General features: G+C 43.9%; 61 protein-coding genes (1 of these 61 only partly in view). 26 read left to right on the forward strand and 35 right to left on the reverse strand.

Going from position 1 to position 57246, the window contains the following annotated elements; genetic code table 11:
* The 10 genes from A3729_RS26770 to glmS form a co-directional block, all read left to right on the forward strand.
* The coding region (locus A3729_RS26770; protein ID WP_197476143.1) for a F0F1 ATP synthase subunit A at positions 1–374 on the forward strand (374 nt) is incomplete at its 5' end.
* A gap of 62 nt (positions 375–436) precedes the next feature.
* On the forward strand, positions 437–676 hold the full coding sequence (gene atpE / locus A3729_RS26775; protein ID WP_068507301.1) for a F0F1 ATP synthase subunit C: 240 nt from the start codon (positions 437–439) through the stop codon (positions 674–676).
* A 58-nt stretch (positions 677–734) separates the two neighbouring features.
* The gene (locus A3729_RS26780; protein ID WP_068507299.1) at positions 735–1205 is read left to right on the forward strand and encodes a F0F1 ATP synthase subunit B; all 471 of its coding nucleotides are present in this window, start codon (positions 735–737) and stop codon (positions 1203–1205) included.
* Positions 1206–1221: 16 nt separating this feature from the next.
* Positions 1222–1758 carry a F0F1 ATP synthase subunit delta gene (locus A3729_RS26785; protein WP_068507297.1) on the forward strand — a complete coding sequence of 179 codons (537 nt, stop codon included), beginning with the start codon at positions 1222–1224 and terminating at the stop codon, positions 1756–1758.
* Between the two features lie 30 nt (positions 1759–1788).
* On the forward strand, positions 1789–3333 hold the full coding sequence (gene atpA, locus A3729_RS26790) for a F0F1 ATP synthase subunit alpha (protein ID WP_068507291.1): 1545 nt from the start codon (positions 1789–1791) through the stop codon (positions 3331–3333).
* Positions 3334–3425: 92 nt separating this feature from the next.
* Complete coding sequence (gene atpG / locus A3729_RS26795) at positions 3426–4286, forward strand: F0F1 ATP synthase subunit gamma (protein ID WP_068507290.1); 861 nt, start codon at positions 3426–3428, stop codon at positions 4284–4286.
* A gap of 56 nt (positions 4287–4342) precedes the next feature.
* Entirely contained in the window at positions 4343–5740 is a 1398-nt protein-coding gene (gene atpD, locus A3729_RS26800; protein WP_068507288.1) for a F0F1 ATP synthase subunit beta, read from the forward strand.
* A 61-nt stretch (positions 5741–5801) separates the two neighbouring features.
* Positions 5802–6221: a F0F1 ATP synthase subunit epsilon gene (locus A3729_RS26805; protein WP_068507286.1), complete on the forward strand. Its 420-nt coding sequence runs from the start codon at positions 5802–5804 to the stop codon at positions 6219–6221.
* A gap of 120 nt (positions 6222–6341) precedes the next feature.
* The gene (gene glmU, locus A3729_RS26810) at positions 6342–7700 is read left to right on the forward strand and encodes a bifunctional UDP-N-acetylglucosamine diphosphorylase/glucosamine-1-phosphate N-acetyltransferase GlmU (RefSeq protein WP_068634468.1); all 1359 of its coding nucleotides are present in this window, start codon (positions 6342–6344) and stop codon (positions 7698–7700) included.
* A 59-nt stretch (positions 7701–7759) separates the two neighbouring features.
* On the forward strand, positions 7760–9592 hold the full coding sequence (gene glmS, locus A3729_RS26815) for a glutamine--fructose-6-phosphate transaminase (isomerizing) (protein WP_068506558.1): 1833 nt from the start codon (positions 7760–7762) through the stop codon (positions 9590–9592).
* A 146-nt stretch (positions 9593–9738) separates the two neighbouring features.
* Here the strand turns inward: glmS and A3729_RS26820 are convergent, their stop codons facing one another.
* Together A3729_RS26820 and greB are read right to left on the reverse strand one after the other, a co-directional pair.
* The gene (locus tag A3729_RS26820; protein WP_068506560.1) at positions 9739–10179 is read right to left on the reverse strand and encodes a hypothetical protein; all 441 of its coding nucleotides are present in this window, start codon (positions 10177–10179) and stop codon (positions 9739–9741) included.
* A gap of 57 nt (positions 10180–10236) precedes the next feature.
* Complete coding sequence (gene greB, locus A3729_RS26825; RefSeq protein ID WP_068506562.1) at positions 10237–10746, reverse strand: transcription elongation factor GreB; 510 nt, start codon at positions 10744–10746, stop codon at positions 10237–10239.
* A 146-nt stretch (positions 10747–10892) separates the two neighbouring features.
* On the opposite strand from greB, the gene A3729_RS26830 reads away from it, so the two are divergent.
* Positions 10893–11198 carry a hypothetical protein gene (locus A3729_RS26830; RefSeq protein ID WP_068506565.1) on the forward strand — a complete coding sequence of 102 codons (306 nt, stop codon included), beginning with the start codon at positions 10893–10895 and terminating at the stop codon, positions 11196–11198.
* Here the strand turns inward: A3729_RS26830 and A3729_RS26835 are convergent.
* The 9 genes from A3729_RS26835 to ftsY form a co-directional block, all read right to left on the reverse strand.
* Positions 11195–12607, reverse strand: a complete 1413-nt coding sequence (locus A3729_RS26835) for a HAMP domain-containing sensor histidine kinase (RefSeq protein WP_068506566.1) — start codon at positions 12605–12607, stop codon at positions 11195–11197. The two genes, A3729_RS26830 and A3729_RS26835, sit on opposite strands and share 4 nt — an antisense overlap.
* Positions 12594–13322, reverse strand: coding sequence for a response regulator transcription factor (locus tag A3729_RS26840; protein WP_304438941.1), 729 nt, complete (start codon positions 13320–13322; stop codon positions 12594–12596). The genes A3729_RS26835 and A3729_RS26840 overlap by 14 nt, the downstream gene beginning before the upstream one ends.
* Positions 13279–14091: a co-chaperone DjlA gene (gene djlA / locus A3729_RS26845; RefSeq protein WP_068554994.1), complete on the reverse strand. Its 813-nt coding sequence runs from the start codon at positions 14089–14091 to the stop codon at positions 13279–13281. The genes A3729_RS26840 and djlA overlap by 44 nt, the downstream gene beginning before the upstream one ends.
* Positions 14092–14196: 105 nt before the next feature.
* Positions 14197–14979, reverse strand: coding sequence for a hydroxypyruvate isomerase (gene hyi, locus A3729_RS26850; RefSeq protein ID WP_068506576.1), 783 nt, complete (start codon positions 14977–14979; stop codon positions 14197–14199).
* A 33-nt stretch (positions 14980–15012) separates the two neighbouring features.
* On the reverse strand, positions 15013–15894 hold the full coding sequence (locus A3729_RS26855) for an NAD(P)-dependent oxidoreductase (protein ID WP_068506579.1): 882 nt from the start codon (positions 15892–15894) through the stop codon (positions 15013–15015).
* A 58-nt stretch (positions 15895–15952) separates the two neighbouring features.
* Positions 15953–16807: an RNA polymerase sigma factor RpoH gene (rpoH, locus tag A3729_RS26860; RefSeq protein ID WP_068506581.1), complete on the reverse strand. Its 855-nt coding sequence runs from the start codon at positions 16805–16807 to the stop codon at positions 15953–15955.
* Positions 16808–17035: 228 nt separating this feature from the next.
* Complete coding sequence (ftsX, locus tag A3729_RS26865; RefSeq protein WP_068506583.1) at positions 17036–18004, reverse strand: permease-like cell division protein FtsX; 969 nt, start codon at positions 18002–18004, stop codon at positions 17036–17038.
* Positions 18004–18687: a cell division ATP-binding protein FtsE gene (gene ftsE / locus A3729_RS26870; protein ID WP_068506585.1), complete on the reverse strand. Its 684-nt coding sequence runs from the start codon at positions 18685–18687 to the stop codon at positions 18004–18006. Before ftsE ends, ftsX begins: the two co-directional genes overlap by 1 nt.
* Before the next feature lie 47 nt (positions 18688–18734).
* Positions 18735–20012 carry a signal recognition particle-docking protein FtsY gene (ftsY, locus tag A3729_RS26875; protein WP_082882187.1) on the reverse strand — a complete coding sequence of 426 codons (1278 nt, stop codon included), beginning with the start codon at positions 20010–20012 and terminating at the stop codon, positions 18735–18737.
* Between the two features lie 162 nt (positions 20013–20174).
* Between ftsY and rsmD the strand changes: the two genes are divergently transcribed.
* Positions 20175–20834 (forward strand): 16S rRNA (guanine(966)-N(2))-methyltransferase RsmD, encoded by a 660-nt coding sequence (gene rsmD / locus A3729_RS26880; protein WP_082865499.1) that lies wholly within the window; start codon positions 20175–20177, stop codon positions 20832–20834.
* Position 20835: 1 nt separating this feature from the next.
* On the opposite strand, the gene A3729_RS26885 is transcribed toward rsmD, so the two are convergent.
* Both A3729_RS26885 and A3729_RS26890 read right to left on the reverse strand, forming a co-directional pair.
* Positions 20836–22032: a fatty acid desaturase gene (locus A3729_RS26885; protein WP_068508775.1), complete on the reverse strand. Its 1197-nt coding sequence runs from the start codon at positions 22030–22032 to the stop codon at positions 20836–20838.
* Between the two features lie 91 nt (positions 22033–22123).
* Positions 22124–24175 (reverse strand): hydantoinase/oxoprolinase family protein, encoded by a 2052-nt coding sequence (locus A3729_RS26890; RefSeq protein WP_231872335.1) that lies wholly within the window; start codon positions 24173–24175, stop codon positions 22124–22126.
* A 55-nt stretch (positions 24176–24230) separates the two neighbouring features.
* Between A3729_RS26890 and mutM the strand changes: the two genes are divergently transcribed.
* A complete protein-coding gene (gene mutM / locus A3729_RS26895) occupies positions 24231–25040 on the forward strand; it encodes a bifunctional DNA-formamidopyrimidine glycosylase/DNA-(apurinic or apyrimidinic site) lyase (protein WP_068508774.1) in 810 nt (269 codons plus the stop codon).
* Between the two features lie 31 nt (positions 25041–25071).
* Positions 25072–25521 carry a hypothetical protein gene (locus tag A3729_RS26900; protein ID WP_231875638.1) on the forward strand — a complete coding sequence of 150 codons (450 nt, stop codon included), beginning with the start codon at positions 25072–25074 and terminating at the stop codon, positions 25519–25521.
* A 70-nt stretch (positions 25522–25591) separates the two neighbouring features.
* Here A3729_RS26900 and cysQ read toward each other — a convergent pair whose 3' ends face one another.
* Positions 25592–26419, reverse strand: coding sequence for a 3'(2'),5'-bisphosphate nucleotidase CysQ (cysQ, locus tag A3729_RS26905; protein ID WP_068554990.1), 828 nt, complete (start codon positions 26417–26419; stop codon positions 25592–25594).
* A 129-nt stretch (positions 26420–26548) separates the two neighbouring features.
* Between cysQ and yrfG the strand changes: the two genes are divergently transcribed.
* From yrfG to A3729_RS26925, 4 genes are all read left to right on the forward strand, one after another.
* Positions 26549–27196, forward strand: a complete 648-nt coding sequence (yrfG, locus tag A3729_RS26910) for a GMP/IMP nucleotidase (protein ID WP_068508769.1) — start codon at positions 26549–26551, stop codon at positions 27194–27196.
* On the forward strand, positions 27197–27598 hold the full coding sequence (hslR, locus tag A3729_RS26915; RefSeq protein ID WP_068508767.1) for a ribosome-associated heat shock protein Hsp15: 402 nt from the start codon (positions 27197–27199) through the stop codon (positions 27596–27598).
* Positions 27599–27643: 45 nt separating this feature from the next.
* Positions 27644–28501, forward strand: a complete 858-nt coding sequence (gene hslO / locus A3729_RS26920; protein WP_068554988.1) for an Hsp33 family molecular chaperone HslO — start codon at positions 27644–27646, stop codon at positions 28499–28501.
* A 223-nt stretch (positions 28502–28724) separates the two neighbouring features.
* On the forward strand, positions 28725–30260 hold the full coding sequence (locus A3729_RS26925; RefSeq protein ID WP_068508763.1) for a phosphoenolpyruvate carboxykinase: 1536 nt from the start codon (positions 28725–28727) through the stop codon (positions 30258–30260).
* Positions 30261–30410: 150 nt separating this feature from the next.
* On the opposite strand, the gene A3729_RS26930 is transcribed toward A3729_RS26925, so the two are convergent.
* Positions 30411–32159, reverse strand: coding sequence for an acyl-CoA dehydrogenase C-terminal domain-containing protein (locus A3729_RS26930; protein WP_068634469.1), 1749 nt, complete (start codon positions 32157–32159; stop codon positions 30411–30413).
* Between the two features lie 278 nt (positions 32160–32437).
* Here A3729_RS26930 and A3729_RS26935 point away from each other — a divergent pair, with 278 nt between their 5' ends.
* The gene (locus tag A3729_RS26935) at positions 32438–34462 is read left to right on the forward strand and encodes an NADPH-dependent 2,4-dienoyl-CoA reductase (protein ID WP_068508760.1); all 2025 of its coding nucleotides are present in this window, start codon (positions 32438–32440) and stop codon (positions 34460–34462) included.
* Positions 34463–34557: 95 nt separating this feature from the next.
* On the opposite strand, the gene A3729_RS26940 is transcribed toward A3729_RS26935, so the two are convergent.
* The 11 genes from A3729_RS26940 to A3729_RS26990 form a co-directional block, all read right to left on the reverse strand.
* The gene (locus A3729_RS26940; RefSeq protein WP_068553373.1) at positions 34558–35133 is read right to left on the reverse strand and encodes a DUF5610 domain-containing protein; all 576 of its coding nucleotides are present in this window, start codon (positions 35131–35133) and stop codon (positions 34558–34560) included.
* A gap of 108 nt (positions 35134–35241) precedes the next feature.
* Positions 35242–35826: a Crp/Fnr family transcriptional regulator gene (locus A3729_RS26945; RefSeq protein ID WP_068508752.1), complete on the reverse strand. Its 585-nt coding sequence runs from the start codon at positions 35824–35826 to the stop codon at positions 35242–35244.
* Between the two features lie 172 nt (positions 35827–35998).
* The gene (locus A3729_RS26950; RefSeq protein WP_068553374.1) at positions 35999–36328 is read right to left on the reverse strand and encodes a phasin family protein; all 330 of its coding nucleotides are present in this window, start codon (positions 36326–36328) and stop codon (positions 35999–36001) included.
* A gap of 20 nt (positions 36329–36348) precedes the next feature.
* Entirely contained in the window at positions 36349–37092 is a 744-nt protein-coding gene (gene phbB, locus A3729_RS26955; protein ID WP_068508748.1) for an acetoacetyl-CoA reductase, read from the reverse strand.
* A gap of 256 nt (positions 37093–37348) precedes the next feature.
* On the reverse strand, positions 37349–37699 hold the full coding sequence (locus A3729_RS26960) for a hypothetical protein (RefSeq protein ID WP_068508746.1): 351 nt from the start codon (positions 37697–37699) through the stop codon (positions 37349–37351).
* A 19-nt stretch (positions 37700–37718) separates the two neighbouring features.
* Positions 37719–38660 carry an alpha/beta fold hydrolase gene (locus A3729_RS26965; RefSeq protein ID WP_068553375.1) on the reverse strand — a complete coding sequence of 314 codons (942 nt, stop codon included), beginning with the start codon at positions 38658–38660 and terminating at the stop codon, positions 37719–37721.
* A gap of 13 nt (positions 38661–38673) precedes the next feature.
* On the reverse strand, positions 38674–39327 hold the full coding sequence (locus tag A3729_RS26970; RefSeq protein WP_197469823.1) for a helix-turn-helix domain-containing protein: 654 nt from the start codon (positions 39325–39327) through the stop codon (positions 38674–38676).
* 96 nt (positions 39328–39423) lie between these two features.
* Entirely contained in the window at positions 39424–40833 is a 1410-nt protein-coding gene (gene hemN, locus A3729_RS26975; protein WP_068553376.1) for an oxygen-independent coproporphyrinogen III oxidase, read from the reverse strand.
* A 143-nt stretch (positions 40834–40976) separates the two neighbouring features.
* Positions 40977–41591, reverse strand: coding sequence for a histidine phosphatase family protein (locus A3729_RS26980; protein ID WP_068508738.1), 615 nt, complete (start codon positions 41589–41591; stop codon positions 40977–40979).
* A gap of 2 nt (positions 41592–41593) precedes the next feature.
* On the reverse strand, positions 41594–43024 hold the full coding sequence (locus tag A3729_RS26985) for a rhomboid family intramembrane serine protease (protein WP_068553377.1): 1431 nt from the start codon (positions 43022–43024) through the stop codon (positions 41594–41596).
* A gap of 136 nt (positions 43025–43160) precedes the next feature.
* Positions 43161–43394 (reverse strand): DUF1127 domain-containing protein, encoded by a 234-nt coding sequence (locus tag A3729_RS26990; protein WP_068508732.1) that lies wholly within the window; start codon positions 43392–43394, stop codon positions 43161–43163.
* Between the two features lie 173 nt (positions 43395–43567).
* Here A3729_RS26990 and A3729_RS26995 point away from each other — a divergent pair, with 173 nt between their 5' ends.
* On the forward strand, positions 43568–45019 hold the full coding sequence (locus A3729_RS26995; protein WP_068634046.1) for a PLP-dependent aminotransferase family protein: 1452 nt from the start codon (positions 43568–43570) through the stop codon (positions 45017–45019).
* A 27-nt stretch (positions 45020–45046) separates the two neighbouring features.
* Here A3729_RS26995 and A3729_RS27000 read toward each other — a convergent pair whose 3' ends face one another.
* Positions 45047–45538 (reverse strand): DUF4442 domain-containing protein, encoded by a 492-nt coding sequence (locus tag A3729_RS27000; protein ID WP_068508730.1) that lies wholly within the window; start codon positions 45536–45538, stop codon positions 45047–45049.
* 170 nt (positions 45539–45708) lie between these two features.
* On the opposite strand from A3729_RS27000, the gene A3729_RS27005 reads away from it, so the two are divergent.
* The 3 genes from A3729_RS27005 (at position 45709) to A3729_RS27015 (ending at position 47270) form a co-directional block, all read left to right on the forward strand.
* Positions 45709–45972 (forward strand): acyl-CoA-binding protein, encoded by a 264-nt coding sequence (locus tag A3729_RS27005; RefSeq protein WP_068508728.1) that lies wholly within the window; start codon positions 45709–45711, stop codon positions 45970–45972.
* Positions 45973–46111: 139 nt separating this feature from the next.
* Positions 46112–46432 (forward strand): site-specific integrase, encoded by a 321-nt coding sequence (locus A3729_RS27010; protein WP_068508725.1) that lies wholly within the window; start codon positions 46112–46114, stop codon positions 46430–46432.
* Between the two features lie 148 nt (positions 46433–46580).
* The gene (locus tag A3729_RS27015) at positions 46581–47270 is read left to right on the forward strand and encodes an ABC transporter substrate-binding protein (RefSeq protein ID WP_068760715.1); all 690 of its coding nucleotides are present in this window, start codon (positions 46581–46583) and stop codon (positions 47268–47270) included.
* A gap of 30 nt (positions 47271–47300) precedes the next feature.
* Here the strand turns inward: A3729_RS27015 and hisI are convergent, their stop codons facing one another.
* The 3 genes from hisI to aztA are packed head-to-tail and all read right to left on the reverse strand — an operon-like array spanning position 47301 to position 49328.
* On the reverse strand, positions 47301–47702 hold the full coding sequence (gene hisI, locus A3729_RS27020; RefSeq protein WP_068508721.1) for a phosphoribosyl-AMP cyclohydrolase: 402 nt from the start codon (positions 47700–47702) through the stop codon (positions 47301–47303).
* Between the two features lie 24 nt (positions 47703–47726).
* A complete protein-coding gene (locus A3729_RS27025) occupies positions 47727–48593 on the reverse strand; it encodes a metal ABC transporter permease (protein WP_068508719.1) in 867 nt (288 codons plus the stop codon).
* A 3-nt stretch (positions 48594–48596) separates the two neighbouring features.
* On the reverse strand, positions 48597–49328 hold the full coding sequence (aztA, locus tag A3729_RS27030) for a zinc ABC transporter ATP-binding protein AztA (RefSeq protein WP_068552545.1): 732 nt from the start codon (positions 49326–49328) through the stop codon (positions 48597–48599).
* A 257-nt stretch (positions 49329–49585) separates the two neighbouring features.
* Between aztA and A3729_RS27035 the strand changes: the two genes are divergently transcribed.
* The 3 genes from A3729_RS27035 to A3729_RS27045 all read left to right on the forward strand — a co-directional run bounded on the left by A3729_RS27035 (position 49586) and on the right by A3729_RS27045 (position 52425).
* On the forward strand, positions 49586–50809 hold the full coding sequence (locus tag A3729_RS27035; protein WP_156490115.1) for a DUF445 domain-containing protein: 1224 nt from the start codon (positions 49586–49588) through the stop codon (positions 50807–50809).
* Positions 50810–50885: 76 nt separating this feature from the next.
* Positions 50886–51686: an ion transporter gene (locus A3729_RS27040; RefSeq protein ID WP_068508713.1), complete on the forward strand. Its 801-nt coding sequence runs from the start codon at positions 50886–50888 to the stop codon at positions 51684–51686.
* 91 nt (positions 51687–51777) lie between these two features.
* The gene (locus A3729_RS27045; RefSeq protein WP_068508712.1) at positions 51778–52425 is read left to right on the forward strand and encodes a TetR/AcrR family transcriptional regulator; all 648 of its coding nucleotides are present in this window, start codon (positions 51778–51780) and stop codon (positions 52423–52425) included.
* Positions 52426–52826: 401 nt separating this feature from the next.
* Here the strand turns inward: A3729_RS27045 and A3729_RS27050 are convergent, their stop codons facing one another.
* The 5 genes from A3729_RS27050 to A3729_RS27065 all read right to left on the reverse strand — a co-directional run.
* The gene (locus A3729_RS27050; protein WP_068508711.1) at positions 52827–54755 is read right to left on the reverse strand and encodes a ribonuclease R family protein; all 1929 of its coding nucleotides are present in this window, start codon (positions 54753–54755) and stop codon (positions 52827–52829) included.
* Between the two features lie 62 nt (positions 54756–54817).
* The gene (gene folE, locus A3729_RS27055; RefSeq protein ID WP_068508709.1) at positions 54818–55375 is read right to left on the reverse strand and encodes a GTP cyclohydrolase I FolE; all 558 of its coding nucleotides are present in this window, start codon (positions 55373–55375) and stop codon (positions 54818–54820) included.
* Between the two features lie 119 nt (positions 55376–55494).
* Complete coding sequence (locus A3729_RS31915) at positions 55495–55665, reverse strand: hypothetical protein (RefSeq protein WP_156490561.1); 171 nt, start codon at positions 55663–55665, stop codon at positions 55495–55497.
* Positions 55666–55906: 241 nt separating this feature from the next.
* Complete coding sequence (locus A3729_RS27060) at positions 55907–56806, reverse strand: methyl-accepting chemotaxis protein (protein ID WP_082870379.1); 900 nt, start codon at positions 56804–56806, stop codon at positions 55907–55909.
* Between the two features lie 371 nt (positions 56807–57177).
* On the reverse strand, positions 57178–57246 hold the final stretch of the coding sequence (locus tag A3729_RS27065) for a diguanylate cyclase domain-containing protein (RefSeq protein ID WP_068508707.1). Its footprint extends 849 nt past the window's final position; the window shows 69 of its 918 coding nt (coding positions 850–918); its start codon lies off the right edge, out of view; its stop codon occupies positions 57178–57180.

Raw genomic sequence — 57246 nt, forward strand, 5'->3', positions numbered from 1 at the left:
TGGCTTTAGGTGTATTCATCCTAATGCTTTACTACTCTATCAAGATTAAAGGTATTGGTGGCTTTACTAAAGAGCTTACCATGCACCCTTTCAATCACTGGGCGTTTATCCCTGTGAACCTATTTATGGAATTAGTCGGTCTATTAGCTAAGCCGTTTTCATTGGGCTTGCGACTATTCGGGAACATGTACGCCGGTGAAATGATCTTCATTTTGATTGCCGTCATGTACAGCGCTGGTTTGCTGTTTGGTCTGTTCGGTGGTTTCTTGCAGATCGGTTGGGCGATATTCCATATCTTGGTTATTACGCTACAAGCATTTATTTTTATGGTTTTGACCGTCGTGTACCTGAGTATGGCTCACGAAGATCATTAATCTAAATTTTTAAACTTTTCTTTTAACTAACTTAACTTTTTAACTTAAAGCAGGAGAAAAAAATGGAACTAGTAATTATTGCAGCTGCAATTATGCTTGGTCTTGGTGCACTTGGTGCGGCAGTTGGTATGGGTCTACTTGGTGGACGTCTATTGGAAGGTACTGCGCGTCAGCCAGAACTTGGTCCAATGCTACAAGGTAAGATGTTCTTACTAGCTGGTTTGATCGATGCTGTGCCAATTATCGGTGTTGGTATCGCTATGTACTTGATTTTCGTTGTTGCTCCAGGCGTTGGTGCTTAATAGACACGTCTTTAGTTAGCTAAAAACGTAAACTAACAACGAAAGTGAGGTAATTAGTGTGAATATCAATTACACACTTATTGGACAAATGATTTTCTTCGCAGGCTTTGTGCTATTTTGCATGAAGTATGTTTGGCCACCAATCATTGGTGCAATGACAGAACGCGAAAAGAAAATATCCGACGGTTTAGCAGCGGCTGACAGAGCGTCTAAAGATCTTGAACTTGCACAGAAAAAAGCAGTTGAAGAGCTAAAAGAAGCGAAAGCACAAGCAGCTGAACTAATCGAGCAAGCGAACAAACGATCAAATCAAATTGTTGACGAAGCGAAAGAAACTGCTCGTCAAGAAGGTGACAGATTAATCACTGCTGCTAAAGCTGAAATTGAGCAAGAAAAGAATCGCGTGAAAGAAGAGCTTCGCGCTGAAGTATCTGCAATCGCAATTGCGGGCGCAGAAAAGATTCTTGGATCTTCAATCGATGCAAGCAAACATGGTGAGTTACTCGATCAGCTTGCCTCAGAAATTTAAGTTTTGAGAGTGGATGATGGCAGAATCAATTACGATTGCCCGACCCTACGCTAAAGCCGCTTTTCAGGCCGCGAAGGATAAGGAAGCTTTGACAGTTTGGTCAGACATGCTTGCTTATTCTTCTGCAGTAGCTATGGACGAGAACATGAGTGTTGTTCTAGACCACCCAGCATTGACAAGTGAGCAAAAAGCACAGCTTTTCATCGAATCATGTGGTGATAAGTTAAATGATGAAGGTAAAAACTTTATCGTTGTGTTGGCTGAAAATGACCGATTAGAGTTACTTTCAGAGATTGCTCAATTGTTTGAAGGTTTCAAAGCACAGCTAGAGATGTCAGTAGACGTCGATGTGGAGAGTGCTTTTGAACTGGGCGGTGAACAACAAGATAAGCTTGCACAAGTACTAAGTAAGAAACTAGATCGTAAAGTCGTTGTTACATCGACTGTAAATGAGTCGTTGATTGGTGGCGTAATTATCCGCACCAACGATCTAGTCATCGATGCTTCTGTCCGTGGCAAAATTGCAAAATTGGCCGAAGCGGTTAGTGCTTAGGTAGCAGATTCAGATTTGAGGATTTAACGCATGCAACAGCTAAACCCAGCTGAGATCAGCGAAATTATTAAGAAGCGCATCGAAACTCTCGATGTTTCTTCTGAAGCCCAAAATGAGGGCACTATCGTCAGTGTATCTGACGGTATCGTTCTAATTCACGGTCTTGCCGACGTAATGTATGGTGAGATGGTAGAGTTTGAAACCGGCGTATACGGTATGGCGCTTAACCTAGAGCGTGATTCTGTAGGTGTCGTTGTCCTAGGTGACCCTAAAGGTCTTGCCGAAGGTCAGAAAGCAAAATGTACGGGTCGTATCCTAGAAGTACCAATCGGTGAAGCAATGCTTGGCCGTGTTGTTGATGCACTAGGTAACCCAATTGATGGTAAAGGTCCTATCGAGACTACGCTAACTGCACCTTTAGAAAAAGTTGCACCAGGTGTAATCGCACGTCAATCAGTTGATGAGCCAGTACAAACTGGTTTGAAAGCGATTGACTCAATGGTACCTATCGGCCGTGGCCAGCGTGAGTTGATCATCGGTGACCGTCAGACTGGTAAGACTGCAATCGCTATCGATGCAATCATTAACCAGAAGAACACAGGTGTTAAGTGTATCTATGTAGCAGTTGGTCAGAAGCAATCTTCTATCGCTGCGGTTGTACGTAAACTTGAAGAGCATGACGCAATGGATCACACGATCATTGTTGCGGCAGGTGCAGCTGATCCAGCAGCAATGTTGTTCTTAGCGCCATACGGCGGTACAACAATGGGTGAATACTTCCGTGACCGCGGTGAAGACGCATTGATCGTATTTGATGATTTGACCAAGCAAGCTTGGGCATACCGTCAGATTTCATTGCTACTACGTCGTCCACCAGGTCGTGAAGCATATCCAGGTGACGTATTCTACTTGCACTCACGTCTACTAGAGCGTGCATCACGTGTAAACGCTGATTACGTTGAGCAGTTCACCAATGGTGAAGTTAAGGGCCAAACTGGTTCATTGACAGCTCTACCGATCATCGAAACACAAGGTGGTGACGTATCTGCATTCGTACCAACTAACGTAATTTCGATTACAGATGGTCAGATCTTCCTTGAGACCAACCTATTTAACTCTGGTATTCGTCCTGCAATGAACGCAGGTATTTCGGTATCACGAGTTGGTGGTGCAGCTCAGACTAAGATCATCAAGAAGTTAGGTGGTAGCGTACGTTTGGCTTTGGCTCAGTATCGTGAATTGGCAGCATTTGCTCAGTTCGCATCAGACCTTGATGATGCAACACGTAAGCAGCTAGAGCACGGTCAGCGTGTGACAGAGCTTATGAAGCAAAAGCAGTACAGCCCACAAAGCGTTGCTGAAATGGGTATCGTTCTTTATGCCGCTAATGAAGGCTTCTTGGATGATGTGCCAGTAAACAAAGTTGTTGATTTTGAAGATGCAATGTTGTCTTACATGAGTGCTGAACATTCAGCATTACTCGATAAGATTAACGAAAAAGGCGATTACAACAATGATATCGCTGACGGCATTAAATCAGCTCTTGAGCAATTTAAGTCGACGCAAACTTGGTAAGCCGATTGTTGAGTACTGGAGATCTATGAATACTGCAGTACTCGACTGTCATTTATACCTCAAAGTGAACAAGACTTTAAAGGCGATATAAAATGGCCGTTGGTAAAGAGATACGAAATCAGATTTCGAGCGTAAAAAGCACGCAGAAAATTACAAGCGCAATGGAAATGGTTGCCGCGAGTAAGATGCGTAAAGCTCAAGATCGTATGAGTTTGGGTAAGCCCTACTCAGAAAAAATTCGTTCGATTGTCAGTCACTTGGCAAATGCGAACACAGAATATAAGCACTTATATTTGCAAGAGCGCGAAGTTAAGCGTGTTGGCTATATCATCGTTTCTACAGACCGAGGTTTGTGTGGCGGTTTGAACGTCAACTTGTTCAAGAAAGTTGCTAAAGATATGAAAAACTACGCGGATAACGCAGTAGAAGTCGATCTTTGCGCGGTTGGACAAAAAGCAATTAGCTTCTTTAAAAGCTACGGCGGTAATGTCGTTGCTGCATTAAGTCACCTTGGTGACGCACCTGCAGCACATGAGCTGATCGGTTCTGTAAAGGTGATGTTGGATGCTTACGAAGAAGGCAAGATCGACCGCCTTTACGTGGTATACAACGAGTTTGTAAACACCATGACGCAGAGCCCTGAAGTAGTACAATTGTTACCGTTAGAAGCTGCTGAAGAAAGTGAAATGCAGCATCATTGGGATTATATTTACGAGCCTGAAGCGAAAGACTTACTAGATGGCTTGTTAACGCGTTACGTTGAATCGCAAGTTTATCAAGCGGTTGTTGAAAATGTAGCATGTGAGCAGGCAGCTCGAATGATCGCAATGAAATCTGCAACAGACAACGCGGGCGACATTATCAAGGAATTGCAGTTGGTTTATAACAAAGCGCGTCAAGCAGCGATTACTCAGGAAATTTCTGAGATCGTTAGTGGTGCAGCTGCGGTATAAGTAGTTCCTGGCAAATTTTGTGTATTTAAAGATTAAAAGTTAACGAGGATCCGGACATGAGTAGCGGAAATATCGTACAAATTATTGGAGCTGTAATCGACGTTGAATTCGCGCGCGAATCAGTTCCAAATGTATATGATGCGTTGCAGGTTGATGGTGTTGATACAACACTTGAAGTACAGCAGCAACTAGGTGATGGTATCGTACGTACTATCGCAATGGGTAGTACTGAAGGTCTAAAGCGTGGGCTGAATGTAGATAACACTGGCGCACCAATTTCTGTACCTGTTGGTCCAGAAACTTTGGGTCGTATCATGGACGTTCTAGGACGCCCAATCGACGAGCGTGGTGACATCGGTGAGCAAGAGCGTATGCCTATTCACCGTAAAGCACCTACTTACGCAGAGCAAGCAGCATCGGCTGAATTGCTAGAAACCGGTATCAAAGTAATCGACTTGGTTTGTCCATTCGCTAAGGGTGGTAAAGTTGGTCTATTCGGTGGTGCGGGCGTTGGTAAAACTGTAAACATGATGGAATTGATCAACAACATCGCACTGAAGCACTCTGGTCTTTCAGTATTCGCAGGTGTTGGTGAGCGTACTCGTGAGGGTAACGATTTCTATCACGAAATGCAGGAAGCTGGCGTTGTAAACCTAGAGACTCCAACAGACTCTAAGGTAGCGATGGTATACGGTCAGATGAACGAGCCACCAGGAAACAGGCTACGTGTTGCCTTGACTGGTTTGACAATGGCTGAGAAGTTCCGTGACGAGGGTAAAGACGTACTATTGTTCGTTGATAATATCTACCGTTACACACTGGCAGGTACTGAAGTATCAGCACTGCTAGGTCGTATGCCTTCAGCGGTAGGTTATCAGCCTACACTAGCTGAGGAAATGGGTGTTCTTCAGGAGCGTATTACATCTACTAAGACTGGTTCGATCACATCGATCCAGGCAGTATATGTACCTGCGGATGACTTGACTGACCCATCTCCAGCAACAACCTTCTCTCACTTGGATGCAACAGTTGTATTGAGTCGTGACATCGCTTCTAAGGGTATTTACCCAGCGATCGATCCACTAGACTCTACTTCTCGTCAGCTAGATCCTTTGGTGATTGGTGCTGAGCACTATGAAATTGCACGTGGTGTACAGACAGTACTTCAGCGTTATGCTGAATTGAAAGACATCATTGCGATTCTTGGTATGGACGAATTGTCTGAAGAAGATAAGCAGACAGTTGCACGTGCTCGTAAGATCGAACGTTTCTTGTCACAGCCTTTCCACGTTGCCGAAGTATTTACGGGTGCACCGGGTAAGTATGTATCTTTGAAAGACACTATCCGTGGCTTCCAAGGTATCTTGGGCGGTGAGTACGATGATCTTCCTGAGCAGGCGTTTTACATGGTTGGCTCTATCGACGAAGCAGTCGAAAAAGCGAAAAACATGTAATCATCCTTTAGTAGAAGCACTTTAAGATATTTAAAGTGCTTCCCTGATGAAGGTAGAAATTATGGGTATTAGCGTGCATTGCGATATCGTAAGTGCTGAAGAGCAAATTTATTCGGGTCTTGTTGAGCTAGTTGTTGCAGCTGGCGAAATGGGTGACTTGGGTATTGCTCCAGGCCATGCTCCACTAATGACGAAGTTGAATCCTGGTCCTGTTCGCGTTATCAAACAAGGCGGCGAAGAGGAAGTTTTCTACGTATCCGGCGGATACATGGAAGTTCAACCAAGCTTAGTAACTGTGCTAGCAGATAGTGCAGAGCGAGCTCACGACGTTGATGAAGCAGCAGCTCTGGAAGCTAAGAAAGAAGCAGAAAGAGAGCTGGCGAATCAGAGCGGCGATTTTGATTACTCTCGAGCAGCATCTCAACTAGCTGAAGCATCAGCGCGACTACGCGTGATTCAGCGAATGAGAAATAAGCATTAATGAGCAGTAATTCGTAAAATAAAGAAAAAAGGCAGCTATTTAGCTGCCTTTTTTCTTTTATGTCATATGGAGTGTCTATAATCAAACGATTGTAGTAGAAAAAGTTTAGGAAAAACGATTATGAGTTTACATGTGGTTATCCTTGCAGCTGGGCAAGGTTCTCGAATGAAGTCTAAATTACCAAAAGTTTTGCACCCTGTAGCGGGAAAGCCAATGCTACAGCATGTGTTGGATACAGCGAATAAGTTAGATGCTGAAGGTATACATATTGTTATCGGTCACGGTGCTGATCAGGTAAAAGACACAATTAAAGAAGATGTAAACTGGTGCTTACAAGCTGAGCAGCTAGGTACGGGCCATGCGGTAGCACAAGCAATCGACCACATTCCAGAAGACGCGCAAGTACTAATACTATACGGAGACGTGCCCTTAACCAGTCAGGCAACATTGTCTCAATTAACGGCTTTAGTTAATGAGAAGCAGCTTGGCTTATTGACAGTCGACCTTGAAAACCCAACGGGCTATGGTCGAATCGTTCGGAACGCAGATGGCGATATTGAAGCCATCGTAGAACAAAAAGATGCTTCAGAAGAAGAATTAATGATTCCGGAAGTTAATACCGGAATACTTGCTCTACAGGCTTCAGTGTTGCATAAGTTTATTCCGACACTTGGTAACAGCAATGCACAAGGCGAGTACTACTTAACTGATATTATCGAGATCGCCGTAGCAAATGGCTTGCGAGTTGAAAGCCATCAGCCAAGTTTTGAGCAGGAAGTTCAAGGCGTGAATAATCGCCTGCAACTATGTGAATTAGAGTGCTGGCACCAAAGCATGATATCGGAACAGCTAATGCTTCAAGGTGTCACCATCTATGATCCAAATCGTTTAGACGTGCGCGGTGAATTAGAATGCGGCCAAGATGTCACTATCGATCTTAATTGTATTTTCGAAGGGCATGTCGTACTTGGTGAGGATGTCAGCATTGCACCAAACTGCATTATCAAAAATTCAACAATCGGTGCTGGTACCACGATACATGCTAATTCAATTATCGAAGATAGCTTTGTGGCAAGCGCCTGTAATGTGGGCCCGTTTGCAAGACTGAGACCCGGAACGAGTTTAAATACTAAAGCGAAAGTCGGTAACTTTGTTGAGACCAAGAAGACGACCGTTGGTGAAGGTAGTAAGATTAACCATCTTAGCTATGTTGGTGACGCAACCTTAGGCAAAAATGTTAACGTGGGTGCAGGTACAATTACCTGTAACTATGATGGCGTTAACAAGTTTCAAACAGAAATTGCAGATGATGTGTTTGTTGGCTCCAATACATCATTAGTTGCGCCGGTGAAAGTTGGTAAGCGTGCAACTATTGGCGCGGGGTCTACTGTCAATAAAGATATAGAAGAAGAACAACTAGCTGTAGCCAGGTCAAAGCAAAGAAATATCGATGGTTGGGACAGACCCAGCAAAAAGTAAGTTAAAGATTTCGACTAGTAAAGTAATCGAATAAGATTTGGAAAACAGGAACAAAAGGTATGTGCGGAATAGTTGGAGCTGTGGCTCAAAGGGATGTAGCTGAAATTCTTCTCGAAGGTTTGAAGCGTTTAGAATATAGAGGATATGATTCAGCAGGGTTGGCTTTATTGTCTGAAGCAGGCGAATTTAATCGCTTGAGACGTATAGGCAAAGTTCAAGAATTGGCAGACGCACTAAAGGCAAACCCTTGCAAAGGTGGAACCGGTATTGCACACACACGTTGGGCAACTCATGGTGAACCTAGCGAACGTAATGCCCACCCTCATGTATCAGGTTCCGAAATTGTAGTTGTTCACAACGGGATCATTGAAAACCATCATACTCTGCGTGAGAAGCTAAGTGCCGTGGGTTATGAATTTGCTTCGGATACAGATACCGAGGTGATTGCTCATCTAGTTCATCATGAACTAAAAACACATGACTCACTATTATCAGCATTCAGATCAACTGTGAAGCAATTAGAAGGTGCTTACGGAACGGTTGTTATGGATACCAGTGATCCAGACCAGCTAATTGCAGCGCGTTCTGGTAGCCCATTAGTGATAGGATATGGCATAGGAGAAAACTTCCTGGCATCAGATCAATTAGCATTATTACCAGTAACGAACCGTTTCTCCTTCCTAGAAGAAGGCGATATCGCCGTACTGACACGCCAAGACGTGACCATCTATGATGCTGTAGGTAGTGAAGTATCAAGAGATATCAATGAGTCTGATGTCTCGCATGATGCTGGCGACAAAGGGCCATATAAGCACTACATGCTAAAAGAAATCTATGAACAGCCGATTGCTATTAAGAACACCTTAGAGGGTAGAATTGCAAACGGCCAGGTTCTTGACACGGCCTTTGGTGAAAATACAGCAGAGATTCTAAAAGGCATTGATCACGTTCAAATTATTGCCTGTGGTACGAGCTACCACGCCGGCATGGTCGCACGTTATTGGTTTGAAGAAATTGCTGGTGTGTCGTGTAATATCGAAATTGCATCTGAATTTAGATATAGAAAGTCGGTTGTTCCGGCTAATGCACTATTGGTTACAATCTCGCAGTCAGGTGAAACAGCCGATACCCTGGCAGCACTAAGACTGGCCAAAGAAATCGGATATAAAGCTAGTTTGACCATTTGTAACGTGCCTGGTTCTTCACTAGTTCGTGAGTCAGACTTAAACTATATGATGAATGCGGGCGCTGAGATCGGCGTAGCATCCACCAAGGCATTTACCGTTCAATTAGTTGGCTTACTGCAGCTTGTCGTCGCTATTGGAAAGAACAAAAATATGCCAGCCGAAACGGAAGCTTCGATCGTTGAGGCCTTACAGGCACTTCCTTCAATCATCGAACAAAGCTTGGATATGGATAAGCAAATAGCCGAATTGGCGGAAGACTTTGCTGACAAGCACCACAGTTTATTCCTGGGTCGTGGTGATCAATACCCGGTTGCGATGGAAGGTGCACTGAAGCTTAAAGAGATTTCGTATATTCACGCTGAAGCTTATGCCGCAGGCGAATTAAAGCATGGCCCATTGGCTCTTATCGATGCAGACATGCCAGTCATTGTTGTTGCACCGAACAATGAGCTTCTAGAAAAACTGCATTCTAACGTTGAAGAAGTACGTGCAAGAGGTGGTTTGATGTATGTTTTTGCTGATCGAAACGCACACTTCAAAAGTGATGACACCATGAAAGTACTAGACGTACCACATTGTGAAAAGATCGTCGCGCCGATTTTATATACTGTGCCTTTGCAGTTGCTTAGTTATCATGTTGCGTTGATTAAAGGTACCGATGTGGATCAGCCACGTAATTTAGCAAAATCAGTAACAGTTGAGTGATGAGCTAGCCGTATTTACAGCCGCTATTCATAGGGAAAAGTAGTTAACGATGGAATAAAGTTGTTAACAACTTTCCTTTTGAATGAAATAAACGCGCGATCTTTCCATATTTCTAATTCTCATTAGAAATTTAATCTTCGATTAGCCTAAGGACGGGAAATCGTGTTTGTACTATGCGCGGAATAGGTACGCCCAGTAGGCTGGGAATAAATAGGCTGCTGAAATTCAGCTGTGGGTATTTGAAACTGATTTAGTTGCAAGTCTTCACCTGCTTTAAGCAATTCATCTTCCTTAAGTGCATCACCAGCCTTCTGTTTATCACTGTCTTCTTTTTCTTGAAGGTAAATAGGTTTAGCATTTTGACCGCTTGAGGTATCGGCTTTTAGTGCGCCGGCAATCGCAGCATTAGAGAGCTCTTCACCACCAATTTCTTGAAGTGGAAAATCCTCAAGCGTTGATTTTTGCCTGGTTGAGAAAAAGTATTCAAGATCCTCGTCTTCATCCCAATCCTCATCTGGTGATTCAGAGAGGCTGATTGAAGGTATAAGGAAACATAAAAGCATAAAATGAAAATATTTTTTAGGCATGGCTCTCTCCTTGATCTAAGCAGATATATTATCGTTTTTACAAAAGCTGTCTAGGTACTAGTGATCATTATCAAGGTAATCGATATTGACGACTACATAGCTGACCACGCCATCAGGTGTATTGAGTTCAACTTCGTCATCTATTTGCTTTTTAAGTAACAAGCGCCCCAGTGGTGAGTCGATGCTCAAATAACCAATTGAAAGGTCAAATTCATCTGGGCCGACTAAGCGAAAACGAGACTCTTCTCCTTCGTCATTTTCGAGGGTGACCCAGGCACCGAAAAATACCCTTGTTAAATCGTCAGGCTTACGGTCAACCACTACCATGTCATCAAGGCGCTTTCTAAGGAAGCGAACACGACTATCTATTTCCCTAAGCTGCTTTTTTCCATAAATATACTCGGCATTTTCAGAACGGTCACCTTGTGCAGCAGCTTCAGAAACTGCTTGGGTGACTTGAGGACGCTTTGTTTTCCATAAATAATTTAGCTCATCCTTTAGCTTCTTTTCGCCTTCAGGTGTAATGTATTTTGATCCAGGCTTTTGCGGTGGTCTGTAACGTCCCATTTAGTATTCACATCTTTTGTCGTATAAAACTAGGTTGAAGTACCTAAACTATCTAAGTACCCTTAGCGCCAAGAACTAGAAGAGTAGGTGTAGTAAGGTCCTGCTTTTCAGAAGGTATATTTAATAAAAGCATATTGGAGAAGACAATGAAAGCACAGAAAAAATTGAATGAACTTGCTGAAAGTGCTTTATCACAAATTGATGCATTAGGTTATAACCTAGATGCTATGGGTGTTGAAAACCAGATTAACCGTCATAATTTGATTGCTTTTTTGATGTTTGGACAAAAGCGTTTGGAAGGTGAAATGGATAGCCTTAACGCAAAAGTAGATGTTAGCAAAGCAAAAGTTGAAAGCATTGTAGATAACACTGAGAAGCTTTTTATTAGTGCTAAGAACCTGGCTGTATTTCCGGCTAAATATACGATTGATCGTGTTAGAGCGCAGTTCTAATTAAGTTCTTTATCTTTACTGCCTGATAGAAGCTTAGTACTTCGTGGGAAAACCAGCTCCACTTTTAGGCCTGGGTCATTATCATTTAAGATAACTTTACTGTGGTGGATATCCATCACAGCGAGTACCAGGCTTAAACCTAAACCATTACCTGGCAAAGACCTGCTCTTGGCAACGCGATAAAAGCGTTGGAATACTTTCTCCCTTTCCTCTTCTGGAATTCCAATTCCTGAGTCAGCAACTGATAGATATATATCTTTCTGAGTGCTGTGGAGTGATACATCTATACAGCCACTCTCCGGCGTGTATTTTATTGCGTTATCGATCAGGTTACACAAGGTCTGAAACAGAAGGTCTCGATCACCGTTCAGGTTAACGTTTTCTTCTATCGAAATCGCAAGTTTCTGGTTCTTATCTTCGGCAAGTGCTTCATATAGCTCGGCAGCATCTTGTACCAGTTCACTTAGATTGAAAGGTTGGAAATTTGAAGACTTACTACCCACCTCAAGGCGAGCAATACGTAATAGGGCATTGAAGGTAGCGAGTAGTTGGTCAGCTTCCGCGACTGCATTGGCGACCTGTTGTCTGTCTTGGTCGCGCTCTACACTGATCAGTGTATTTTCTAACTGGTTTCTTAGACGAGTCAGAGGGGTTCGCAGGTCGTGAGCAATATTGTCTGAAATATGACGAATGCCTTCCATTAATTGAACGATTCGGTCGAGCATTTCATTTAGATTACGTGCGAGTTGGTCAAAATCGTCATTGGTGCCACGGTCCGGGATACGAATAGAAAGATTCCCTTGCATAATCCGCTGGCTGGTTTGGTTAATTAGCTCAACCCTTTTTGCTGTACTACGGCTCATCATAATGCCGCCAAGCATCGCCAGAGCGAAGGTAATTCCCATGCCAAAGTTTATCGCACGTTCGACGAGTTGCTTAACGGCCATAAATTCATTTACATCGCGGCCAACAAGCAGCCTTAGTCCACCAGGCACGATGAATACACGGGCACGAGCAGGCCGGGATTCTTCACCTGGCCACCCTAGATTCTCGCCAAGGGTGAAGTTTAGCCAGCCCTCCTGTACTTCTCCATCTTCAGGCCACTTACTTATATTACCGGCGAGCTTAATAAAGTCTCTGGCGGTAAATAAGTAAATAGCCTTGCCATTTGGGTCTCGCGCGACACGCTCCCGGATAACGCTGATTAAACCGTTGAGCCCTTGCCTTTGGTATTGCTCAGCAAGGCCTATAATTTCAGCCTCAATAGTTTCGTCGGTTTGGCTCGACATGTAGCCGGCAGTAGCCCAATAGATAAAACCCATCAGGATAAAGACAGATGTGGCGAACAGTACCATGTACATGATCGCCAATTGAAAGGTAGAGGTCCGAAGAAGACTAAGAATCTTCACTAAGAATGTATCCCGCGCCTCGAACTGTTTGTAGTAGTTGTTTCGGGAAGTCCTTATCGATCTTTGATCGTAAGCGGCTGATATGGACGTCGATCACATTGGTTTGTGGATCAAAATGATAATCCCAAACCTGCTCCAATAGCATAGTACGAGTCACCACTTGGCCTGCATGTTTCATCAGGTACTCTAGCAAGCGAAATTCGCGAGGTTGTAGGTCGATCTTTTCGCTACCGCGTTTGACAGAGCGGGCTAGCAAATCCATTTCAAGGTCGGCAACTTGCAGGTGAGTCACTTTCTCGGAGCCACTGGTTGCCCCGCGTCTGACTAATACTTCCAGGCGAGCAAGTAACTCAGTGTAGGAGAAAGGCTTGGTCAGATAATCGTCACCACCACCGCGTAAACCTTCAACACGATCATCTACGTCGCCTAGTGCACTAAGGATCAGTACAGGTGTTTGGTTACCGGTTGCGCGGATCGTTTTAATAATGGATAGACCATCCATTCCAGGCAACATGCGGTCGATAATCATAACATCATAGCTTTCACTGGCTGCCATTAATAAACCTTCTTTACCGTCGGCAGAATGATCTACAACGTTATCGTTTTCCTTGAGGCCATTGACTAAATAAGCCGCTACATCTTTATCATCTTCAATTACGAGTACGCGCATCTTAACCTCTGCTTGCTTGGGCTCTGAATTTCTTAATTCGCTCATAAGCGTCTTTTATTTCCCGAGTTTTTTCGGTGGCTATTTTCATCATTTCTTCTGGCAAGCCTTTCGAAACAAGTTTATCCGGGTGATGTTGACTAATCAGTCTACGATAGGCTTTCTTTAGTTCAGCATCACTGCAATTGCTCTGTACGCCTAGAGTTTCATAGGCAGCACTGATCATTTGTTCTTCGCTAACATGGCCTGACGTATCGTGCTCAAAGCCGGTAAACCGGTGCTGAGCTGTCATCATTGCCAGTAGTTGTTCAAAATTTCGTTTCTGGAAACCAAGGTGTTCGGCTACTTCAAGAAGCAGCTGGTGTTCATTTGGGTGTAATTCTCCGTCGGCAAGCGCGGTGGTTAGCTGTATCTCCATAAACATTCTAAGGAGATTGGTACGACGGCCGCAGACTCGCTTTAAGTCATCCATGGCAGCGATATAATCAAAATCTTCTTGCTTGCCTTGATTGAATAAATTGATTGCTGCTTTACGTTGCTCGTCCGTCAACTGCATCTTGCTCATGGTGTCTTGAGCAACTTGAATTTCGACTTGAGATACATGGCCGTCTGATTTTGCCAAACGCCCCATTATCGAAAATGTGGCAGCAAAAAAAGCCGCTTGTATTTCTTCCTGATTGCCACCAGAAAAGTTTTCGATATTGGCCATACCTTTATCGAAGCTATGACCAATAGCCGCGCCTAACAAAGCGCCTAAGGGGCCACCGCCAAATGCGAAGCCCAAGGCTCCACCGATTAATTTTCCCCACCAGTTCATTGTCTAAATCTATACCTTGCGTTAAAGCGCTATCTGCCTTTTGCAGTGAATATAAATATATAAACTTAGTGGATTTATATAACCAGTTAAATGTTCGTAACCCGCTTACTTATTGCTTTGGGAAAGCCATGAGAGTGAGGCGTCAGTGGTAGATGATGGTATATATTCGGCGCTGATATAGCCTGAGTAATTAAGCCTATCAAGTGCTTTGAAGATCTGCGAGAAGTTAAGCTCGCCGGTACCTGGCTCGTGTCGGCCGGGGTTATCGGCAAACTGGATATGGCCGATCTGGGCTTGGGCAGATCCTATCTTACGGATAATATCGCCATGCATGATTTGCATATGATAGATATCAAACTGGATCTTTACATTTTCTTCATTGACGTCCTCGAGTAGCTGCAGAGCTTTGTCTAATGTATCAATTATGAACCCAGGCATATCAACTTTACTGTTAATTGCTTCAACCATCAGTGTTATATTTTTTCTGGCAAGCGCTTGGGCAGCATATTTGACGTTAGCAACAAGTTTTTGCCAGTGTTGCTCGTCACTACAGTCAGGCTGTTTTAAACCTGATAAGCAATTAATCTGCTTAACCCCAAGTGTTTGCGCATATTCCAGCGCTGTTTCGAGCCCTTGTTTGAATTCATCCTCACGTCCGGGTAAGCCGGCGATACCTCTCTCTCCTGCATCCCAATTACCAGGCGGGAGATTGAATAGCACTTGTTCTAGCCCGTTAGCATCGAGTGCCTCGGCAAGTTCTTTAGCGGGCCATTGATAGGGAAATAAGTACTCAACGTACTTAAAACCGGCTTTTGAGGCAGCCTCAAAGCGACTCATAAAAGGAAGTTCGGTAAATAGCATAGTGAGATTGGCGGCGAACTTGGGCATGCTTATATCCTTGCGATGAGTTTGCTAAAACACTTAACTAGTAGATTTCAGTTGAGTCTGGTTCATATGTTCTAGCTCAAGCAGTAGGCCGCTATGGTCGACATTTTCATTGCCATTAGCAACCAGAGATAGATAAGACTCATAAGTACGCTGAGATAGGGGCAGTGTCAGACCTTCGTTTCGCGCTTCATCAAGTATAGTTTTCAGGTCTTTAAGCTGGACACGAGAGGTCGCGCCTGGCTCAAAGTTTCGCTCTAGCATTCTTTGTCCATGTAATTCGAGAATACGGCTGGCAGCAAAGCCTCCACTTAGGGCTTCTCGTACGGCTTCAGGGTCCGCACCACCTTCGGAGGCTAATAACAGTGCTTCTGATACGGCGCCAATTGTGATGCCGACAATCGCTTGATTGGCCAGTTTGCATAGCTGGCCACTTCCGGTATCACCAATGTAAGTAGACTTCCCAAATGCCTGGAAGAGCTCTTGTGCTCGTTCGAATTGCTGCTTATCACCACCCGCCATAACAGATAAGGTGGCCGCCTGAGCACCTGCTGTACCGCCGGAAACTGGCGCATCCAGATAGTGACACTGATGCTGCTTTGCTAACTGGGCGTGCTTGCGAGCGGTAGAAGGCGGAATTGAGCTCATGTCGATAAATAAGCTATTCGGCTTCGCGCTTTGATAAGCTTGTGACTGATAGATAACCTGATCGACAATATCGCCATTTTCCAACATGCTGATAATAATTTCTGCTTGGCTAATCGCCTCGGCGGCGCTTGCACAAAGTTCGGCTTTATCGGCGAAATCTGCCATCTTCTCGGCAGTTCTATTCCATAGCAATAATTCGAAACCGGCATCCAGTAACTTTTGTGTCATTGGGTAGCCCATCAGGCCGATCCCAAGAAATGCGATCTTCATCTTTTCTCCTAAAACGAAAAAACCGCCCAAGTAGGCGGTTTATATATCGAGCCAAACCTTAATCTTCGATTAGGGCTTTAACCTTCTTCATTGCATTTTTTTCTAGTTGTCGAATACGTTCTGCAGAAACGCCGTACTCATCAGCGAGTTCATGCAAAGTCTTTTTATCTTCGGTCAACCAGCGCTTGGATAGAATATCGAAACTGCGTTCATCCAGAGTTTTTAAGGCTTCGTGTAAACGGGAATTTGCGTATTCAGTGCTGTCCAGCTTTTCCAGTCGACGAGCCGGGTTATGGCTATGATCTTCAATGAAATTAGCGGGAGCCTGATATGCGCTATCTTCGTCATCATCGGCGCCCATGTCGAAAGATGCATCGTGAGCACTTAAGCGACCTTCCATTTCTCGTACGACTTTTGGTTCTACACCGAGGTTCTCAGCTACGTCCTGAACTTCTTTATGAGTGAACCAAGCTAAACGTTTTTTGTTGCTGCGCAAATTGAAGAACATTTTACGCTGAGCTTTAGTCGTCGCAATTTTAACGATGCGCCAGTTTCGTAGAATGAACTCGTGAATTTCTGCCTTGATCCAATGTACAGCAAAAGAAACCAGGCGAACGCCATACTCAGGGTTAAAACGCTTAACAGCTTTCATCAAGCCTACGTTACCTTCCTGAATAAGGTCTGCCTGAGCCAAACCGTAGCCGGCATAGCTTTTAGCAATATGAATAACAAAGCGAAGATGAGACATAACCATATGGCGTGCAGCTTCAAGATCGTGTTCATCATGTAAACGATCAGCAAGCTTGCGTTCTTCTTCAACGCTCAGAATAGGGATACCATTCACGGCCTGAATGTATGACTCCAGGTTTGCGCCCGGGGTAAGCATATCTACGGGCTGTAAGCTTGTACCCATAATAAAACCTCCAACATTTATTCCGTAAGAATTTTAGTGTTCAATATTTTGCTCTGCTCAAATTTAGACAGCAGAACAAAGAAAAAGTTCCATACAGAAAAATTGTACATATATTAAGCAATCATAAAGTATTCTAAAGGGAGAAAAAAGAGTACTACTTTGAAAATTACTGTTGCAGAGACAAGATTAATAAAACTTAAGACTCAGCAATATAGGATTTCTACTTGATTAACTTGGTTCAATATCATCCAAATGTTTGCGTACTGCAAGCCAAGAGCTAAACCAGCCCAGCCCTGTCCCTATTAAGAATAACAATAGTGTAGATTCAAAACTCAGTGATGACAAACTAAAAGTGCTTTGATATGAGCTGGCCAATGCCTCAACCGGGCCATTAAGAATAGCGGTAATGATAATAAGCAGTATCCAGGCAACTAGACTGGCGCCAAAACCAAATAATACACCCATATATAGAAAGGGCCTACGAACGAAACCATCTGTTCCGCCAACGAGTTTAATTACAATAATTTCTTCTTTTTTGTTCTCGATTGCTAGGCGAATGGTATTCCCTAGCACCAGAATAACAACCAGTGCGAGCATTATTCCGATAACGCTTACTGCTTGCTGAAGCATATTAATGATCGACTGAAGCCGCTTTACCCAAACCACATCGAGTATCGCACTTTCGATTTCAGGAAGAGTAATTAGAGCATCTTTGAGCTGCTCAATATGCTCAATCGTATTTAGAGCATCTGATGGGCGAACAATAATGACATGCGGCAAGGGGTTGCTGTCTAAGTAGTCGATTGCATCGGCAAACTCGAAGCGTTCTTTAAAATTGCTCAGCGCGCTATCGTTATCGATAAACTGGCTGCTGGTGATACTCTTTCTTTTTGCAATATCGTCAGCAAGCCTTTGTCCATCAATAAGCGGCACGCCCTTTTTAAGTAGGAGCGTTATTTGTGCGCTGCCATCCCAATCTTCACCTAGTGATTCAATATTGCTTAAAAGGCTAGTCAACAAAGCTGGCAGAACCAGAGCTATGCCGAGCACTGCACAGGTAAAGAGACTGGCAATGGGTGTTTTTAGCAATGACAGCAGAGTCGCCTTAGCCACCTTTTTATGGTGTTCTATATAGTGGTTTGCAGCACTTGGCGGAGGAGCAGGTCGAGCGCCTGAAGATTTGGGTAGCTCAGCCATTAGTCATCTGCTCCGGCAAATTGAGAACGTGAGTCGATCAGACTTCCTTGCTGAAGCGAGATTACGCGATAGTGCATATGATGAATCAATGCCAAGTCGTGGCTCGCTATCAGTACCGTGACGCCGACTTGATTGAACTCGCTAAACAAGTTCATGATTTCGGCTGAAAGCTCGGGGTCGAGGTTTCCGGTTGGTTCATCGGCTAACAAAACGGGAGGTTTATTGACAACGGCTCTGGCAATACCGATACGCTGTTGTTCACCGCCTGAGAGCTGAATGGGTGTCATTTTCTCTTTTGAAAGCAAACCGACTTTATCTAATGCGGCACGTACGCGACGCCCGATATCGCGCGGGTTCATTCCCGAAATTTCTAGGGGAAGCGCAACGTTGTCGTAAACACTGCGATCAAATAACAAGCGATGATTTTGAAAAACAACGCCGACATGACGCCGGTAATAAGGAATTTGCCGCTTTGGGATGCGCATAAGGTCTTGCTCACCCACAGTGACCTTTCCTTCACTGGCTCTTTCCATCAACATAATCAGCTTAAGCAGTGTACTTTTACCTGCGCCGGAATGGCCTGTTAAAAATGCCATTTCACCACGCGCCATTGAAAAGCTTACGTCATTAAGTGCTTCATGGCCGTCGCTATAACGCTTGGTGACATTCTCAAAATGTATCATTATTTAGTAGGCCTATTGATTTAAGCTGAGATCTTATCGACAGAGATTTATGCTTGTTCGTCGAATAAAGCAGCAACAAACTCATCCGCCTCAAAGGGGCGTAAATCATCTATTTGCTCACCAACACCAATAAAGCGAATCGGTAGGCCTAACTGTTTAGCGATAGCGAAAATGATCCCGCCTTTTGCCGTACCGTCCAGCTTGGTTAAGCTGATACCACTTACACCAACTGCTTGTTGGAATACTTGGGCTTGGCTTAGTGCGTTTTGGCCTGTACCGGCATCGAGAACCAACATCACTTCGTGGGGGGCGGTATCGTCAACTTTCTGCATAACTCGGACAACTTTTTCAAGCTCGCTCATTAGGTTGTCTTTGTTTTGAAGGCGGCCAGCGGTATCGGCGATTAGAATATCAACCCCTTTAGACTTAGCCGATTCAACTGCATCGAATATGACTGATGCACTGTCGGCGCCGGTGTGTTGGGCAACAACAGGCACATTGTTGCGCTCACCCCAAACCTGTAGCTGTTCAACTGCTGCAGCTCTGAAGGTATCGCCTGCTGCTAACATGACAGAATGTCCCTGGCTCTGGAAACGCTTGGCCATTTTGCCAATAGTGGTTGTTTTACCCACGCCGTTGACACCCACAACAAGAATGACAAAAGGAGAGTCACCAGTCTTTATTTCTAAAGGTGAATGGCTAGCTTTAAGCAGCCCGCTTAGTTCGTCCTTGAGTACAGCGTGCAGGCTATCGGCGTCCTTCAGTTCTTTTCGGTCGGCACTTTCGGTAATTTTATTGATAATTTCAGAAGTCGCTTCAATACCAACGTCAGCAGTTAGAAGTAGTGTTTCTATATCTTCAAGCAGCTCGTCGTCGATCTGCTTTTTGCCCATGATGAGTTCGCTTAAACCACCCGATAGGCGGCCTCGTGTGCGGCTCAAGCCAGACTTAATTCTGCCAAAAAAGCTTTTTGGCTCTGGCTCTGGCTCTGGCTCTGGCTCTGGCTCTGGCTCTGGCTCTGGCTCAGGTGCTGGTTCCGGTTCTGGCTCTGGCTCTGGCTCTGGCTCTGGCTCTGGCTCTGGCTCAGGTGCTGGTTCCGGTTCTGGTTTTGGCGCTGGTGTTGGTTCAGGCTCAGGTGCTGCTTCCGGTTCGGCTGAAGTCAGCGCAGACTCATTCAGCGGGCGAACCGTTTTAGTTTCGGGGTGTGCTTGGCGCTCAACCTTCTTTGGTTTGGTTTGGTTATGTCTGGCGCGAATCAGATCGATTGCTATTAGGAGTGCAATGACGCCAAGGGTGACCAAAGAGTATAAAATTTCTGTTTGCATAATATGAACAACTTAAGGTATTTGATTCATGCCGTTATAATTTCTCTTTGAAAAAGATCGCAACGGCGAGGCTAAAATTCACTTACAATGCACGGATCCGTCTAAACAAGCGAGCTTTTTCGAGTGCTTTGGATAATATGCATGACATAACAGGAAATTCTAATGCCAGCCAGGATTAAAAAAAACCATCGAGGACAAAAATCTCGGCCATATGGTAAAAATAATCGTATAGATAGCTCGCAAACGGGCTCTTTTCGCATTATTGGCGGTGAATGGCGTAGTCGTCGATTAAACTTTCCGGCGCTTGAAGGTCTTCGCCCAACGACAGACCGAGTGAAAGAGACGGTGTTTAATTGGTTAATGCCTTATCTACCCGGCGCCCGAGTATTGGATTTATTTGCTGGCAGTGGTTCTTTAGGCCTCGAGGCGCTTTCACGCGGCGCTGGTGAGCTATGCTCTATTGAGAAAAGTAGTCAGGCAGCCTCGAGCCTTAAGGAAAACTACGCGCTATTAGGGGGGGCTGCTGAGCGAGCTGTGGTGGAGTGCCTCGACGCATTGACTTGGCTTCAAGCGAGTCCAAAACAACAGGGTGCCTTTGATATACTCTTTCTCGATCCACCCTTTCGCAAAGGCTTACTTACAGAGACTTTAGCACTTATCGAGGAGTCAGAGATACTCGCTAAAGGGGCGGTGATTTATCTGGAGCAGGAAAAAGAAGGCGTTTTACCTGCAATTCCGAAAGATTGGCAACTGATGAAAGAAAAGGTCGCCGGGCAAGTCAGTTATCAATTGTATCAACGACAAGCTAGCGACCAGATCTGATCTAGGCTTTTGCAGCACTTAGAGAGTAATGTCTTAAACTTTTGGCAAATTCTTCGAGGCTTTCGATGCCGCTTTTTTCAGCTTGTTTACACCATTCAGAAAGCTCGTTTAACTTTTCTTGAAAGCGGCTACCGGGGTGTTTTTTCCAAATATCTTGAAGAGCCTGGCTCATCTCATAAATGGTCTTGATCATCACGTCGTGGTCAAGCATTTCATTGATTCGGCTTTTCTCAGTACTTTTAACCAAATTTTCTTCTCTAACGAGAAGCTTCTTGGCCTTTTTAAACATAATTTTTTCTTGTTCCTGCATCTTGGCTTTTTGTGCTTGGATAACCGGAATCATGACATTCTTATGGTATTGGGATAAAACATAAAAGCGATTGTGGATAATTGCCATCACCGTATCCTTATCAAGCTCCAGCTTGTGACTGTCTTTTATTGGCTTAGGTGGGATATTGCGTGCTTTTGCTAAACCAAGGGCGCTTAATATTCTGATATAAAACCAGCCGATGTCGAATTCCCAGGGTTTAACAGATAGCTTGGCGGAGTTGGGATAAGTGTGGTGATTATTGTGAAGTTCTTCGCCACCAATAAAAAAGCCCCAGGGGCTGATGTTACGGGAGGCATCTTTACACTCAAAGTTCCGGTAGCCGATTGCATGGCCGACACCATTGATAACACCCGCAGCAAATACCGGGATCCACATCATTTGAATCGCCCAAATGGTAATACCTGCCAGGCCGAAGAAGAAAATATCGATAGCGCCCATCAGTACTACACCTTTCATCTTATGAGGGGTATAGATCTTGTTTTCTAACCAATCATCAGGTGTTCGCTGACCGTAGCGCTTTAAGGTTTCGGCATTGGCAGCCTCTTCTTTATAGAGCTCAGCACCCGTTAGTAGAACTGTTTTTAGGCCTTTCGCAACAGGGCTATGTGGGTCTTCATCTGTCTCACATTTTGCGTGGTGTTTCCGGTGAATAGCGGTCCACTCTTTGGTATTTTGAGCACTACTCAGCCATATCCAGAAACGGAAGAAGTGTTTAAGTGCAGGATGCAGGTCGAGAGCGTTGTGAGCTGAGTGTCTGTGTAGATAAAGTGTGACGCTGGCGATGGTGATTTGAGTCAGAATTATCGTTGCAATGACTTTCTGCCCAACACTTAAATCGAGAATACCGTTTATCCACCAGTCAAACATTTACTTCACCTCACTCCTATAAATTCTAGCTGACACGCGTTAGTTTTATATGCTATCACAAACAATGATATTTTAGAGTATGACAGCTCGTTTATTGCACAATAACTTCGTGCTTTTTTAACACGAGATGCTGAAACTGATCTATCTTTGCGCACCATCCTTCTTTTAGCCAGGTTGTCGAAACCTTTTCCAATATGATTGCAGGCCCTATTATGGTTTCACCTTCTTTGATCGCTTCTCGCTGAAGAATTGTCACTTCTTTTTCTATCGAAGGAAGTTGAATGACTTGTGTGGTGGCATCATTTTGCACTTCAGTACATATAACATCATTACTTTGCTGAGTTTCAATTGTCAGACTAAGGCAAACATTCACGAGCTCAACCGCGGTATTAGTGAGTTGGTGCCCATAGTGTTGTTGATGGCTGTGATGAAATAAGTCTGCAATATTGCGGGTTTGATCTGCAGAAAAGGGGATATTCAGAGTGAAGCTCTGGCCTTGGTAACGAAGATCCAAAGAGCGTTCTGATCGGATAGTTTGCCTGCCTACTTGTTCTAATTTTAGTTCTTTCGTTCCTTGTGACTCGAGACCTTCAAACAGCTGTTCCAGTTGGTGATGGGAAATATCATCTAACTGAATAATATGTGTCTTGGTAAATTGCCGTTGTTTTTGAGCTTTGAGCATGCCGTAGGCCGAGAGGACACCACTATTCTGGGGAATTATGGCACTTTTCATATTGAGTTTTTCAGCTAAGGAACAGACATGCAGACCCCCAGCGCCGCCAAAGCAACATAAGGTAAAGTCATTAGGGTTGTGCCCTTTCTGAATAGAAATGGCATGAAGGGCTTTTACCATTTGTTGTTCCGCAAGTTCTATGATTCCTTCTGCCAATTGAAGCCTGCTCATTTGTAGTTTGCTGGCTAGCGTGTCTAGCGCGCTCTCTGCTGAGGCTATATCAAGAGACATACCGCCACCTAAGAAAGCATCTGCACGTATGCGCCCTAGAACTAGATTGGCATCGGTCACAGTTACTTGAGTTCCGCCTTTGTTGTAACAAACTGGGCCAGGTGCGGAACCCGCAGATTGAGGGCCGACGTGTAGCATATTTCCTTCGTCTATCCAGGCAATAGAGCCGCCGCCAGCACCGATGGTTTCCATTTTTAACATTGGTATCGCGACCGGCCAATCATTAATGCTACCTTCATCGCTTAGTTCAAAGTTGCCATCCATTAAGGCGACGTCGGTTGATGTGCCGCCCATATCAAAACTCATGATCTTGGGTAAGTGACACTGTTCACCGATATGACGAACGGCGGCTAATCCGCCAGCCGGGCCGGATAAAAGCAGATTTACAGATCGTAAAGCGGCTTGTTCAGCAGCAATGGTTCCCCCTGAAGATTGCATGATTGAGACAGGGCAGCCGTTTAGTTGCTCGATCAAGTGATCAATATAGTTTTTTACTTTTGGGCCAAGGGATGCATTTAACCAGGTTGCTATACCACGTTCGTACTCTTTATATTTTGGTAAAACAAAAGATGAGCGCGAGACGAAATAGTCACCTTCCAGGGCTTTTTGAATGCGTAGCTCTTCATCATCATTGATAAAGGAAAATAAGAGATTTATCGCAATAGCTTCTGGTTTTAAGTCATTAACTTTTTGCTTAAGGGCTTCAATATCGTCATCAGATAAAGGTCTTATTAACTTTCCCTCGGAATCACGTCGGGTTTCTATTTCTAAGCAAAGCTCGCTTGGAACAGGAGGAATGGGTGGTTTGGCATTGAGGTTATAGAGTTCTTTGCGAGCTTGGCGGCCGATGCTCAGGATATCGCCAAAACCATTATTGGTGATATAGACGGTACGAGCACCTTTTCGTTCAAGCGCTGCATTGGTAGCTACCGTACTTCCATGAATAATACAAAGCTGTTTATTATCGACAGCTGAGTTTAAACCTAGTTCTTCTATTCCCTGCAAGATTGCTTGAGCAGGGTTTGAAGGGGTTGATAGTACTTTATGAATACGCACTTCTTGTTCAGTGAGCAAGACAAAGTCGGTAAAAGTGCCTCCGGCATCAACACCTAAGTACAGGATTTCATCCTCATCGCTTAAAGAAGATTTGGGATTGTGAAGCTTAGGGGAATTGGACACTTGCCTTTCCTTTGTATCAAAATGCGTGATTTGTTCTATCTATGAGGAGCCAAGTTTGCCTGAATTGCCAGAAGTAGAAACCTCTCGCCGGGGCATTGAGCCTTATATCAAGGGGCATAAAATCTTATCTATCAAGATCTATCAGCAAGCTTTGCGTTGGCCTGTTTCTAATGAACTCTATGAAATGACAAACCAGCCGGTTAGTGATGTTCTCAGGCGAGGTAAGTATATAATCATCTGTGTCCCTGACGGAAGTATACTGCTGCATTTAGGTATGTCTGGGAGTTTGCGTATAGTCGACGAGAGGACGCCACGGATAAAACATGATCATGTTGAATTCCACCTTTCCTGTGGAAAAATACTGCGCTTTAACGATCCGCGAAGGTTTGGCAGCATACTATGGTCTTCCAATTGGCAAGCGCATCCTTTAATTGCTTCTTTGGGGCTTGAACCTCTAAATGAGGAGTTCGACGGAGCGTATCTTCATCAAGCTGCCAAAAAGAGAAAACAAGCGGTTAAACAGTTCCTGATGAATAGTAAGCTCGTTGTTGGTGTTGGCAATATTTATGCAAACGAAGCTTTGTTCAAAGCGGGCATCTCTCCTATTCGCTCAGCCTCTCAAATCTCTTTAAAGCGCTATAACTTGCTTGCAGATACCATCAAAGAGGTCTTGCGTAAGTCCATCAAACAAGGAGGTACAACTCTAAAAGACTTTGTGGGAAGTGATGGAAAGCCAGGATACTTTAAGCAAGAGCTGAATGTGTATGGCCGAGGGGGTGAAGCCTGTGTCGAGTGTGGACAAGCGCTAAAGGAAATCAGGCAAGGTAATCGTGCAACGGTGTACTGTTCACAGTGTCAAAAATAATCTATTCGCCCGATTCGACAGTGGAGATATTGTGTCTATACTGAAATCAATGACAGATTTCAGGCATTTGTTCAGTAAGCTTAGGCTATTCAAGCAAACACCAGATACTGAACACTATGTGAAAGGCACCCAAGGAGACAAGTTCATGTACAGCCAATTTACCAAAGCCCTAAAAGTTATTATGTTCAGCCTTGTGTTGGCGCTACCCGCGACGGGCTGGTCAAACACGATTGAAGAAACGCCTTCAGCCGTTGCGATGACCGGCGACGCCTTGTTTGTAAGACCCGTAATGATTGCGACAACTATCTTAGGTGCAGCAATCTTTATCGTTTCTTCACCATTTTCTGCCTTAGGTGGTAATGTTGAGGAGTCCTTCGATGAACTGGTGGCTGGGCCTTTTAATACAGCGTTTATCCGCTGCTTAGGTTGTACAATGACCGGTCGTAAAGTCAGCGCGATAGTTTCCCAGGAAGAAGAATAAGCTTCACTTCTTCTTTCAAATAAAAAAGGCTGGTGTGATACCAGCCTTTTTTATTTCTATTCAAACTAGTTTAGTTTGATGCCTTTTGAATAAGCGCTTTCCAGTCAAAGCTCTGATCGCCTAAGGCGTGAAAGAATGGATTTAAAATATCTGCTTTCTGGTTGTAAGTGAGAGGTTTTAGATCGATATCGAGGATTTCACCGCCCGCAGCATTGAGTACGGCGTGTGCAGCAGCAGTATCCCACTCGCTTGTGAGCGCTAAGCGCGGATACCAATGAGCCGTTCCTTCCGCAATGGCACAGATTTTCAGTGAACTACCCATGCTGACTAAATTAATATCGTCAAATACCTCAGCGACATGCTTAAGAAGTTCATCCAAGGCTTCAGCTCCGTGGCGCCTGCTACCAACAACAGCCAGTGTGTCCTGAGTATTGACTGCGCTCACCTTAAGCTCAGTCTTAGCACCTTTTTCTTCTTTCCAGGCTCCTTGCCCTTTTAATCCGTAATACAGTGTTTGTGTAACAGGAACGTAGACAAGCCCCAGAATAGCTTCACCGTCTTCGATCAAAGCAATATTGACGGTAAACTCGCCATTTTTATTAATAAATTCTTTAGTACCGTCTAAAGGGTCAACCAGCCAATAACGCTGCCATGAAGAGCGCTCAGAAAACTGAGGCATACCACCTTCTTCAGAAAGAACAGGGTAGTTTAGAGCTAAGCTTGTTAAGCCTTGGTCTATCACCATATGAGCGGCGTGGTCAGCTTTGGTAACCGGAGAGTCATCGGCCTTGTTCTCAACTTCGATTGGCGAATCGGAGTTATAAACTTCGAGAATAGCCTCGCCCGCATCGATAACGATTTTCTTTAAATCTGGTAAAAGTTGTACTAGCTCATTCATGAGGGTTTGTAATATCCAATATAAAGTGTGTTGAAATAGTTGGCTTCGGCTAATAACTCTTAGAGGAGTGTTTGTGTGAACAGATTCCGAGCGCTAGAATAGCCGTTTTACGACAGTATAGAGAGTTTCATGATCGACTGGAATCAGATAGAAACAGTTTTCTTCGATATGGACGGTACGCTACTAGACCTCCATTTCGATAACTACTTTTGGCTAGAATATTTGCCAAAGCGTTATACGGAGCTGAAGAGCCTTAGTCATGACGATGCAGTGAAGTCGCTTCATGCTATGTACGAAGCACATCATGGTTCCCTAAACTGGTACTGTCTCGATTTCTGGTCTGATGCGCTCAACGTCGATATTGTGGAACTAAAGAAAGAAGTAAGTAATAAAATTGCGTATCGACCTCATGTTAAGGAATTCCTGGGAGCCGTCAAAAATATGCCTGTAGAGATGGCCATCCTTACCAATGCCCATCAAGGTAGTATTAGTGTCAAGCTTGAGCAAACCGACTTGGCTGACTTCTTTGACGAGATCATTTGTTCTCACGATTATGGCTTGGCTAAAGAACAGTCTGACTTCTGGCAGCGACTTCATAAGGCAAGGCCCTTTGATAAAGAAAAAACAGCTTTCTTTGATGATAATGAGGCGGTACTTGCCGCTGCAAAAGAATTTGGTATTAAGCACTTATATTCAATTGCCCAGCCTGATAGCCAGAAGCCTGACAGAGAGCAAGGAGATTTTCCCTTAGTTCGTGACTTTAGAGACTTGTTGTAAATGAGTACAGACGCAAAAGTAAGAATTGATAAGTGGCTTTGGGCTGCTCGCTTCTTCAAGACCAGAAGCTTGGCGAAAGAGGCAATTGATGGTGGTAAGGTGCATTATAATCAACAACGCTGTAAACCTGGTAAGACAGTTGATATCGGTGCAGAACTAACCATTCGCCAGGGTTGGTTTGATAAGGTCGTTATTGTTGAAGGTTTAAGTGATCGCAGAAAAAATGCGAGCTTGGCTCAAGAACTCTATCGTGAGACAGAAGAAAGTATTGTAAAAAGAGAGGAGGCGCTGGCGGAACGAAAGCAAGCAATGGCAGGCCTACCCGCACCTTTTAAAAGGCCAAATAAACGCGACCGCCGACGCATTCACCGTTTTAAGAATATAAATTCAGAATCTGAATGAGCTCTATCTTTAATGTGATAAGACTCGAAGTAACAGGATATATACATGATTGATCAAGATACTTTCCAGAAGTTCCTTTTTGAAGAGCTGCAAATTCGAGGTGAGTGGGTACGCTTAGGAGAGAGCTTCCAGCAGGCGAGCAAAAACATGTCTTACCCTTCAGAAGTTAAAGCGCTCCTGGGTGAAACGATCGCAGCCTCAGTTCTGCTAACCGGAACCTTGAAGTTTGATGGTCGTCTGTCTATTCATGCGCGAGGTGAAGGGGCGCTAAGTTTGTTGATGGCAGAAACGACGAACCTGAAGACCTTTAAAGGGGTTGCGCATTGGCAAGGTGACATTGAAGAAGGTCTGCCGTTAAAAGATTATTTAGGCAATGCGCAGTTAGTGATTACCATCGACCCTGATCGAGGAAACCGCTATCAGGGGATCGTCCCCTTAGAGCGTGAAACACTGTCTGAGTGTTTAGAGCAGTACTTTGAAATGTCTGAACAGCTCGATACCTATATGTTACTAGGTGCTGATGAGCTAGGTTGCTATGGCTTAATGTTACAAAAACTACCAGGCTATAGAGAAATTGAAGATCAGGATGCATGGGACAGGGTGACCCAACTGGCTAAGACATTGTCCTCAGAAGAACTCGTGAGCACAGATAATGAAACCTTGCTGGTGCGACTATTCCACGAAGAAAAAGTGATTACTTATCAATCTGAGCCAGTACAGTTTAAATGTTCGTGTTCCAAAGAGCGCACGGCGGCATCAATTCAAAGCTTAGGAAAAGAAGAAGCGCTGGATATACTGGAGCATGAAGCCGAGATTACAGTAGATTGTCAATTTTGTGCTGCACGTTACACTTTTGATCGGACAGATGTACAAAATTTATTCGATCTAGGCGAGCCCCATTAGGCTTATTTGTTTGAATAAGGTGAAAATATTACATATAAGCCTTATGCAAGTTCTAATCTGAAAATCTATCGCCTTTGCATGTTTTAAAGTGAACAAAAATGACTTGCTTCTAAATTTAGTCGTTTTTTGTACAACAATTTGGCATAATGGCGCCCCAAATTTTTCCAGGCTCTGTTTTAGAAAAAGCTAAAACGTAGTCAAACTTAACCCAAGTGAGGTCGAAGTGAGTAACACTTATGTTGATCTAAGCTCAGCCGTATTGGTAGAGCACGCACTTGAGCGCAAAGAAGGCAGCTTGGCTGCTAATGGTTCTTTAGTCGTTACCACCGGCAAAAGAACAGGACGCTCTCCTATGGACCGCTATATTGTTGATGAGCCGAGTACTTCGGATGCAATCGGCTGGGGTCCAATTAACCGACCATTCGACCCTGAAAAGTTCGATGCTTTGTGGGAACGAGTCGAGGCGTATTTGGCTGAGCGAGATAGCTATCTTTCTCACCTTCACGTGGGTGCAGATGCTGATCACTATCTACCTGTTAAGGTTGCAACAGAAACTGCTTGGCAGAACCTGTTTGGTCGCAATCTGTTTATCCGCCCTGAGCAATATAACCAGGCCGATAAGCAAGAATGGGAAATCCTAAACGTTGCAAGCTTTGAGTGTGTACCTGAGCGTGACGGTACTAATAGTGACGGTACAGTAATCATCAACTTCGCCAAGCGTCGCGTTTTGCTTGCAGGTATGCGTTATGCGGGTGAAATGAAGAAAGCAATGTTCTCTGTTCAGAACTTCTTGTTGCCAGAGAAAGACGTATTACCAATGCATTGTTCTGCAAACGTTGGTGATGACGGCGAAACAACATTGTTCTTCGGTTTGTCAGGTACAGGTAAAACTACCTTGTCTGCTGACCCTGCGCGTTACCTTATTGGTGATGACGAGCACGGTTGGGGCAAAGGCGTTGTCTTCAATATTGAAGGCGGCTGCTATGCGAAGACTATTGATCTATCTCAAAAGAATGAGCCAATCATTTGGGATGCGATCAAGTTCGGTGCAATCGTAGAAAACGTAGCGCTTTCTGATGATAAGCGTCTACCAGATTACACAGATACAAGCATTACTGAAAACGGTCGTTGTGCCTACCCGCTAGAGCACGTTGAAAAACGTGTTGCTGAAAACTTAGCAGGCGAGCCAAACGCTATCGTATTTTTGACTTGTGATATGACGGGTGTACTACCTCCAGTATCATTGTTGTCTAAAGAAGGTGCGGCTTACCACTTCTTAAGTGGTTACACGGCATTGGTTGGTTCTACAGAGATGGGTTCAGACTCTAAGTTGAAGTCTACGTTCTCTACCTGTTTCGGTGCACCTTTCTTCCCACGCCCAGCAGGCGTTTACGCTGAATTGTTAATGAAGCGTATGGAAGAGTTCGGTTCTAAGGTTTACTTGGTTAACACGGGCTGGACAGGCGGTGCTTACGGCACAGGCCAACGTTTCAGCATTCCGGTGACTCGTGCAATCATCAGCGCAATCCAGAGCGGCGCTTTGGCTGATGCTGAAACAGAGCACTTGGAAGCCTTGAATCTAGACGTTCCAACTTCATTGGAAGGTGTTGATGCTAAGTTGCTTAACCCACGTAATACTTGGGAAGATCCAGCAGCGTACGATGCAAAAGCAGCTGATCTGATCTCTCAGTTTGTTGAAAACTTCAAGAAGTTTGACGTATCTGATGCGATCGTTGATGCAGGTCCTAAGCAAGCTTAAATTAGCTTCCTTAAGACTAAAAACCCGGCGCTGAAAAGCTCCGGGTTTTTTTGTATCTAAATGAGTGCGATGCTCGAAACAGCTCCCATAGGCAGATTCTTAGAGAGTGGTGGAACCCTCTGCCTACAAAAAATAATCCCGTTGAAGTTCTTAAAAGTACCACTCATCTTCTTCATGTAATGACAAACTCTCAGCCCCGGATTGCAGCGCCGCCTGGTGTGCTTGAATCCGCGGTAAGATACGCGCAAAGTAGAACTTGGCGGTCTTTATCTTGCCTTTCAAAAAGCTTTCTGAGAATGTCGTGGTATCGTTATCTTGAAGCTTGGCTTCGGCTTTAGCTGCCATTTCCAGCCAGAAATAAGCCAAGGTTACATAACCTGAATACATCAGAAAGTCATAGGCAGCAGCGCCGACTTCGCCGTGATCTTGGAGAGCTTTCATACCGACGTTTTGAATCATTTGTGGCCATTCTTTACTGAGAGTTTTTACTTGCTCAGCAAGCTGGATTAGCTCGGTATCGCTGTCTTGTTTAAGTATCGATTTGGAGAGCACATGAAGCTGTTTTGTAAATAACATCAGTGCCTGGCCTTGGTCGCCCAATACCTTTCTTCCTAGCAAGTCGAGAGACTGAATCCCCGTTGTTCCCTCATAAAGCGTAGAAATCCGTCCATCACGGTAGATTTGCTCGACGCCAGTTTCGGTAATATAACCATGGCCGCCATAAACCTGGACAGCTAAAGAAGCAGACTCTTGACCGGTTTCGGTGAGAAATGCCTTGGCGATAGGCGTAAGTAAACCTAGTAGTTTTGCGGCCTCGGCATCGTTTCCGGCTTTTTCCCTATCAAGCAGCTCTGCACAATAGTGGCAAAATGCTCGACCCCCCTCAGCAAACGCTTTTTGAGTGAGGAGCATCCTGCGCACGTCAGCGTGACCTATCAAACCAGTGGTTTGTCCGCGCAATTTTTTATCCAGGGACTGGCCCTGAACACGTTCGACAGCATATTGATACGAGGCCTGAAAAGACTGTTCACTCATACCCACGCCTTGTAAGGAGGTTCCCAGACGCATCTCATTCATCATTTTGAACATGGCTTTAATACCGCCATTCTCTTCGCCAACCAGGAAGCCTTTTGCTTCTTCAAAGGCCATCGTGCAGGTAGGGTTGCTGTGTATCCCCATTTTTTCTTCAATACCAATACAACTAAGGGAGTTATATTCATTATTGTCTGGAAAAATTTTTGGCACCAAAAATAAAGATAGGCCTTTAATACCTTCAGGTGCACCCTTAATACGAGCGAGTACTAAATGAATAATATTGTCACTAGCGTCATGATCACCTGTAGAGATAAAGATTTTGGTACCTGATATCGCGTAACTGTTGTCAGCATTAATCTTTGCGCTACTTTTAATTTCACCTAGGTCGGAACCGCAATGAGATTCAGTTAAGCACATGGTGCCCGTCCAATTACCTGATACCATGTTGTGAAGGTAGGTTTGTTTTAATTCATCATTACCGAATGAAATCAGAGCTTTACATGCAGAGCTGGTGAGCGCTGTGAACATGCATAAAGATTGGTTGGTACTGGTCAACATTTCCGATACCTTTGAGCTAAGTGCTTCAGGTAGCGCTTGCCCACCCCACTCCTCTGGCATCGAGATTCCCATCCACCCTGCTTCAGAAAAAGCTTTAAATGCGTCGCGAATCTTAGGGTCTAGTAGTACTTTACCATCCTTGTAACGACAGCCATTTTGGTCTCCATGTTGATTGACGCTGCCCCAGACTTGCTCTGAAAACTCTGCAGCCTGGTCGAGAATTAAGCCCGCATCGTCATTGTCGATAGCAGAATTGCCCTTTATATGGAATTTCATATCAGTGATTGGCGCGCAATATTTCGACACGGTGCTATGCTCCTCTATTAATGTTCTTATCAATACGTCTATCAGTGTGCCGTACTTGTACTAAAGATTATTGCGATAGAAAAAATTTAGCACATTAACAAATGATAAGGACGTTATGAAAAGATTTGCATAGGATGAATATAAGCTAGGTCATTCAGACAAATGGATTCCCGCTCCAACCAGGTGGCCCTATTTTGCAGGGCAATTCACCTTGTATGTGGGAATGATGAGGGTGGAATGAACCTAAGAAAAAATTAAAAGCGTCAGCGGAGAGAGAGATGTCAGCAGAATTATATCCAAATATGTTAAAGCCATTGGACTTAGGTTTCACGACTTTAAAAAACCGTGTTTTGATGGGTTCAATGCATACAGGCTTGGAAGAAGAAAAAGATGGCCATGAACGAATGGCTGCTTTCTTTGCAGAACGCGCTCGCGGTGGAGTTGGCCTGATTGTTACGGGCGGTTTTGGTCCAAACCAGGAAGGTGCTACGCATCCTCATACCAAGTCAATTAAGACAGAAGAAGACGCACTAGCACATCGAACTATTACTGATGCCGTTCATGAAGCGGGTGGTAAGATCTGTATGCAGATTCTACATACGGGTCGCTATGCGTTTAACCCTAATTTGGTTGCGCCTTCTGCTGTTCAGGCACCGATTAACCCTTTTCCACCAAAAGAACTTGATGAAGCCGGTATCGAAAAGCAGATCAGTGATATCGTAATGTTAGCGGTTAATGCTCAAAAAGGTGGTTATGACGGCGTTGAAATCATGGGCTCAGAAGGTTATTTCATTAACCAGTTCTTAGCGAAGCGTACTAATAAGCGTGATGACCAATGGGGTGGCGAATACGAAAACCGTATGCGCTTGGCTGTAGAAGTCGTGCGTCGTACACGTGAAGCCGTGGGTGAAAAATTTATTATTATATACCGTTTGTCTATGCTCGACTTGGTTGAGGGTGGAAGCAGCTATGAAGAAGTACTACAGCTAGGTAAGGCGATTGAAAAAGCAGGTGCAACCATCATCAACACTGGTATTGGTTGGCATGAAGCACGTATCCCAACAATTGCGACAAAAGTACCGCGCGCAGCATTTACTTGGGTAACCGCTAAGTTCAAAAAAGAGCTTAATATTCCATTGATCACTTCTAACCGTATTAATACGCCGGAAGTGGCTGAAGAAGTTCTAGAGCGTGGCGATGCCGATATGGTGTCGATGGCACGCCCATTCCTTGCGGATCCTGACTTTGTTCAGAAAGCTTTTGAGGGCAAGAGCGACGAGATCAACACTTGTATCGGTTGTAACCAGGCTTGTCTTGACCACGTATTTAGCGGCAAGCTAACTAGCTGCTTGGTGAATCCGAAGGCATGTCACGAAACAGAGTTTGCTTCATCTCCAGTAGAAACGGCTAAGAAGTTGGCTGTTATTGGCGCGGGCCCAGCTGGTTTAGCATTTGCGACGTCGGCAGCTGAGCGTGGACATACAGTAACTTTATTTGATTCAGCAAATGAAATTGGCGGGCAGTTCAATATTGCTAAGCAAGTACCCGGCAAGGAAGAGTTTTACGAAACGATCCGTTACTTTGGCAAGATGATCGAGAAGACGGGTGTAAACCTTCAGCTTGGTCAGCGTTTGACAGCAGAGGACTTAAATCAGGGCGATTTTGATGAAGTTATTCTAGCTACCGGTATTAGCCCACGTACACCTGAAATAGAGGGTATTGATCACCCTAAAGTACTGAGTTATATCGATGTACTTCGCGATAAGAAAGAAGTGGGTAAGAAAGTAGCGGTAATCGGTGCAGGTGGTATCGGTTTTGATGTATCGGAATACTTAGCCCACTCAGGTGAAGCAACAAGCCAAAATATCGAAGCCTTTATGAAAGAATGGGGTGTTGATATGTCGCTAGAGGCTCGTGGTGGCATTGAGGGCGTTGAAGCGCAAGTTAGCCCTTCTGCTAGAGAAATCTACTTATTACAGCGTAAGAAGTCTAAAGTTGGCGCGAAGCTAGGAAAAACAACAGGCTGGATTCATCGCACGGGTCTAAATAACAAAGGCGTCAACATGATACCTGCCTGTACTTACGAGAAAGTGGACGATCAAGGTATTCACATTGATGTCGCAGGTGAGAAGAAAGTACTTGATGTGGATAACGTTATCTTGTGCGCGGGCCAGGAGCCACTGCGTGAATTAGTTGAGGGCTTGAATAAGCCATATCACCTGATTGGTGGTGCTGATGTGGCTGCAGAACTTGATGCAAAACGTGCAATTAATCAGGGTACGCGTTTGGCATTGGATATCTAAAGTCTTTAGATAAACAAGCAGCAAACAGAGCCGAGCTAGAGTTTCCTAGTTCGGCTTTTTTGTGCCATTCGCGTGCTGGTGGGAGAATAATTAAGCTATTCCTGCACCTCAAACTGCTTCTTGAAGGCTTGCAAGCCTTCCTGAACCAAGTCATAGGTCTTATCGATATTCTCGGCAATCTCACCTTCTAACACTCCTAATCCATCGAGTATCTCGCGTGCTTCAGAAAATCCGGTATCAATACCACCGCTAATAATATCGACAAACTTTTCGACTTGCTCACTCTCGTTCAATTCAGGGTGTTGTTGTTGATAAAGTGGAAACAGGCTAGTCGAGAAATTAACAATCCGGCCCGCTGTCGCTTCGGGTGAGACGTCCAGGCCTTGCTCATAACCGGACTGGATTGAGTTTTCGCCAAAGTCACCTTCTAGCTCTTTATTGATCGCATCGATAGCGGTCTGATAAAGCAGGCTCATAGGTTCGTTCTTGACGCTGAGGCTAACTTCGTAGTTAGCATTCAACACGGCAGCATTGAATTCTTTGCGAAGGGCCTCTACTTGACCAATTTGCTCTGTGCCATCACTTTGCGGTGAAGACCTTGCGTCACTAGAAGTAGTTTTTTCAGGTACGGACGATATATTAAGTCGGGTGTCGATTTGGCTAACAGGCATATGAACACTCCTCAGTAGCGGTAGGTCTTGATTAATTATTGACCAGTGCGTGGGGAGCAGCAAGCAAAACTTGGTAAGTATTTGTTCCTTATAGATGGCTAGCTGAGGCTATTGAGAAAACTTTTTTCGAAGGCGGGACAGGCTAACGGGCGTCATGCCGAGAAACGAGGCGATATGGTATTGGGGGATGCGCTCCAGGAAGTGAGGGTATTCTTTACAAAACCACTTGTAACGTTGTTCACCGTTATTGAGTAGCCGCTTGGCATCGCGTTTAGCATTGCGTACGAAGAGTTCATGCATAAAGGTGATTTCGAAACGTAATAACTCGGGATCATCATAACCATAGGAATGAAATTGATGGTAGTTCGCGACAACAAGGCTGGCGGGTTCGAGTGCTTGAATATAATAGGGGCAGGGTGTGCCATTTACGAAGCTTGATATGGGGCCCAGCATTTGACCTTCTTCATAAAAGCCTTCGTTTACTTCGTTGCCTTCTTGGTCGACATAGTAGAGCCTGAGAATGCCGTCAGAAATATAGAAAAACTCTTCGCAGGCATCCCCTGCTCGAATCCAATGATCACCTTCATCGAGTTCTTGAACATGGAAAAAATCTAGGAAACGGTCCCATTCCGCTAAGTTTGCTTTGAACTTCTTCTCAAGCATGTGTCGCATTTTGGCTATATGCTGGTTCACTTAGCTTCCTTTTCACTGGTCATTTGTTTTGAGCTGCTTATAGTAGTCTTTTTATCAAACGTGAACAAATAGCAGTTTGATGAATGTTTTTTAGAATTAGAAATAGCGAAGAAAATAAGGGGCGCGTTAGTCGCCCCTGATAGTTGAACTTACTATACTGAGGTTGAATGGCTTATACAGTCTCTTTAGAAAACACCTGTTTTAAGCCCTCAGCGGTTTGGCTAGCCAAGTCAGTAAGCTTTTCTGCATCGCCCTTAAACTGAGCTTGAACAGTCTCAGAAAATTCAGATTGTTGCTCTACAAAGGCGTTCAGTGAATCGCTATTTCTGATCTCTAATGCCGATTTTGCCTGGGCTATACCCATTTCAGCGTAGTTTGCAAAGGCTTGCGCTTGAATATCAACTAACTCACCTACGTTATTCAGTAGCAATCTATTCACTTCTTTTGCAGGCTCAACAAAGCGTTTCGCTTGTTCGCTTAATGAATCGATAAATTCGTTCATGTATGTCTCCTTGTTATTTACTAGTGGTGCATGTGCTGACCGCCGTTAATGGAAAGATTTGATCCAGTGATAAAACCAGACTGTTTGTCTGATAAGAAAGCAACAAGTCTCGCTATTTCTTTTGGATCACCCAGCCTGCCGACCGGAATTTGGGCGATAATTTGGTTTCTTATACTCTCTTCGACCGCCATCACCATTTCAGTTGCTATATAACCAGGGGAAATAGTGTTAACAGTAATGCCTTTGCTGGCTACTTCTTGCGCTAGTGACATGGTAATACCATGAATGCCAGCTTTGCTGGCAGCGTAATTCACTTGACCAAATTGGCCCTTTTCACCGTTGATAGAAGAGATATTAATAATTCGCCCGTATTGGCGTTTCAACATGAACTCGATGACATTCCGACAAGTATTGAAGGTTCCACTCAGGTTCACATCAATGACCTCTTGCCATTTTTGTGGTGACATTCGTTTTAAGCTGGTATCGCGAGTGATACCAGCGGTATTCACCAAAACTGCAATGGGGCCAATGCTTTCTTCAATATCAAGAATATTGCGGGTACAACTGTCAAAATCAGCAACCTCCAGTACACAGGTTTTAATGTCATAGCCTTGTGTTTTGAGTTGCGCTTGCCAGTTGTCGGCTTTTTCTTGGCTGCTGGATGCAGCAACAACGGTGTAGCCTTCATCATGTAGTGTTTGGCAGATCGCAGTACCTATTCCACCGGTTCCGCCCGTGACAAAAGCAACGTTTACATTAGACATATATGCCTCCTAATCGTGAGTTCAGATTCAAAAATCGGAAAACGAAAGAAAAGAGAGGTAACAGAGTTGAAACTCTACGGCATGTACCTGATTTTTGTCGTTCTTATAGTTTCTCATCATGAAGCTAGAGACTAGGGAAAGCTTTGATGTGAATCACATGGCGGATGGAAGGGTTGATTAATAGTAAAGATAATTGATGTAGATCAAAATATATACAAAGAGGGGTTTTGGGTTTGCAATAGTGGTACTGAGGTATTTACCACGTTCTCCATCGCTCAGTGATATCTTCGGAATACTCGTGGCCAGCGCTTTGTACAACTAGTTTAATCAGGGCGCAAATATCTTCTCGTTGGTCGGTCTCAATTAGCTGATGGTCGAGTTTGAAGTTCAGGTCATTTAGTTTTTTCACCAAAGACTCAATTTGGGTAGAAACCCAAGAAAAATCATTGTTTTGGTGATTGCTAGTCACATCATGGATAAATGCTGTAATTAGCTGGTCGCACTCCTCTACATGCTGCGCCAAGTATGCTGGCTCTTCATCATCTTCGATAAAGTCATACATCCAATGCAACAGGTAGTCCTTTTTTTCCTTGATTGTGCTGTTCATTTTAACTCTATACGTAGTATTAAGAAGAAGGCTTGGGTAAAAACTCAAGCATTGCCTCTGCGGAAACACTTGGAGCCTCAAGCATGGCAAGGTGGCCAATATCTTCGAGTACCAGCTGTTGGGCACCAGAGATTAATTTTGTATATTTGTCGATGTTTTTTACGTTAATAGCCCTGTCTTGTTCACCCCAAATAATTAGAGTAGGCGCAATGATACTGGTGAACTTTTGCTCCAGCCCCTTGCCCAAGTCACTACGAATATCTTTGAATATTTTCTGATTGATTTCCAGGCGACGAATGGACTTTTCTGCTTCGACCTTGGTGATAACGTCGGGTATGAAAGGCTTATCTTCCATTACAAAGTCCATAAGCTCGTTGAACTCATCAGTGTTTGACGCGATTAGGGGGTTGATACCTTGAGATAAAAGCTCATCCATTTTTGAGGGAATATCATGGATACCCGCAGGGCTAATTAGGGTTATCGATAGAACCTGCTCTGGGTAGGTTGCTGCGTAAAGTGATGAAATGGCGCCTCCCATAGAATTACCGACTAGATGGAAGCGTTTGAGATTCAAGGCACTTGCAAACTGTTTTACGAATGCGCTTTGCTCGACGATGGAGTAAGACTGACTCATGTCGATAGTGCTATCACCATGGCCCATTAAATCTAGAGCGATAAGGTGATACTTGTCAGCTAGCGGTTCAGAAAAACGTATCCAGTTTTCTTTATTGGCGCTAAAGCCGTGCAGCATGATGATTGTGCCGAGCTTATCTTGGCGAGAGTTTTCCAGATAAGCGTAAGGTTTGCCTTCAATCGAGATTTTTTTAGGTAGAAGGTTTGCTTTTGAGGCTTCAAACTCGATCGCTAAACGATAAAGGTCATCGCGATAGTAGTCGCTTGCGATATTGACTGAAACCAGAGAAAGGACAAAGACAAACAAAAAGACTTTAAGTTTACTCACGCGCGCTCCTTGTTTAACAAGCCGAAGCGCAGCCTGCGAGTTCTTTTAAGCCATTCATATCGATGATGTGTAAGTCTGTACGCTTAATTTCTAGCAAGCCTTCTTTTTGAAAACGCTTAAATAAACGGCTAACCGTTTCGGCGGCCATATTTAAGTGATTAGCAATATCGCGACGCGGCATCATGAGGTTAATTCGAGTATCGGAATAACCGCGTTGCTTGTAGCGAGAAGATAATGCGAGGATAAAACCGGCTAGTTTCTGGTCAGCAGAATGTTCCACAGTCATTGACTGTGAAGTATGTACTTCCTTACTCATTAAGCTAAATAATTGGCGCTGTAGGGAGGGAAGTTTCGCTGCAAGGCTTTCTAAATCGTTGTAGTTAATACCACAGACAGAGGAAGTGCCAAGAGAAATAGCTGTTGAAATATACTTCTGTGGGTAGATCGCATCCAAGCCGAAAAGTTCACCGGGCAGGTGGAAACCGACAATATGCTCATTACCGTTCGCATCAATAACCACGGTTTTGAACATGCCCGATTTAACGGCGTAGATCCTTTCAAAGTGTTGTTCTGACTGGTAGACGGTCTCGTTTTCTTTATAGGGGGACGAAGGCTCAATAATGTTTTCTAACGAAACCATATCATTTGAGTCTAACCCTACTGGCAAGCAAAGTTTTCCAAGAGAGCATTGTCCGCACTTTAAAAAGGACGGAGATGCCACAGAATTCGAGCTCGGCATACGTAAATCACCATAAAATTTTAATTATAGTGTCTTACTATACCGTGGTTGCTCAGTATTCTGTAGAGTTGTTTGATTAAAATATGCATCAAATTTCATAGCGATGTTCCGCAGAAAGATTCTTCCTTTGGGTGTCACCTTGAATCCTTGGTCACTTAATTCGATCAAACCATCGCTTGCGAGGTCATTCAAGCTACTGAGTTCACTGTTGAAATAACGGTGGAAAAAAATATCGTGACCGTCACCGAAGTCACTGTAATCAACGACACCGTCACACATAATTTGTTGGATTAGATCTGCACGGATGCGGTCATCGGTATTGAGATTAACGCCGCGTTTGATAGGTAAGTGTCCTTTATCAACGGCGGTTTTGTACTTGGATACTTCGGTGACATTCTGGCTATAGCCATCATTGACCCGGCTGATAGCACTGACACCAATACCAATTACATCGCATTCTGCATGTGTAGAATAGCCTTGGAAGTTACGCTGCAAACCACCTGTATCAAGGGCTTTAGCCAAGCTGTCAGTAGGTAGTGCAAAGTGATCCATACCGATATAGATATAGCCCGCTTCAGTTAAGCGTTGGATACTATCGGTGAATATTTCAAGTTTTTCTGCTGTTCCTGGAAGGTCGCCTGAGTGAATCAGCCTTTGCGCCGGAATGCGTTGAGGCATATGTGCGTAATTATAGAGTGCGATTCGATCCGGTTTAATACGAATGACTTCATCAAGCGTATTCGAAAAACTTGCGCGAGACTGTTTTGGCAGGCCGTAAATAATATCAATAGATACTGAATCAACTTTGTTATCGCGAGCTGACTGGATAACCGCTTCAACCTGCTCTTTACTTTGCTCACGGTTGATAGCTTTCTGCACTTCAGGGTCAAAGTCCTGAACGCCGATACTGATTCTGTTAAAGCCCATGGTCACTAATTCGGTCATTTCTTCTGGTGTGACTGTACGTGGGTCAACTTCAATGCCAATTTCTAATGAGTCAGGAAGACCTAGGTGGAAGGATTGTGCCAGCACTTCCATGACTTCACGTAATTGCTGAGGGCTTAAAAATGTGGGAGTGCCACCACCAAAATGAATCTGTTGCAGTAAACGGTCGTCAGCATAGTACTTGCCGTGCATTTCGATTTCCCGATATAGATAATCGAGGTAGTCAGTGGCTAGCTGCTGCTTGTGCGTCACAATCTTGTTGCAGCCACAGTAGTAACAAAGTGACTTACAAAATGGAATGTGGATATAAACAGAAAGAGGCTTGGGAACAGGCAACTGGTTACTTGCCTGAGCATGAGTACGATAGTCAGCTTCAGTAAAGTTATCATTGAACTGAAGTGCAGTTGGATAAGATGTGTATCTTGGCCCGTAAACGTCGTATTTGTTTAGTAAGGGCGCCAAGTCTTCGGTCACCTCAAGCGGTTTCATCTATCCATTCCTCCTGCATTGTTAGGGGATCAGTTTATGCGCACTAGGCGTAAGCTGCCTTGACGTGCGTCAAGGGAAATGACTGGTACAAAAAATACTCGAAAAAGGTGCATCTTCAGGTGCAGAACGAAGAAAGGTGGAGCTTAGTCTTGAGAGAAGCGTGCTTGGTGAAATTTAAGTTGAGCAGTATGGCCGCCATCGGGAAAGTGATGATAAGCGAGTCGGCTTACATTGGCATAAGGTACATCAATATTCCAAAGCCTGTCACTAGGCATACCTAGTACGTGGGTTAATATAGCTCGGATAACGCCCCCATGGCATACAAGTAAAGTATGCTCAGTTTGATATTCGAGCACTAAGGCTTCCCAAGCTGTATGAATACGCTGAATGAAATCAGACATTCGCTCGGAGCCTTGGGGAGCGTGATTATCGGGGTCTTCCCAGTAGTTTCTTAATGCCTTTGGGTCGTGTTTCATCAGTTCTTTGACGCTCTTTCCTTCCCATTCACCAAAGGAAATTTCACGAAACATCGGGTTTATGTCGACGCAGAGGCTTAGGTCTTCCCCTAGCTTATTGGCAAAGGCCTGACAGCGACTTAATGGTGAAGTCACTATCCGGGTCCAGGGTTTATGACCCCCTACACTGTCGTGCATTTGCTGCCAGCCCAAGTCTGATAAGGGGTCGTCTTGTGAACCTCGTAGTAGTTGTCCACCAACGGGTTCGCCATGTCTGATTAGGTCGAAAGTGCTTGCTTTCATAACTAAGCCTTGAGTCGCTCGAGTAGCATTTCATATTGCTGTTGTTTAGCAGCAGTATGCCTTATTTTGAACTCCTGAATAAGCAAGAGGCAAGCATCTTGTGTAATATGTTGGTTGCCAGCAAGTTCGAGAAACAAGAAGGCTTGCTCAGCTTTAGGCAGGTCTCCATGTTTAATAAAAAGCATCATCATCTTATGATAGTGCTCGGGCTGTAAGCATTCTTGAGCCCTTTTTTTACTAGCAGCATTTTTTTGAATGTCGGAAAATAATCGACAAATTCTTTCGTAGTCTGATTTACGGACACACAGTTCAATAAGGTTCTGTGCATGCTTCCAATAGCTCGAGTCTTCAGTATGCAATTTTGCCAAGTTGTAACGCTGCTCCAATATTGCTCGTGATTCGGGATATTTAGCACCCAGTGATCGCAATAACTGGCGTGCAGTATTGAACTCGAAGCGCGATAGGAATTCCATTGCTTTTGAAAGCTCTGCTCTGTACTCCCAATCAACGGAGGCAGTTATTCTTGGCTTGTTTTTTGGGGTTTCTTTCGCTGCAACTTTCATGCTTAAGCTCATGAAAATGCCTGTTGAGAGTGCCGGAAGCAGCATGCTTGCAAGAAGATATATGCTAGGCCTAGGTTGGTCGAGCGTATGTAAAACGGTATAGGTGATTAAGCTTAGAGTAAGCATTAGTAACATGAATAAGGCCGATTTTGAGGGTTGCAAGGACTCTCTTTTGGCTTGGAAATTCTTTAGTTTGTCTAACACTAGCGGGCTTGCCAGGCCATAGATAGCACCAAGAGGCCCAACTAAGACGGCATTGCTTTTGGTTGTGAATAATAGATAGGTGAGTGAAGAAATAAACATCGAAAACAGAAAATAGCAGTACAGCTTAAAGGCGCCAAAGCGCTTTTCAAAGTAGAAGGATAAAACTGAAAAACATAGAAATACTAAAATAAACAATGGATGAGAGGGGTGTGCGAAAACATGAGTGAGGATCTGTCTGATGCTGAAGTCTTGAGCAGAAAGGCCAAGTAAGTTTGTACTGGTGGCGCGATACATTTGCTCAATTATAAGCCGCTCCTCATGCCATGTTTCCAGTATGGCTTTCTCAAGAAACATGCTGCCATTCTGCTTGATATAGGAGGAAAAAGCTGAATCTTCCAAGATAGCTTTGATCGTAGGAAGCGACTCACCATCTTCAAAATCAGCTTTTAAGCTATCAATCTTTTGGGCTGAACCCAGGCCTTCTATGTTTAGCCTACGATCAAGGTAATCAAAAAAAATGGGGGCTTCGATTGCTAATAAATCTTGTTGGTAATGTTTGTTTATAGATAGCCACTGTTGTTCATCATGCTTATGCCCGTATAAGACGCTAATCAACAATGTGAGCGACAGAAGCAAGGTAAGAAAAGGAGTTTTCTTGATAGACATGGAGTATTTTGTTTTCACCCATCTTTAATAAGCATTGCACGATTAGACGGCAGCTTAATGCTCTTATACCGATACGAAGCCTATTTATAACAGAAAGCAGGGTGATTTGCCTCCTGGTATTTGACGGCTTAAGCCTCTACTTCCATAGAGGCTGACTTGCTTCGAGTTGTGCTTCTTGTCGGGACACGCCAATATCTCTTAATTGAGCATCACTCAGTTGAAGCAGCTTTTTACGTTGTCGGTGTATCTCCAGTCGCCATGCTAGCGAGTGTAATTGCTTGGCAAATCGTAGACATAGATTGGTGAGGCCTTTTAATGAGCCTGAGTAATTGTGAAGACCTTGTGGCGAAGGGAGTATTTCATGTCTCATCGTATCTTTCCTCGCAATACTAATAATGATAGGGCTTGAAGATGAATACTATACGGAGGTTGTCTGATACGTAACAGATTTAGAATTTAACTAAATTAGCCATAACAGATGTAGTATGAATGAACTGTTAAGTATAATATTTGAACAACTGTTATGGTTCTGGGAGCACAACAATGAAACAGCCTATTTATAAATTGTTAGCAAATGACCTTGCTGAGCAGATTCGGCAAAGTACTTTTGCTAGGGGGGATAAGCTTCCTTCTGTTCGGGAATTAGCGAAACAGCGCTCGGTCAGTGTGTCGACTGTTTTAATGAGCTACGGTTTACTAGAGGACTGGGGGCTGATTGAGGTGAGGCCAAAGTCTGGCTATTATGTTAAAGCCATTGCGCTCAGTGCGCCGGTAGAACATTTATCTAAAGACCATATCCACAACTCTGTCTCTGATTGCGGCCCGGATGAAGTCACCACTTCAGAATTGATCATGGACGTCCTGGCCAGTTCGGCAGAACCAAACAATGTCAGCTTCGGTGCAGCGGTCCCGGCAAGTGACTTCCCTATTATTGAACAACTAAAAAAATCATTTGCAAACCTTGTGCGGACTGAGAAGTTTCTCGGCATTGGCTATGACTCAGGAAAAGGCTGTCCTCAACTAAGGAAGCAGCTCGCCAGACGTGCTTCTGATGCGGGCATGTTAGTGTCACCTGATGAAATTATTATTACTGCTGGCTGCCAAGGGGCCATTGTATTGTGTTTACGCTCTCTGTGTGAAAAAGGTGATGTGGTTGCGGTAGAGTCGCCAGGCTATTATGGCTTGTTACAGTTAATCGAATCTTTGGGGCTAAAAGCGCTTGAAATTCCTTCAGATCCGGTAAGGGGAATGAGCATCGACGCGCTTCAGTTGGCAGTCGAGCAGTGGCCCGTAAAAGTTGTGTTATCAGTTCCTAGCTATAGCAACCCCATGGGAGCCTTGATGCCAGAAACTGCGAAGCTCAAGTTGGCGAAGCTCTTAGAAAAATATGATTTACCGATGATTGAAGACGATATTTACGGAGAGCTGTCATACAGTGATGCTAGGCCAAAAGCTGTTAAATCTTATGATAAGGATGGCCGAATTCTGCTGTGCTCTTCAGTTTCGAAGGTGCTTGACCCTCAGCTATGTGTCGGCTGGGTGATGCCAGGGCGATATCGGGAAAAAATTGAGTACCAACGTTTTTTAAGCAACTCCAGTCACTTTGCTTTACCCCAACTGGCGGTTGCCGATATTTTGTCTAGAGGGCGCTTTGACCGTCACTTGAGGCATGCTCGTGAAGTTTACAGCCAGAGGCGCGATAGGTTGCTAGATTTAATTGCGCTACACTTTCCCAAAGAAACACGCATCACTAAGCCGCAAGGAGGTTTTGTTGCATGGATACAGTTGCCTGATGGTGTAGATAGCACAGAGTTCTACCATTTGGCTAAGGCCGAGGGCGTCATTGTTGCGCCAGGAGAAATCTTTTCAACCGATTCGAGTAAGTACCATAACTATATTCGGTTAAGTTATGCACATGAATGGACCAGAGAGCGAGAGCAAGCTGTTGTGATTTTGGGGAATATACTAAAAGCTGAACTAAGCAGATTCACATAACACTTGCTCAGCTTTTAAGTGGAGAGCTTAACGTTTTTTAGGTGTCCAGGCCCAAACCATTTCCATAAGAATGGGTTCTTTGCCTTCAGCGTCTGTCACACTGACTTTTACAGTGGTTTCACCTTTTTCGAGTTTTTGGATATCAGCAATTTGCTTTTTGCTTAGCGTTGCAACGGCTTTCATGTCGCCCTTGGCGCGTTTTACATAGTCAGCTTTGATTGTTTTGATCACAGGGACAGCGCTATCAGGTACGTTCATACCAATCAAATATCCGGTAGCAGACTCTGCGATCAGAATACTGGCGACAGCATGCACTGAACCAATATGATTTTGCACACTCTTTTTATTTTTTAGTGTAATCACTGCTCGTTCGCAGCTGAGCTCTTCAATTGTAATTCCAGCAGTGCCGGTAAACTTCACCATCTTTCCAAAAAAAGTAGACAGCGCTGTTGAGCGAAGGAAAGATGGCAAGGAATTAATGTTACTGACAATTTTATTTAGCTTATTTTTCTTGGCCAAGATGTGGTCTCCAAAAATTAGTGAAAACAGAAAATTAGATCTTATTGATAAAGTAGATACTTATCAAAACTGTGAGATTATACACATAAATGGAAAAGTGGTTTTACCTATAGAGCTACCGATCTGTATTTAAGCGAGTTATAATCGCGCCAAATTAACAGGAGTAAGTTATGAGCGATTTAAAGCAACAATTTGAAGATACCGTAAACTTTGTTCAAAACTCGGAAGGTGACGTTCAGCTTTCAAACGAGCAGAAGTTGCAGATGTATGCTTTGTATAAGCAAGCAACTGAAGGTGACGTTTCAGGTAAAAAGCCAGGTATGATGGACTTCGTTGCACGTGCAAAATATGTTGCATGGGAAGAGTTGAAAGGAACGACTTCTGATGCGGCAATGCAAAAATACATTAATGAAGTTGAAACATTAAAGGCGTAAATTACAGCGTCTCTAACCAGTCTGTGTCTCAGGCTGGTTAATAGCAGTGTCCACGATAAAAAAGATAATAATTATAAGAGATCAACACAAGGAAAGTGAAGAAGCATATAGGTCTCTATAAGCAGTAAAAGGAATCAATATGAGTACAGCAGTTGCATTGGACGAATGTCAACCGGGGTTGTCAGTAGACTTGGCTGAAGCGGTAAAGCACCAACATTTGAGTGCCAGAACCATTCATACTTACCAGCACTGGATTACGCAGTATTTAGCTTATTATGATTTGCGGAGCCCGCGTTATTTAAGTGAATCTAATGTGAAAGAGTTTTTACGCTATTTGGTAAAAAATATGTCTCTTTCCCGCGCGCGCTTGAATCAAGCTCGAGAAGCACTATTATTCTTATATGAAAAGGTTTTAAAGAAGCCTTTGAAAAGGACGGAGATAGTTCCCAAGGATAGTTAATTTTCATTATCAGGCGGAGGAAGCAATGTTTAGATTCATCTACGCTTTTTTCGCCTTTTTAGTATCTAGTGTCTCATTATCCTTGCATGCCAAGGACCCTTCCACAGTACAATCAGATGCTCCTCAGCCATTTGAGATTGGCATTAGCATGTCAATTCCTCCTTGGGTGATTAAAGAAACTGACTCAGGCATCGAGTTAGATATATTGCGAGCGAGCCTCGATCCTGAGCGTTATGATATACGTCCGGTTTATGTGCCATTTGAGCGAGCATATAAGTTGTTTGATGATGCGCAGTTAGATGCCGTGATGAATGCAAAGGCCAATGTTGTTAAGAGTGGTTATTTGTCCCAAGCCGTGGTGACATTTCAAAACTACGCAATAAGTCTGGCATCCAAGAACTACCCTGAAGATATATCTATGTCTTTTCTTCAAGATAAAACGGTTGTAGGTTTTCAAAAAGCGAAAGACTTTCTGGGTAAAGAATATGCTGTGATGGCACGCACAAACCGGCATTATCAAGAAGTTCCAAAACAAGATTTTCAGATAAATCTACTCTTTATCAGAGAGCTTGATTTTATCGTGATGGATAAGAGTATTTTTGGATATTATTGGTATAAGGCAAATCAGGGAGATCGCTACTCTCGCTTGGCAAAGCAGCGCTTTAGTCAAAAGGTCAGATTTCACCCCTTATTTAAACCAAGTCATTACCCGTTTTTATTCCGAGATAAGCTGGTCAGAGATGACTTTGATCGTGGTTTGTCAGAAATTAAATCAAGTGGTCGCTATCAAGAAATCCTGGATAAATACGACCACTTAAGTAATTTGTATCAGCACTGATGTAAACGAAGAAAGCAGAAAGCAGAAAGCTTATGAGGCGATGACCACCTCGCCTTGCTCAAACTTCAGGTAGAAGCAACTTCTACGATGAGTGTGACAAGCTGCTTCATCTTGTGTGACCAGGGCTAGTAGTACATCACCGTCGCAATCCGTTCTCATCGATACCAGGCTTTGCCAGTGGCCAGAGCTTTCTCCTTTGCGCCATAAAGACTTTCGCGAACGGGACCAATAGCACATCTTGGAGGTTTCGAGAGTTTCTTTTAATGACTCGCGATTCATCCAGGCAAACATTAGCACCTCTCTCGTCTCATGGTCCTGGGCTATTACGGGTATTAAACCCTCTTCAGAGAAGTTTAGTTCGTTTAATACTTTATCTAAGGGATAGGAGGTGCCTTCAGCATCGTTTTCGATCGATTTAAACCAGGACTTCATATTTAAATTACCTATATTTACGAGTTATGCGCTGAGATGTTTGGGTTTGGCAAGTCGAGATAAAAGGCTACCATTAAGTCCTAATGAAAACGACAAGACGTAGAGCATACCAAGTGTCAGTATGATCGCCGGCCCGGTTGGCCAGCCAGCATGGTATGACAAGAGTAAGCCGATATAACAACAGAGAATTGCAAAACAAGAGGACGCCAAAAGCATCATATCGAGGCTCTTGACCCAATACCTTGCAGAGGCTGCAGGCAAAATCATCATACCCACAGACATTAAGGTACCAAGGGCGTTAAAGCCGGCAACAAGGTTTAGAACAACTAGCACCAGGAAGGCAAAGTGAGCAATTGGACTTAGTCGACTGACTGATTGCAGGAAAAGCCTGTCCATACACTCAAGAACCAACGGTCTGAACAGCAGAGCAAGTGTAATTAAGGTAATTGTAGAAACCCCGGCAAGCAAATATAAAGCTTCGTTGTTCAAAGCCAGCGCGGAACCGAAAAGTACGTGTAGTAAATCAACCTGACTACCGTTAATTGAAATAATCAGGACGCCTGCTGCCAGAGAAATAAGATAAAAGGCAGCCATGCTGGCATCTTCAGCGACATCGGTCATACGAGAGACGAAACCGGAAAATAGCGCAACAAGGCAGCCTGCGATAATCCCGCCGATGGTCATTGCCTGAATAGATAAGCCGGCCAGAAAAAAGCCTGCCGCTGCACCGGGCAATATTGCGTGTGCCATGGCGTCGCCAGTTAAACTCATGCGTCTTAACATCAGAAAAACGCCAATAGGCGCTGCGCTAATCGCAATCGCAAGGCAGCCAACGATAGCGCGTTGCATAAATGAGAAGTCTAAAATTGGCGCAATAAAAAGATCGAACATCTGTTAGTGAGCCCCGCAATACACGGCGTTTTCATCAAAGGCTTCGTTGAGTTGTCGTGCTCGTTGCCAGTTTTGCTCAGTCAATACGCCGGCAGTTGGCCCAAAAGCGATGGGCTCTCGCGATAACAAAAGGCAATGTGGGAAGTGAGACTTTACTTGCTCAAGGTCATGGAGTACTGCAACAATCGTTTTACCCTGTTCATGCCAGTGTTGAATCAAGTGTAGTAGGTCATGTGTTGTTCGGCTGTCTACGCCGGTAAAAGGCTCATCTAATAATATTAGGTTGGCTTCTTGAACGAGCAAGCGTGCGAACAAAACGCGCTGCATTTGCCCTCCTGAAAGAGATCCGATCAAGCGTTTTTCAAACCCTGATAAACCCAGTTGCTGCAGCGCTTGTGCGACTTGCTTTTTATGCTTGCTACGTAATCGCCCGAAAGCACCCATATGTTTCCAGGCGCCAAGAGCGACCATTTCCTGAACTGTAATAGGGAAGCTTCTATCGACCATGTTTTGTTGAGGAAGATAAGCAATATCATCTTTCTCGACGGGTCCAAATTGAATATCACCTTCTAAGGGAGCAAGTTGCCCCATAATACCTTTAAGCAGTGTCGATTTACCTGCACCGTTAGGCCCAACAAGGGCAACAAGCATGCCTTTATCAATGCTGGCAGAAAGGTGGTGAACAGCGGGGTGCGCTTCGTAGCCGAGCGTTAGATTTCGGAAAGATAAAATCATTATCTACCTGGTGACACTGTAGACACAATAAATTAGTACTGCACTTAGCGAGGCCGCGAGGGCAAGGCGTTGAACAAGGCCAATTTCCAGTAAGCTTCGACGTGACATAATCAGCCTGTTATTAAAGTAGAACACAATCCGTGAATCCTATGTGATAGCATGCTAAATTGCAATCTGGCTGGCCTTGAAGCGTTAAATTATTGGGGCTGAGCGCGACGATTATTCCCAAATAACAATTACAAAACGTATCTGTCATTATGGAAGTGAACTCATACTTCGAGCTACTCAAGTTGGCAAGCATTCCCTTAATTGCGGGAATTGTTGGATTCATCACCAACTGGTTAGCCATTAAGCTTACTTTTTATCCGATCAAATTCTGGGGCATTCGGCCCATTTTTGGCTGGCAGGGAATTATTCCCTCAAAGGCTAGGAAGATGGCGGAAATCAGTGTTGATTCAACCTTGTCCAGAATTGGCTCAGTCTCTGATATTGTTGAGCAAATGAGCCCTGCTCTAATTGGCGAGCATATTCTCGAGTCACTTGCTCCTCGCACTGAAGAACTAGTTGATGAAATTATGCTTAAGCGCCATCGAACGCTTTGGCAAAATCTACCAAGACCCGTTAAAGAGCTGGTTTATGAGAGGGTAAAGAGTCAACTGCCGAGAATTATGCAGAATCTTGTCGAGGATATCGGGCCAAAGATAGAGTCATTGTTTGATCTTAAGCTGATGGTTATCGAGAAGCTGGAAGATGATAAAACGCTGCTGAATAAAATCTTTCTCGAATGCGGGGCTCAGGAGTTTCGCTTTATTATAAAAAGCGGCCTCTGGTTTGGCTTTTTGTTTGGGCTTCCCCAGTTAATACTTTGGTACTTCTTACCCTACCCGTGGATCTTGCCAGTATGCGGATTTTTGGTGGGGTGGGCGACTAACTGGGTGGCGTTGAATATGATTTTCCGGCCTGTTAAGCCCTTTAAGTTTTTAGGCCTGACAATACACGGTTTATTTTTAAAGCGGCAAGACTCTGTATCAGAGTCTTTTTGTAAAATCATTACTGAAGAAATCCTGACAGTTGATCAAATCGCCCAAGCCATGCTGAAAGGGCCGGAAGCAAAGCGTACAAGGGCTATTATTCAAAGACATTTTGAAAACATGGTAGATGATACGGTTGGTTTGATTAAGCCTTTTACTCAAGCCGCTATGGGGCCGAAAGGCTTTGCTGAACTCAAAGAAGATGCCGGATTGAAGGCAGTAGATTTGTCAAAAACTACGCTGCGTGACCCTTTGTTTAACCAGGAGAGGGCCAAGGTTGTACAGGATATCATGGCGCAACGAATGAAGGAGCTCCCTTCTGAAGAATTTCAGGATCTACTAAGGCCTTGTTTTCAGGAAGATGAGATAAAACTGATCATTATCGGTGGTATTCTTGGTGCCATGGCTGGCTTGGCTCAGCTTGCTTATATATTTGGTCAGAGTCTTTAAGTGACTATTTCCTCTGTTTCGGTAAAATAGCCGTCAAGTATTACCTAATCCAAGTTTTTTATAGTTTACGCAGTTAATGAATTATTCTTCGCTACAGTCTCTTTTTTACCAACTCAAGAACAATCGGGCTTTTGAGCTCTTTGTTATTTTTATCATTATTATTTCCGCCTTGGAAATTGGCGCAAAAACCTACGATTTGCCTGTGCAGGCCATAGCATTCACCAAAATGCTGGATCTGTTTATCACCCTGTTCTTTCTGGTTGAAATCGTTATTCGTTTTGTTGCTGAGCCAAATAAGCGGCACTTCTTTAAAAGCGGTTGGAACGTATTTGATACGCTGGTGGTGGTAATAAGTCTGATACCAATTGACGACTCTGAAATGGCATTGTTGGCTCGTTTGGTCAGAGTGTTCAGAGTTTTGAGGATGATATCGGTGATTCCTGAGTTGCGCATCTTGATTAACTCTTTAATCAAGGCCTTGCCACAGCTGGGCTATGTCATGCTTTTGATGTTTATCATCTTTTATATCTATGCTGCTGTCGGAAGCTTTTTATTCCAAACAATTAATCCTGACTTATGGGGAAATATTGCTATTTCCATGCTGACCTTGTTTAGGGTGATGACCTTTGAAGATTGGACTGATGTTCAATATGAAACGATGGAGGTGTACCCCTTCAGCTGGATATACTACTTATCGTTTATCTTTTTTACAGCCTTTGCATTTCTCAATATGGTAATTGGTATTGTCGTTAATGTGATGGAAGAAGAGCATGCTAAAGCGCGGCAAGAAAGTAAAAAGGATGAGCCAACTATTAGTGACCTTCAAGCTGAAATCTTAAGCATGAAACAGATGATTGTGGATCTTAAGAAAAACTAGAATAGCTGTGAATTTAGAACTAGACTTAATGACTATCGGTCACCTAGCTGGCTGATTGAATTAATTCGTAATTGAAGTTTGTGAGAGTGTAATGTCGGAAGGAAGTGAAGGCTTAAGTCGAAAGCAGGTTGAGTTTGCTAAGAGGGAGCAGGAAATTCTCAAAGCGGCGATCAGTTTGTTTGAGAACCCACATTGGGAAACTGTGACCGTTGAGCAGATTTCCAAAAAAGCAGAGATAGGCAAAGGGACCGTTTATAAGCATTTTACCTGTAAAGAAGAGATTTACGCTCAGATTTCAATCTCGTTTTTGCGTCGTATGCTGGCCTCTTACGAAGCGCTACCACCACATTCAGAAGCAATAGATATCATTCGTGAAATTATTCGCGCTTCCTTTGCGCAATTTCTTGATAATCCGGCTGAAGCGCGGGTTTCGTTTTATTGTAAGCGTGTCGACTTTAGAGAACGCCTCACCCCGGAATTACGGGCCGAGTTTGACCAATTAGACGATTTATTTGCCTCCTACATTGGCTCAATACTGGAGCCAGGTATTAAGAGTGGGATGTTTCCTGATATGCCCATTGAGCACTTAATGATGGGCTTAGAAGCGACCTTTGATGGCGCGATTAGTACAATTTGGAATGGCGGTTTGCATTGCCAAGAAGATACAGATTTAGAGACTTATATCAATATTATTAGTGAGTATATGGTGGCGGGCTTAGTTGGTCTGGTAAAAGCTTAGCGACTGAATTGACGTAGAGGGGAAAATAGAATGGGTATCGCAATCCGTGCGATACCCTAGAATAGGCGCTTCCTTTACTGTTCCATCAGTTAATTGTATCCATTGAACATCCGTGAACAAATCCTTGTTTTGCCACTGTCCTTAGTTATTCAGCCGCTCCTGCAGCACAATTGTCCCTTGCCTTATCGTTCCTTGATCTACAACTGCCCTGTGTAGTTATCTGAATCCTTCAGATTGGCTCCTGCCTTCCCTAACAAGTCCGTTTGATGTTGCTTCCGTTTGATGAGTATATTACGGAAACCACATGTAGGAAAAAATAGGATAAAACCTAAAGCCATGTAGGAGATATCCTACATGGCTCTGCTGAGGACAGACAAGAATTTGGCCAGGATGTAGCCGGTCTAAACTAATTCGAACTGAATTTGTTTACGAGACCAGTCGATTTGCTTGAGTTTTACTTGTACTGCTTGGTCGAGTTGGAAGGACTGCTCTTTGTTGGTGATGCAAAGCAGGTCTTGGTTAAAGCTATACTTCCCTTCCATCTCCTTGGTTGAGACAAATCCTTCAATACCTGTTTCTGCTAGACGAACTTGAAAACCAGAAGAAAAGACACGATGAATCGTAGCATTTAAGGTTTGTTTGTTCTTAGCTAAATACTGGCACTTCAGCCATTGCTCAACATCATAGACGGCACTTTTGGCTTTACTCGAATTCTCACTTAATGCTTCTATTTGAGCTTCGTTAATGTAGCTTTCATTGTTGGCTGCAATCGCATCGAGTTGGCGGTGTACTAAAAAGTCACTGGCTTTTCTAAGGGGGGAGGTGAAGTTGCAATACTGCTGCAATCCCATGCCGAAGTGAGGCGCAGGTTCTAGGCTTAGCTGGCTTTTCTCTAACTGGCGAGAAATAAGTAGTTGGTAGCGAGTTAACTCATCATTACTGGAAAGCTGTTTTGATAGTTCAACAAAGCTGTCTAAAGACGCTAAAGAATCTTCTTTGTACTCAGGAATGTTTTCTTGCAGTACTTTATCCAAGCTTTCCAAGCGATCGGCACGTATGCCTTTATGGCTAATGTAGATACCGGGAAGTTTGCTTTTGGAAATGAGTTCTGCGATGCAACAGTTTGCAGCGACCATCGCTTCTTCAACTATACGGTGAGCGCTGGAGAATACTTTCTGTTTGATCTCTGCAATCTTTCCCTGGTCATTCAGCTCGAGGTAGAACTCTTGACGGTCTTTTTGAATCAGGTTGTGCTTGTTGCGGAATTCTGATCGTTTATCGGCAATAGTCTTAAGATGCTTCAGGCTTTCCTGAATATCGCTGCTGCACTCGTCTAGCGCTTCGCCTTGGTCAATAAAGCTGCCAACGACTTCGTAACTAAGCTTTTTATGAGATTGAATAAGCGCTTGTTCTAGCTCGTAGCTTTCGATATCTCCAGTCTCACTTACAGTCGCTTTTACTACTTTGGCCAGACGCGGTTTACCTTCTACCAAAGAGCAGATATCACTGCCCAGCTTTTCTGGAAGCATCGCGATAGTCTGACCGGGGAAGTAGACTGAACTTGCGCGTTTTATCAGACTTTTCTCGATGGCTGAGCCGGCATCAATCATGGCGCAGGGGTCGGCAATCGCAATATATATATACCAACCTTGCTCAGCTTTTTCTGCATACAAGGCATCGTCTATATCTTTCGTAGAAGACGAGTCAATGGTAACAAAGGGAAGTTCACAATAGTTTTTACGCCCTTCGCTTAAACCTGCTATCTGTTCTTCTGAAATCGCATCTGCTTGTTCTTGCTCGACTTTGCTCCAGCTTGTTTCCAGGCGGTGCTTCTTGCTGGCATACAATGATTCGATACCGATATCTTGGTCGGTACCAATTAGCTCGACAATGCTTGCTTGTGCTTTCCCTGACTTAAAAGGATGTTGAGTAACCTTGCAGACAACCAGGTCTTTCGCTTTGGCTTTTTTGCGCTTTTGAGGAGGAATAAAAAACCACCGACACATGCCTTGGATATCGGGCTCAACAAAAGCAGCTTTACCCTTCTCTATGTATTTGCCACAAAAGAACTGGGTGTTGCTTTCAATTAGCCTTTCTAATTTAGCGACCTTTTTGTTCTTTGCATCTTTTATGACTTCAACTTCTACTCTATCACCAGGGAGTACGCGCTCCATTTCATCGGGTGGAAGATAAACGTCTCGGTTGGTATCAAGTGTCACAAAACCAAATTTGTAAGCAGAACCTTTAACTGTCCCAATGCAGAGATTGCGACTAGCTTTGATATCTTGCTTGAGTTGCTTGAGTTGATTAAGTGAGTCGAGTTTTAGCATTGATCATACCTGTTGGTGGCAAGAGTGCTGTGTATCGATCCTAGACACACAGCGACATGTTCTTAAGAGTTGGTTGCGAGCGTTAGGAATTCACTACGTGTTGCCTGAGACTGTCTGAAAGCGCCCAGCATAACGGAAGTGTTCATGACTGAATTTTGTTTTTCAACGCCGCGCATCATCATACACATATGTTTTGACTCAATGATGACAGCCACACCTTTTGCGCCAGTCACTTGCTGGATTGTTTCAGCCACTTGACGAGTGAGGTTTTCCTGAATCTGGAAGCGTCGCGCATACATGTCGACAATACGAGCAAATTTAGACAGACCCAAAACCTTGCCGTTTGGCAAATAAGCGATATGGCACTTGCCAATAAAAGGCAGTAGGTGGTGTTCGCAAAGAGAGTATAGCTCTATGTCTTTTACAATAACCATTTGGTCATTGTCAGACTCGAACACCGCGTTATTTACTATATCATCAAGGCTTTGTTGATATCCCTGAGTGAGAAATTGCATAGCCTTGGCTGCACGAGTCGGTGTATCTAATAAGCCTTCGCGAGAGCTGTCTTCACCAAGACTTTCAATAATGGCTTTATAATTTTGTGATAAGGCGTCAAGCATAAGAAATACCGAAGATGTGGGAAATGCCGGATTTTACATGCTTGGAATAGCTGGGGAAAGCCTTTTCCCACTTGGTCAACCTAATTTGCAGATAGCGTTTAGCAGAAAGTAAGAGACAATTAGTACCGATCAATTGCGAATCGAATATTATCTGCTTCCGCTTTAAGAACTTGGTACATAAATGTATTGGTGCCAGCCTTTGCTTTTTCAGCTTGCAGGCACTTGTTTTGGTAGAGTTTCTCTAAGGTGGCGAGATCGCATTGCATTGTGGGGCAAGTACTTTGGCTCATTTTACTACCTCCATTCAGGTTACCCTGAATTATCAGACCTGAGCTTGATTGTTTGGTAAATAATAGTTAAGCATTTACTCTGCCAAGTATTTTGAACATGTCTGAGAGGGAAAATAAAGTAAATAAAAACAAAAGGATAACATGGGAAAAAAATTTAATTTTGAAAGCGGCCAACTTGAATATAAAACTAAAGCTGGCCGCTTGTAAAGAAAGCTGACGAAAGTCTGTCGTTTATAGCGACCTAGCGCTGTAAGTCATTTAGTTGATCGATCAGTGCCTGGAATTGCTCATCGAGACTGCCAGAGCTAGCGTTGATTGATGCGCCTTCAATCGCACCTTGCAGTGCGTTCTTAATTTGTTCTGTTTGATCAGCTTGAGTGCTTAGGCTGGAAGTAAGGGTGTTAACTACGTCAGCACTATTGCTAGCAACTTCTTCCAAACCACCTAGATTACTCATGGTTTCATTAGCAATTGTTACGCTGCTACTCACGACTTCAGCAACTTCTTGCTGCTTCGAGATAACCGAGTTCGATATTTCGGTGATCTTGGTGATCTCACCCTGGATTTCTTCTGCTGACTCATTTGAGGTGTTTGCAAGCTGTCGTACTTCATCGGCAACAACCGCAAAGCCTCGACCGTGTTCGCCAGCTCGCGCTGCTTCGATCGCAGCGTTGAGTGCTAGCAAGTTAGTTTGGTCGGCAATGGCTTTGATCGACTCAAGTAATTTACTAATCGTTTTATTACTTTCATCCAAGCTTTCCAGCAAAGATGTAAATTCAGAGATGTATCGAGATGAGGTTTCCAGGTTATCTGCAAGCTGTCTCATGTCGGCGCTACATTGTTTGGATGTATCAGATGCCTGGTTGGTCGCGTCACTGGCTTGTTGTGCAGAAGAGTGTATCGCCAGACCTTCGCCTACGAGAGACTCCATGCCTTGGCAACTGCCTTCAATACCGCTTGCAAAGTCTGAGCCGCCTTGTAGCTTCTCGTTAACGCTAGCTGCGAGCTCTTGAATCTGGGAGGCAGGGTCTTGACTAAAAAACTGATCAAGCAGTGCCGCTTTTTGCTCTAATGACTGTAGCTCGACTTTGTCGATCGCAACTTCATTTACTTTCAATGCATTCTTATTTAATCCAAACATAACCTTACCTGAATATACTTGTTGCGTTATCTGAAGATGCCTTTTTATTCAAAAGTATCGGCATTCCAAAAATTATTGTTTGTTACTTATCTGGTCGAGTTAGTTACCTGCTCATTGTTTTATTAGAGCTGGTAATCACTGGTTTCATCAAACATAGTTTTAACGGGTGTTAAAACCTAAAGTTTCGGCACTGGGATAAATGACGTTTTGCTTGTTCTTGCCATGTTCATCAGTGCAACCATATCAATGCTATTATCGGCATTGAATGAAAAAACCTGAGCCAGTTTCGTGCTTACGTTTTATTTATTTTAGCTACTAATTCTTAAATTGCTTGGGAATTGGTAAAAAAGTTAAGGAATAAGCTTAATTGATCACCGAGTTAGTTGACTGAGCCAACTTTCCCAGTCGTCATTATCGGAATAGCTTGAAAGCTCATAGTG

Source organism: Oleiphilus sp. HI0043 (assembly GCF_001634935.1).

What these genes read in the sequence shown, in the direction of transcription:
- atpE (WP_068507301.1), top strand. Translation starts at nt 437, where the DNA reads ATGGAACTAGTAATTATTGCAGCTGCAATTATGCTTGGTCTTGGTGCA.
- A3729_RS26785 (WP_068507297.1), top strand. Translation starts at nt 1,222, where the DNA reads ATGGCAGAATCAATTACGATTGCCCGACCCTACGCTAAAGCCGCTTTT.
- atpA (WP_068507291.1), top strand. Translation starts at nt 1,789, where the DNA reads ATGCAACAGCTAAACCCAGCTGAGATCAGCGAAATTATTAAGAAGCGC.
- atpG (WP_068507290.1), top strand. Translation starts at nt 3,426, where the DNA reads ATGGCCGTTGGTAAAGAGATACGAAATCAGATTTCGAGCGTAAAAAGC.
- atpD (WP_068507288.1), top strand. Translation starts at nt 4,343, where the DNA reads ATGAGTAGCGGAAATATCGTACAAATTATTGGAGCTGTAATCGACGTT.
- A3729_RS26805 (WP_068507286.1), top strand. Translation starts at nt 5,802, where the DNA reads ATGGGTATTAGCGTGCATTGCGATATCGTAAGTGCTGAAGAGCAAATT.
- glmU (WP_068634468.1), top strand. Translation starts at nt 6,342, where the DNA reads ATGAGTTTACATGTGGTTATCCTTGCAGCTGGGCAAGGTTCTCGAATG.
- glmS (WP_068506558.1), top strand. Translation starts at nt 7,760, where the DNA reads ATGTGCGGAATAGTTGGAGCTGTGGCTCAAAGGGATGTAGCTGAAATT.
- A3729_RS26820 (WP_068506560.1), bottom strand. Translation starts at nt 10,179, where the DNA reads ATGCCTAAAAAATATTTTCATTTTATGCTTTTATGTTTCCTTATACCT.
- greB (WP_068506562.1), bottom strand. Translation starts at nt 10,746, where the DNA reads ATGGGACGTTACAGACCACCGCAAAAGCCTGGATCAAAATACATTACA.
- A3729_RS26830 (WP_068506565.1), top strand. Translation starts at nt 10,893, where the DNA reads ATGAAAGCACAGAAAAAATTGAATGAACTTGCTGAAAGTGCTTTATCA.
- A3729_RS26840 (WP_304438941.1), bottom strand. Translation starts at nt 13,322, where the DNA reads ATGAGCGAATTAAGAAATTCAGAGCCCAAGCAAGCAGAGGTTAAGATG.
- djlA (WP_068554994.1), bottom strand. Translation starts at nt 14,091, where the DNA reads ATGAACTGGTGGGGAAAATTAATCGGTGGAGCCTTGGGCTTCGCATTT.
- hyi (WP_068506576.1), bottom strand. Translation starts at nt 14,979, where the DNA reads ATGCCCAAGTTCGCCGCCAATCTCACTATGCTATTTACCGAACTTCCT.
- A3729_RS26855 (WP_068506579.1), bottom strand. Translation starts at nt 15,894, where the DNA reads ATGAAGATCGCATTTCTTGGGATCGGCCTGATGGGCTACCCAATGACA.
- rpoH (WP_068506581.1), bottom strand. Translation starts at nt 16,807, where the DNA reads ATGGGTACAAGCTTACAGCCCGTAGATATGCTTACCCCGGGCGCAAAC.
- ftsX (WP_068506583.1), bottom strand. Translation starts at nt 18,004, where the DNA reads ATGGCTGAGCTACCCAAATCTTCAGGCGCTCGACCTGCTCCTCCGCCA.
- ftsE (WP_068506585.1), bottom strand. Translation starts at nt 18,687, where the DNA reads ATGATACATTTTGAGAATGTCACCAAGCGTTATAGCGACGGCCATGAA.
- ftsY (WP_082882187.1), bottom strand. Translation starts at nt 20,012, where the DNA reads ATGCAAACAGAAATTTTATACTCTTTGGTCACCCTTGGCGTCATTGCA.
- rsmD (WP_082865499.1), top strand. Translation starts at nt 20,175, where the DNA reads ATGCCAGCCAGGATTAAAAAAAACCATCGAGGACAAAAATCTCGGCCA.
- A3729_RS26885 (WP_068508775.1), bottom strand. Translation starts at nt 22,032, where the DNA reads ATGTTTGACTGGTGGATAAACGGTATTCTCGATTTAAGTGTTGGGCAG.
- cysQ (WP_068554990.1), bottom strand. Translation starts at nt 26,419, where the DNA reads ATGAATGAGCTAGTACAACTTTTACCAGATTTAAAGAAAATCGTTATC.
- yrfG (WP_068508769.1), top strand. Translation starts at nt 26,549, where the DNA reads ATGATCGACTGGAATCAGATAGAAACAGTTTTCTTCGATATGGACGGT.
- hslR (WP_068508767.1), top strand. Translation starts at nt 27,197, where the DNA reads ATGAGTACAGACGCAAAAGTAAGAATTGATAAGTGGCTTTGGGCTGCT.
- hslO (WP_068554988.1), top strand. Translation starts at nt 27,644, where the DNA reads ATGATTGATCAAGATACTTTCCAGAAGTTCCTTTTTGAAGAGCTGCAA.
- A3729_RS26935 (WP_068508760.1), top strand. Translation starts at nt 32,438, where the DNA reads ATGTCAGCAGAATTATATCCAAATATGTTAAAGCCATTGGACTTAGGT.
- A3729_RS26940 (WP_068553373.1), bottom strand. Translation starts at nt 35,133, where the DNA reads ATGCCTGTTAGCCAAATCGACACCCGACTTAATATATCGTCCGTACCT.
- A3729_RS26950 (WP_068553374.1), bottom strand. Translation starts at nt 36,328, where the DNA reads ATGAACGAATTTATCGATTCATTAAGCGAACAAGCGAAACGCTTTGTT.
- phbB (WP_068508748.1), bottom strand. Translation starts at nt 37,092, where the DNA reads ATGTCTAATGTAAACGTTGCTTTTGTCACGGGCGGAACCGGTGGAATA.
- A3729_RS26960 (WP_068508746.1), bottom strand. Translation starts at nt 37,699, where the DNA reads ATGAACAGCACAATCAAGGAAAAAAAGGACTACCTGTTGCATTGGATG.
- hemN (WP_068553376.1), bottom strand. Translation starts at nt 40,833, where the DNA reads ATGAAACCGCTTGAGGTGACCGAAGACTTGGCGCCCTTACTAAACAAA.
- A3729_RS26980 (WP_068508738.1), bottom strand. Translation starts at nt 41,591, where the DNA reads ATGAAAGCAAGCACTTTCGACCTAATCAGACATGGCGAACCCGTTGGT.
- A3729_RS26985 (WP_068553377.1), bottom strand. Translation starts at nt 43,024, where the DNA reads ATGTCTATCAAGAAAACTCCTTTTCTTACCTTGCTTCTGTCGCTCACA.
- A3729_RS26990 (WP_068508732.1), bottom strand. Translation starts at nt 43,394, where the DNA reads ATGAGACATGAAATACTCCCTTCGCCACAAGGTCTTCACAATTACTCA.
- A3729_RS26995 (WP_068634046.1), top strand. Translation starts at nt 43,568, where the DNA reads ATGAAACAGCCTATTTATAAATTGTTAGCAAATGACCTTGCTGAGCAG.
- A3729_RS27005 (WP_068508728.1), top strand. Translation starts at nt 45,709, where the DNA reads ATGAGCGATTTAAAGCAACAATTTGAAGATACCGTAAACTTTGTTCAA.
- A3729_RS27010 (WP_068508725.1), top strand. Translation starts at nt 46,112, where the DNA reads ATGAGTACAGCAGTTGCATTGGACGAATGTCAACCGGGGTTGTCAGTA.
- A3729_RS27015 (WP_068760715.1), top strand. Translation starts at nt 46,581, where the DNA reads ATGTCAATTCCTCCTTGGGTGATTAAAGAAACTGACTCAGGCATCGAG.
- hisI (WP_068508721.1), bottom strand. Translation starts at nt 47,702, where the DNA reads ATGAAGTCCTGGTTTAAATCGATCGAAAACGATGCTGAAGGCACCTCC.
- A3729_RS27025 (WP_068508719.1), bottom strand. Translation starts at nt 48,593, where the DNA reads ATGTTCGATCTTTTTATTGCGCCAATTTTAGACTTCTCATTTATGCAA.
- aztA (WP_068552545.1), bottom strand. Translation starts at nt 49,328, where the DNA reads ATGATTTTATCTTTCCGAAATCTAACGCTCGGCTACGAAGCGCACCCC.
- A3729_RS27035 (WP_156490115.1), top strand. Translation starts at nt 49,586, where the DNA reads ATGGAAGTGAACTCATACTTCGAGCTACTCAAGTTGGCAAGCATTCCC.
- A3729_RS27040 (WP_068508713.1), top strand. Translation starts at nt 50,886, where the DNA reads ATGAATTATTCTTCGCTACAGTCTCTTTTTTACCAACTCAAGAACAAT.
- A3729_RS27045 (WP_068508712.1), top strand. Translation starts at nt 51,778, where the DNA reads ATGTCGGAAGGAAGTGAAGGCTTAAGTCGAAAGCAGGTTGAGTTTGCT.
- A3729_RS27050 (WP_068508711.1), bottom strand. Translation starts at nt 54,755, where the DNA reads ATGCTAAAACTCGACTCACTTAATCAACTCAAGCAACTCAAGCAAGAT.
- folE (WP_068508709.1), bottom strand. Translation starts at nt 55,375, where the DNA reads ATGCTTGACGCCTTATCACAAAATTATAAAGCCATTATTGAAAGTCTT.
- A3729_RS31915 (WP_156490561.1), bottom strand. Translation starts at nt 55,665, where the DNA reads ATGAGCCAAAGTACTTGCCCCACAATGCAATGCGATCTCGCCACCTTA.
- A3729_RS27060 (WP_082870379.1), bottom strand. Translation starts at nt 56,806, where the DNA reads ATGTTTGGATTAAATAAGAATGCATTGAAAGTAAATGAAGTTGCGATC.